Genomic DNA, 55,617 nt, shown 5'->3' on the forward strand with positions numbered 1-55,617 from the left:
GGTCGCCGAGCCATCGATGGGCACTTCATTGCTCAGGTCCAAGTCCCGGGTGGGGGCGATGTAGGTCATGACGTGCAGTTCGGTGATCAATTCCTGGATCTGGATCGGCGCCCATGCACCACCGCTCTGGTCGCCAAAGCCGGCAAATTGCTGGGGAGGCCAGGTAGAGCCAGTGGCGTTGGTCCAGGTGTTGCCGTTGTCCATCGATGCCAGTGGCGTGATGGCTACGCTGTCGGCCACCGGGTTGAGCAGGCGAAGGTGAAAGAAGCCCAGCTTCTGGTTGCCATTGATGAGGTTGAGCCCGTAGCTCTGCCCGGAATTATCGCTGGAGGAACCTGCGCGGTTATCCACGCCCTGCAAAGCAAACAGGGTCGGCGCGTCACAGGTGACCTGAAGTTGCAGGGTTGCGTCGGTCAGCTTGGTCACTTGATCGACGCTCAAGTCTTTTGCCGACAGCTTGCCGTGCTCCACCGTGCCTGCCGACAGCAACGGCGTACAGGCGCTTGGCACAATCGTGCCGCTGACAGTCAGTTCAACACTGCTGGCGGCGAGCGCTTGCAAGGAGTTGGCAATCAAGAGTGCAGCGCAGAGCGCGGTGAGAGACGTTTTCATTTCCATATTCCAGACAATTCCATTTCGTGGCATGCCGACCGCCTGGCGAGGCTGGCGGTGGTGTATATAGCGTTGGCAGCGCGATCTTGGCTGCTCCCCGTATCGGGATGCGGCGCAATTTATCGACGGCGGCTATTGCGGGGAATACAACAATTACGACAATCGGCGTAGGCTGAGAAAGATGTCGGAAGAAGTATTTAAATATGTAGGAGAAATGGTTTTTTCGTAGTTGTTGTATCGTCAAAAAACATGCATTTAACTATTTTCATTGTGTTTTTTGCGTAGTAAGCCATTCAAATGATTCGTCGGCGTTGCGCACTCGCAAGGTGCGCCCGGTGAGGTGGCGAGCCTGTCTCTCCGTTCGTTGTACCGAGTAGTCGAGGTGAACATGCAGCCGGGTAATCCACCCGACGAGGAGGCCGATCGCGCGTCTTCGTCGTCACGCGTGGTGCCTGCGAAATGGCAAAGGTTGACGGTATTGGTGGTGGAGGATCACCCGGCCTACCGAATTTTACTCGGTTGGATCCTGCATAAGCTGGCGCTCGAGTTTGTGATGGTGGACGACGGCCAGGCGGGGTTGGCGGTCATGGAGCGCCAGCCCATCGACCTGGTGCTGACCGACTGCGAGATGCCCGTCATGGACGGCTACGCCATGACCCGGCAAGTGCGGCGCAACGAACGCCTGACCGGTACTGGGCGCGTACCGATCATTGCCTTTACGGCCACCCTTGGGCCAGAGCAGATACAGCGGTGCGTGGTAGCCGGTATGGACGCCTGGTTACTCAAGCCCGTGACCTTGGAAAAATTGCGCGACGTGCTTACCGATTGGTTGCCCCTCAGCGTCCGACTTTACCGGCCCGCGGCCGCACCGCACTGGCCGACGCGCGCGAGCCTGCTCGAAACCTTCGGCAGCGTAACGACGGTGGAACAACTGTTGCAGACCCTGGTTGGGGAAGCGCGAGTGGACCTCGCCGTGCTGACGGAAGCCCGGCGCACAAGGGATGCCTGCGCCACCGCACAGCATTTGCATCGTTTGATTGGAAGCGTTGCGTTCCTAGGCGCCGACTCCCTGGAAACCCGAGGTGCACGAATGATTGATGCGGTGGCGCGAGAAGGGGTGGCGCGACACGCACGCTCACTCGGTGTGCTGCTCAAGGACATTCACAGCTACGTGAGGTACTTGTCTTCGCTTTAGATTTGCAGGACATTTCTGACCTTTATGTAGTCTTTAAGAGTAGGCAAGTTCTGTTTGTTTTGTAGGCATTAGCCTGAGGCTCATTGATTGCTGGACCTTGCTGGAAAACGACGGCCAGCGGCGGTTGTGGCTGAAAGCCACTAGCGGTAACGTGCGGCAACTCAACTGGCAATCCAGGTGGTTCCCATGCTCCGTGTAATTATCGCTGACGATCATCCTATTGTGCGGGTCGGGCAGAAAGTGGTGATCGAGGCCAATGGCAAATGCAAGGTAGTGGGCGAGGCAGATGGCCCCGATCAACTGTTGGAATTGGTGGCGAATCAACCCTGCGATGTGCTGGTCACCGACTTCGCCATGCCGGGCAATCAACAGGCCGATGGTTATGGGTTGCTGGGCCTGCTGAATCGTCAATATCCCCAGGTGCCGGTGATTCTGGTCACCATGTTTGCCAACGTGGCCACCCTGAGGGCGTCGTTTGCCCACGGCGCCAGGGCCATCGTGGCCAAAAGTGCGTCGGCCCGGGAGTTGCCGCAAGCCATCAAGGCGGTGTGTGGCGGCCAGACGTTTGTCAGCGAGTGCCTGCGCCAGCAAATGGTTGAAACCGGCAGCCATGATCAGCAAGCCGAGCCGCAGTTGTCTGGCAAGGAGCGCGAAGTGGTACGCATGCTCGCCAGCGGGATGACCGTCAGCCAGATCGCAGCCCGAGTCAACCGCAGCATCTCGACCATCAGCAAACAGAAAAGCACGGCGATGAACCGGTTGTGCATCTCCACCGATGTGGATTTGTTTGCTTATGCGCGCAGCAATGGCATGGTGCCTTAAGCTCGGGTATTAGCGTGGCGAATGTCAGTAGCCATGGCCGCGCGGGTAGCTTATCGTGCGCCTACTCTTTTCGACACCCGCGGAGCCTGCCCATGCGTGATGCCCATAACGCCCTGATCACCGAGTTCTACAGCGCCTTCCAGCGCCTGGACGCCGAGGCCATGGCCGCCTGCTACACCGACGATGTGGTGTTCAGCGACCCTGCGTTTGGCGAACTGCACGGCCGTGATGCCGGGGACATGTGGCGCATGCTGACCACGCGGGCCAAGGACTTTTCCCTGACCTTCGACAATGTGCGTAGCGACGAGCGCAGTGGCAGTGCCCATTGGGTGGCGACGTACCTGTTCAGCGCCACCGGCAACACGGTGGTCAACGATATCCAGGCGCGCTTTGTGTTTCGCGACGGCAAGATCTGCGAACACCACGACAGCTTTGATCTGTGGCGTTGGTCGCGGCAGGCGCTGGGCACCAAGGGCTTGCTGTTGGGTTGGACGCCGCTGGTAAAAAACGCCGTACGTGCCCAGGCGTTGCGTGGTTTGAAGGCATTCCAGGCCAGTCGTTGATAAGCTTGGCGCTCTTCTGTATTAGCCGAATCTACCTGTGACTGATCCTTCTGAACCCAAACCCTGGTTCGTCTACCTGGTACGCGCTGCCAATGGCTCGCTGTACTGCGGCATCAGCAATGACCCGGTGCGCCGCTTTGCTTCTCACCAGAGCGGCAAGGGCGCGCGGTTTTTCCTGTCGAGCCCGGCGGTAGCGCTGGTGTACACCGAGCAATGCGCGAGCAAGGGGGAGGCGTTGCGTCAGGAACGGCTGATCAAGAAGTTGAAGAAGAGCGCCAAGGAGTGTCTGGCGGCGAGCGGCTCATTGATTTGACTGATGGGTTCCCATCGTCCCCAATCGCGTGGTTGCAGGCTAAGCTGGCGGTTCACTTCTCAAGCGGAGCCTGGCATGTCTGAGTTAATCCTCCACCATTACCCGCAGTCCCCCTTTGCTGAAAAAGCCCGCCTGTTGCTGGGCTTCAAGGGTTTGTCCTGGCGCTCGGTGCACATCTCACCGGTGATGCCCAAGCCGGACCTCACCGCCCTGACCGGCGGTTATCGCAAAACGCCGGTGTTGCAAGTCGGCGCGGATATCTACTGCGACACCGCATTGATCGCGCGACGCCTGGAGCAGGAAAAATCCGCGCCGGCGCTGTTTCCCCAAGGCCTGGAACTGGTCACCCAAGCCTTCGCCGCCTGGGCCGACTCGGTGGTGTTTTCCCATGCGGTGGCGCTGGTGTTCCAGCCCGAATCCCTGGCGGTTAAATTTGCCAAGGTGCCACCGGAAATGATCCAGGTGCTTGTTGCTGACCGCAGTAAACTGTTCAGCGGCGGCACCGCAACCCGTGTGCAATTGGACCAGGCCAAGCACCAGTGGCCGACGATCATCCATCGCATCAATCAGCAATTGCAGCACTCGGCGGGGGGGGGCCTGTTCGGCGAGCCGTCGATTGCCGACTTTGCCCTGGCTCACCCCCTGTGGTTCCTCAAAGGCTCTTCTGTGACGTCGCCGTTGGTGGACGCCTATCCTGCCGTCGCCGCTTGGCTGGATCGCGTGCTGGGCTTCGGCCACGGTACAGCCACCCAGATGAGCGCCGAGCAGGCCCTGGACGTATCGCGCAATGCGGCACCGGCTGTTCTGCCTGAAGAAGTCTTTGAGGACTTGAACGGCTTCAAGGCCGGCCAGCAGGTGACCATTTGCGCGACCGACTACGGCACCGACCCGGTCGCGGGCGAACTGCTGTTTGCCGGGCGCGAAGAGCTGATCCTGCGCCGCACCGATGAGCGTGCCGGCATCGTGCATGTGCATTTCCCACGCATGGGGTTTCGCATCCAGGCGCAATAAACAAAAATATTTGCAAATAAAGGTGAGGTAAATCCACGGCCCATCCGTGTAGTGCTTGAAACTGCGATCTATTCGCATTAACAGCGTTTTCTACACGGGTTCTCACAGCATGAAGTCGACGGCGGGTGGTTGGGTTAAACAGTGGCTGGGAGCCTCGGTACTGGCGGTGTCGGGGCTGGCGTTGCTGCCCCTGAGCATTGCGCAGGCGCAGGAGCAGCAAAGCGCCCAGTTCAACTTTGCCCTGGCGGCCAAACCGTTGCCCCAGGCCTTGAGCGACTTCAGCCGGGTCACCGGCATCAGCGTGATCTACACCGATGAAGCGCCCTACGGCCTCAGCGCCCCGGCAGTCAGCGGGCAGATGAGTGCAAACCAGGCGCTGCAACGCCTGCTGGGCAACAGCGGCTTCACCTTCCGCCAGATCGACGCACGTACCTTGGCCCTGGAACCGGTGCCGACCGAAGGCGCGGTCAACCTCGGCGCCACCACCATCAGCGGCGTCGGCCAGGCCCAGGACAGCACCAGCTACCAGCCGCCGCCCACCAGTTCGGTGATGCGCTCCCACGCGCTGCTGCTGGAAACCCCGCAGACCGTCAACGTGGTGCCCGCCCAAGTGCTGCGCGACCAAACCCCGCGCAATCTGGATGACGCGCTGCGTAATATCAGCGGCATCACCCAGGCCAACACCTTGGCCAGCACCCAGGACGCGGTAATGCTGCGCGGCTTTGGTGATAACCGTAACGGCTCGATCATGCGCGATGGCATGCCCATCGTGCAGGGGCGTGCATTGAATGCCACGGCGGAGCGTGTCGAAGTGCTCAAGGGCCCGTCGTCGCTGCTGTACGGCATCCAGGACCCTGGCGGCGTGGTGAACATCGTCAGCAAAAAGCCCGAGCTGGTGCAGTCCACCGCCCTGACCGTGCGCGGCTCCACCTTCGGCGACGGCAAGAACGGCAGCGGCGGCAGCCTCGACACCACCGGCCCGATTGGCGACAGTGGCCTGGCGTATCGGCTGATCGTCGACCATGAAGACGAAGACTACTGGCGTAACTTCGGCACGCACCGTGAGAGCCTGATCGCGCCGTCCCTGGCCTGGTACGGCGACAGCACCAAGTTGCTGTTTGCCTACGAACACCGCGAATTTCTCACCCCGTTCGACCGTGGCACCGCCATCGACAAGTCCAACCACCCATTGGATATCCCGGCCACTCGGCGTCTGGATGAACCCTTCAACAACATGGAAGGCCGTTCCGACCTGTATCGCTTCGAAGCCGATCACGACCTGAACGATGACTGGAAAGCCCACTTCGGCTACAGCTGGAACCGCGAGACCTATGACGCCAGCCAAGTGCGCGTCAGCGCGGTAAACACTAACGGCACCCTGACTCGCAAGATGGACGGCACCAAGGGGGCGATCACTACGGACCGTTTCGCCACGGCGAGCCTGGAAGGCAAGGTCAATGTGTTCGGCCTGCAGAATGATGTGGTGTTCGGCCTGGATGACGAGTACCGCAAGATCTACCGCGCCGACCTGATCCGCCAGAACTCACGCGGCACGTTCAACTACAACAATCCGGTGTACGGCAATGAAGTCGCGGGCACCAACGTCAGCCCCGCTGACAGCGCCCAGACCGACCTGCTGCGCAGTGATTCGCTGTTCTTCCAGGATGCCCTCCACCTGAACGAGCAGTGGATTTTCGTCGCCGGCGCGCGCTATCAGATGTATGACCAATACGCCGGCAAAGGCGTGCCGTTCAAGGCCAACACCAACGGCAACGGCCAGGCCTGGGTGCCGCGTGCGGGCCTGGTGTATCGCTACACCGATGAACTGTCGTTCTACGGCAGCTACACCGAATCGTTCAAACCCAACTCCACCATCGCCGCCTTGGCCGACGGTAGCACCTTGACCGGTGACCTCACGCCCGAGGAATCCAAGTCCTGGGAACTGGGGGCCAAGCTCGACATTCCGGGACGTATCACCGCCAGCGCCGCGTTGTTCAATATCGACAAACGCAATGTACTGGTCTCCGTCGGCTCCGGTGCCAATACCGTCTACAGCATTGCCGGCCAGGTGCGTTCCCGTGGCCTGGAACTGGACGCCACCGGCCAGTTGACCGACAAGGTCAGCCTGATCGGCAGCTATGCCTACACCGATGCGCTGGACGTCAAGGACAAGGACCCGACCCTGGAAGGCAACCGCCTGCAAAACGTCGCTAAGCACACCGGCTCGCTGGCGGTGGCTTATGACTTCGGCAACATCTTTGGTGGCGACCAGTTGCGGGTGGGCACCGGTGCGCGTTACGTCGGTGAACGCGCAGGCGATGCGGCCAACGATTTCACCTTGCCGGGGTACACCGTGGCGGATGCGTTCGCGACCTACGACACCAAGATCGATGGGCAAAAGGTCAAGTTCCAGCTCAACGTGAAGAACATGTTCGACCGCGTCTACTACACCTCGGCGGCCAGCCGCTTGTTTGTGTCCATGGGCGATGCGCGACAGGTGTCGGTGTCCAGCACCCTGGAGTTCTAAAGGGTTTGTGGTAGCGTTGCCGCCACTGATGTCTTGGCGGAAACGATACTGATGCATTTTGGACGATGGCTACATCTGCTGTGCTTGAGCGTTTTGCTGGGTGGTTGCGCGAGTGTTTCACCGACTTCCACCCCGGCAAGCCTGGAGCAACTCCTGGCTGACCCGGCCCTCAACGGCGCCACGGTTTCCCTGATGGTGCGTGATGCCCGTAGCGGTAGCACGCTCTATCAACACAACCCGCGAACCCGCCTGATTCCCGCCTCCAATCTCAAGTTGCTCACCACCGCCGCGGCGATGGATGTACTAGGGCCGCAATACCGCTTCTCCACACAACTGCTGAGCAACGGCACGCAGCAGGGCGAGCGCCTTACCGGCAACTTGTATCTAAAAGGGTTAGGCGATCCAACCACGCAGTTCGCCGATTACCAGGCATTGGCGGCACAGCTTGCGGGCCAGGGCGTGCGCCAGGTCCAGGGCGACTTGGTATTTGACGATACCTTTTTCGACGCCGAACGCCTGGGCGTGGACTGGGCACACGACGATGAAAGCACCTACTACGGCGCGCAGATTTCCGCGCTGACCGTATCGCCCAACACGGATTTTGATGCGGGCACGCTACTGGTCACGGCAAAGGCGCCCGCCATGGTTGGCCAACCGGTCAGCGTGGTGGTGAGCCCTTCAACCGACTACGTACAGCTGAGCAACCGTGCAGTCAGCGGCCCTGGCAACAATTACGGGATCACTCGCCAGCACGGCACCAATCTGCTGCAACTCACCGGCGCATTGGCGCCCGGCAAGCAAAGCCGGCAATGGGTGAGTGTGTGGGAGCCTACGCAACTGGTGGCCAATCTGTTTGAACAGGCGCTGGTGCAGCAGGGCATTCAGGTGCTGGGGAGGCGCGTGATCGGCGGCGTAACCCCGGTAACAGCCAGGGTGTTGGCCGAGCACCAATCGGCGCCTTTGCAGGCACTGATCACGCCGCTGCTCAAGCTGTCGAACAACAACATGTCCGAAGCCTTGCTCAAGGCCATGGGGCGTAAAGTGTCGAATGCAGGCACCGCGCAGGCGGGTGTCGCGGCAGTGGCGGACTTCATGCGCCGCCAGGGTCTGGACCCGATGACGCTGAGCCAGGTCGATGGTTCGGGCTTGTCGCGGCGCAATCTGGTCTCGTCGCAGAACCTCACCGATCTGCTGCTGGCGACGGCCAAGCAGCCTTGGTTCGACGCTTGGTACAGCGCCTTGCCGATCGCTGGAAACTCCGATCGCATGAGCGGCGGCAGCTTGCGTTATCGCTTGCGCGGGACGGCGGCGGAAAACAACCTGCACGCCAAGACCGGCTCCATGGCCGGTGTGTCTTCGTTGAGCGGCTACATCACCGACGCCCAGGGCCGGCGCCTGGTGTTTTCAATGATCAGCAACAACTACCTGAGCACCGCCGCACCGATCCGCGCCCTGGAAAACCGCGTGGTGCTGGCCCTGGTGCAGTGGCACGACTAATTCAGGGCTGATAGCCCATGCGCCAACTCACGGCCCGGGTCGCCGCCAGCAAGTGCTGCGCCGCCGGGCCGTCTTCGTCGGCGTGGAATAACGAGGTGGGGCCGACCACGGTCATCACCGCTGCCACTTGCCCGATGGCGTTGAAGACAGGCGCAGATAACGCATCGACGCCGGGCATCAACAAACCATGCACAAAATGCAGGCCACGGTGGCGGATCTGTTCGCAGGCGGTGGCGTAGGCCTGGTCATCTGCCAGGGCATGGGCGATACCAGCCTGGATTTCGCGTTCACGCAGCTCCACGGTTTCCCGCGACGGTAGAAAGGCGCTGAACACCAACCCGGTGGACGAACTGAGCAGCGGCAGCACCGAACCCAATTGCGTCACCACGGTGACGGCACGCACGGCGGGTTCGATCTGCACCACGGTCGCGCCCTGGTTGCCCCATACCGCCAGGAAGCAGGTTTCGTTCAACTCATCGCGCAGCTCCGCCAGGGGCATCGCGCCCACTTTCAAAACATCCATGCTGCCAAGCGCCGCCAGGCCCACGCGCAAGGCTTCGCGGCCCAGCCCGTAGTGGTTGGTGGCGGTGTTCTGTTCGGCGAAACCCGAGGCGATCAGCGCCTGCAGGTAGCGGTGCACCTTGCTCGCCGGCATCTGCACGTGTTCGGCCAGACGCGACAGCGACGTCGCCGGCGACAGTTCGGCCAGGGCCTTGAGGATATCGGTGCCCACTTCGGCCGAGCGGACTTTCTGTTTACCGGTGTCGCGGGGCTTTTCCATGGAGGGGCGAGAATCCGAGAGATGAATGGGCGTCTTTATAGCTTGACGGTCGATAGTGATCAAATTACGTTATGCGTAACTGGATTACGATAAAAACAACTTCCGCACAGAGGACGATCCATGAACCTCGAATACCTGTCGGGCTTCGGCAATGAATTCGCCAGCGAAGCCTTGCCCGGCGCACTGCCGGTCGGCCAGAACTCCCCGCAAAAAGCGCCCTATGGGCTGTACACCGAACTGTTCTCCGGCACGGCGTTCACCATGGTGCGCAGTGAAGCCCGGCGCACCTGGCTGTACCGCATTCAGCCGTCGGCCAATCATCCTGCTTTCATCAAATTGGAGCGGCAATTGGCCGGCGGGCCGTTGGGGGAGGTGACGCCCAATCGCTTACGCTGGAATCCGTTGGATTTGCCGAGCGAACCGACGGATTTCATTGATGGGCTGGTAGGCATGGTCGCCAATTCGGCGGCGCAAAAGCCTTCAGGCATCAGCGTCTACAACTACCGCGCCAACCGTTCCATGGAGCGTGTGTTCTTCAACGCTGATGGCGAACTGTTGATCGTCCCCGAGCAAGGCCGCCTGCGCATCGCCACCGAATTGGGCGTGCTGGAAGTGGAACCGCTGGAAATCGTCGTGCTGCCGCGCGGCCTCAAATTCCGCGTCGAGCTGCTGGATGCGCAAGCACGCGGTTACGTCGCCGAGAACCATGGCGCGCCACTGCGCCTGCCGGACCTGGGGCCCATCGGCAGCAATGGCCTGGCCAATCCGCGTGATTTCCTGACGCCGGTCGCCCACTACGAAGACGTGAAGAAACCGACAACACTGGTGCAGAAATTCCTCGGCGAGCTCTGGGCCTGCGAGCTGGACCATTCGCCCCTCAACGTAGTCGCCTGGCACGGCAACAACGTGCCGTACAAATACGACCTGCGCCGTTTCAACACTATCGGCACCGTGAGTTTCGATCACCCGGACCCGTCGATCTTCACCGTCCTGACCTCGCCTACCAGCACCCACGGCCTGGCCAACCTCGACTTCGTGATCTTCCCGCCGCGTTGGATGGTGGCCGAGAACACCTTCCGTCCGCCGTGGTTCCACCGCAACCTGATGAACGAATACATGGGCCTGATCCAGGGCGCCTACGACGCCAAGGCCGAAGGCTTCCTGCCCGGCGGCGCGTCGCTGCACAGCTGCATGAGTGCCCACGGCCCGGACGGCGAGACCTGTACCAAGGCCATCAACGTGGAGCTGGCACCGCACAAGATCGACAACACCATGGCCTTCATGTTCGAGACCAGCCAAGTGCTGCGTCCCACCCAGTTCGCCCTGGACTGCCCGCAACTGCAAACCACTTATGACGCGTGCTGGGCCTCGCTGCCCGCCACCTTCAACCCGAACCGGAGATAACCCATGACTCAGTCCACACTTACCCGTAGCTGGGTGGCCTCCGCCAATGGTCACAGCGATTTTCCCCTGCAGAACCTGCCGTTGGGCGTGTTCAGCATCAATGGCTCGGCCCCGCGCGCGGGCGTGGCGATTGGTGATTCGATCCTGGATCTGCACGCCGCCATTGATGAGTTCGACGGTGAAGCCCGTCGCGCCGTCGAAGCGACTGTCGGTGGTCAACTAAACGCTTTCTTTGAACTGGGTCGCGGCCCGCGCGTGGCCTTGCGCGAGCGCCTGCTGGAACTGCTGGCCGAAGGCAGCAAGCTGCACACCCGTGAAGCGCAGGTGCTGCACCGCGCCGCCGATTGCCAAATGCATGTACCGGCGCGGATCAATGACTACACCGACTTCTACGTCGGCATCGAGCACGCGCAAAACGTCGGCAAACTGTTCCGTCCTGATAACCCGCTACTGCCCAACTACAAGTACGTGCCGATTGGTTACCACGGTCGGGCTTCGACCATTCGCGCGTCGGGCACCGATGTACGCCGCCCCAAGGGCCAGACCCTGCCGGCCGGGCAGACCGAACCTACTTTCGGTCCGTGTGCACGCTTGGACTATGAACTGGAGCTGGGCATCTGGATCGGCCAGGGCAACGAGATGGGCGATTCGATTGCCATTGGTGACGCGGCCGATCACATCGCCGGTTTCTGCCTGCTCAATGACTGGTCGGCACGGGATATCCAGGCCTGGGAATACCAGCCGTTGGGGCCGTTCCTGTCGAAAAGCTTCATCACCACCATCTCGCCTTGGGTCGTCACGGCTGAAGCCCTGGAACCGTTCCGCAAAGCGCAACCGGCGCGCCCTGAAGGCGACCCGCAACCACTGTCGTACCTGCTGGATAAACGTGACCAGGCCGCAGGTGCCCTGGATATCGAGCTGGAAGTACTGCTCACCACTGCCACCATGCGCGAGCAGAACCTGCCGGCCCATCGTCTGGCCCTGAGCAACAGCCTGCATATGTACTGGACGGTTGCGCAATTGGTGGCGCACCACAGCGTTAACGGTTGCCAATTGCAGGCAGGCGATCTGTTCGGTTCGGGGACGTTGTCCGGCCCGCAAACCGGCCAATTCGGCAGCCTGCTGGAAATGACTGAAGGCGGCAAAAAAGCCGTTGAATTGCCGTCCGGCGAAGTGCGCAAGTTCCTTGAAGACGGCGACGAAATCATCCTGCGTGCGCGCTGCAACCGTGAGGGGTTTACCTCCATCGGTTTCGGCGAATGCCGTGGCACCGTGATCGCAGCGCGCTAGGAGGGCAGGGCAATGGAACTCTACACCTACTACCGTTCCACTTCGTCGTACCGGGTGCGCATTGCCCTGGCGCTCAAGGGCCTGGATTTTACCGCGGTGCCGGTCAACCTGCTGGTGCCGGCGGGCGGCGCCAACCGCCAGCCTGAATACCTGGCGATCAACCCGCAAGGTCGCGTCCCGGCCTTGCGTACCGATGAGGGCGAACTGTTGATTCAGTCGCCGGCGATCATCGAATACCTGGATGAACGTTATCCACAGGCGCCGCTGCTCTCCAAGGACCTGGCGACCCGCGCCCATGAGCGCGCGGTGGCCTCGATCATCGGTTGCGACATCCATCCGCTGCATAACTCCAGCACCCAGAACCTGCTGCGCCAATGGGGGCATGACGAGGCGCAACTGTTGGAATGGATCGGTCACTGGATCAGCCAGGGCTTGGGCGCGGTGGAGCAGTTGATCGGCGACCAAGGGTTTTGCTTCGGCGAGCAGCCGGGGTTGGCCGACACCTTCCTGATTCCGCAACTGTATGCGGCCGAGCGCTTCAAGGTGCCGCTGGCGGCGTACCCGCGCATTGGGCGGGTGGCGGCGTTGGCGGCGCAGCATCCGGCCTTTGTGCAGGCACATCCCGCCAACCAGCCAGATACACCTGCCGCCTGACGCTTGCTGTTGCATAACAATAAAAAAACAGGTACTTGCGATGCACAATCAAATTGCCAGCTTTCGTGCGGCACTCGACGCCCGTCCGGTGTCGCGTTATCAGTGGTTGATACTCCTGTTGCTGGCGCTGCTGCTGGTGACCGATGGCTATGACGCCCAGGTGCTGGGTTACGTAGTGCCGGCGCTGGCCCAGGATTGGGGGCTGGAGAAGGCTGCATTCGGCCCGGTATTCAGCGCCAACCTGCTGGGGCTGACTTTGGGGTCGTTGCTGGTGACGCCGCTGGCGGATCGGTTCGGCGTGCGTCGCATCCTGCTTGGCTGTGTACTGATCTACGCCACGCTTACGGTGCTGATGGTCTTTGCCAATTCGCTGAACACGCTGATGGCCGCCCGGTTTATCTGCGGCATCGGCATGGGCGGCGCGATGCCCAGCGCGATGGCGTTGATGTCGGAGTACTCGCCGCCGCGCCTGCGCACGTTGATGGTGACGTTGGCGGCGTGTGGCTTCTCGTTCGGTGGCGCAGCGGGCGGGTTTGTAGCGGCGGGGTTTATCGAAGGCTTCGGCTGGCAGGCGGTGTTCCTGGCGGGTGGCGTGACGCCGTTGCTGTTGTTCCCGTTTCTGGTGTGGCTGCTGCCGGAGTCCTTGCCGCGTTTGCTGCGTGATGCACCGCCCTATGCGCGGCTGCAGAGCGTAACGTCACGCATGCTGCCGGACTGGCAACCGCCGCCGGCGACCGAGGCGGAAAACCAGCAGGAGCAGGGCACCAAGCTGACGGTGGTGGAGCTGTTTCGCAACGGCTACGCGCGCCCGACGCTGCTGATCTGGGCGACCTTTTTTGTCAGCCTGATCCTGCTGTATTTCATGATCAGCTGGTTGCCGTCGCTGTTGCTGGAAAGTGGCTTGGCGTTGAAAGAAGCCAACCTGGTGACCTCGATGTTCCTGTTTGCCGGCACCTTGGGCGCCATCGGCATGGCCTGGTTTGCCGACCGCTTGAAAAGCAAAGTGCGGCTGTTGTCCGGCGTGCTGGCAGCGGCTGCGGTATGCACCCTTCTGCTCGGCCTGAATCATGACAACCCGCGTTACCTGGTGGCCTGCGTATTTGCGGCCGGGTTTTGCATCATCGGTGGCCAACTGACCCTCAATGCCTTCGCCAGTAACTTCTACCCGGCACACGTGCGCGCCACCGGAACGGGCTGGGCGCTGGGCGTGGGGCGTTTTGGTTCAATCCTGGGGCCGTTGTTTGGCAGTATGTTGCTGGCGATGCATATTCCGGTGCAGCAGATTTTCTTTTTCTGTGCGATACCGGCGGTGATGGCGGCGTTGTTGATCATTCAGGTGCGTTCGCCTGGAACCGAGGTGCCGAAGAGTCCGCTGCCGGGCGATGTCCTCAAGGCGCCGCAGGCTTAATGCACCACTGAATTGGGTGGCAGGTGGCCCAGGCGCTCGGTCAGGCGCAGGCGTTGGATCGGGTCTTCGCTGAGCATCAGCGCGTGTTCCAGGTCGAAGCGTTCGGCGTTGGGGCAGTCCAGGCGCTGATACAGGCTGGCCCGTGCCAGGTAATCGGCGGCGCTGGCGTTGCCCAATTCCAGCACGCGTTCGGCGTCGATCAAGGCCTGGAGCGGGTCGTCGTTGGAAAGGTGCAGTTGGCGCAGGTTGCGTGACAACCGTTGCAGGATCGAACGCGGGTCGGCTGTGTGGAGGTGATCGGCCTGCAACTTGAGGTTGGGGCCGTATTGACGTTGCAACAGGTCGCGGCAGTCGTTGGGATACAGGCGCCGGCCGCCGCAGGGATCCAGCAGGTGATCGGCGCCGGGGACTCTTAAAAGGAAATGGCCGGGGAAATTCACGCCGACCATCGGGATCTCCAGGCGGCGCGCCAGCTCAAGGGCGATCAGGCCCATGGCCAGGGGTTGCCCGCGTTTGCGTTGCAAGACCTTGTCCAGCAGGGCGGCGGCGGGGCGCAAGGGCGTGAATTCATCCTGGGCAAATCCCAGGTCATTCAAGCGCCGCAACAGCGGCTGGCCCAGTTCATCCGCCGGTAACAGCGGCATGCCCAGGCTCACCTGTTGTTGCAGCAAGGTCAGTTCCTGCAGGATCTGCAAGGGCTTCACGGCCGGATCATGCTCGGCAGCAATCCACAACGCCGCTTCAAACAGCGCGGGTGGGGAGCGTTCCAGGCAGGCGAAAAAGGCTTTGCGGGGATTCATTGCATTCTCCGGCAGATGCCCCGTTTTAGCCTTGCTGGGAATTTTCGTCCAGTGGCTTGGGAAATATCCTGCGTGCTTATGTCGCAAGCCCTGTGAAATCGGGCGGCTTATTCCAGCCTGGTCCGGCAGTTTTCTGCCGCAAGCCTATACTTGGCCCACTACCAGAAGTGATTCGGGAGCTTGACGATGTTTGCTCTCATGCACAGCACCCGCCTTGAATCGCTGCACTTGAGCATCGACCCGGCCACCGGGCTGAAGGCGGTCATCGCCATCCATAACAGTCGCCTGGGGCCCGCCCTCGGTGGCTGTCGCTACCTTTCCTACCCCGACGACGAAAGTGCCGTGGCCGATGCCGCGCGCCTGGCCCAAGGCATGAGCTACAAGGCGGCCTTGGCCGGTCTCCCGGTGGGCGGGGGCACCGCCGTGATCCTGCGTCCCGGCCACGTGGAAAGCCGTGCCGCATTATTTGAAGCCTTTGGTCGATGCGTTGAGCAACTCGACGGCCGTTACATCACCGCCGTCGACAGTGGCACTTCAGTGGCGGACATGGATTGCATCGCCCAGCATACCCGCTACGTCACCAGCACCACCGCCGCAGGCGACCCATCGCCCCATGCCGCCATGGGCGTGTTCGCCGGCATCCGTACCACCGCGATGGCGCGCCTGGGCAGCGACAACCTCGAAGGCCTGCGCGTGGCCATCCAAGGGCTGGGAAATGTGGGCTACGCCTTGGCTGAACAACTGCACGCCGCCGGAGCCGAACTGCTGGTAAGCGACATCGATCACGGCAAGGTGCAACTGGCCATGGAGCAGTTGGGCGCGCACCCCATTGCCAACGACGCGTTACTCAGCACGCCGTGCGACATCCTCGCACCCTGTGGTCTTGGCGCCGTGTTCAACCGTCAGAGCGTCGGCCAATTGCGTTGCGCCGCCGTGGCCGGTTCTGCCAGTGCGCAATTGACTCATCTGGACAACGCGGATCAGTTGGAGGCACGCGGCATCCTCTACGCCCCCGACTACGTGATCAACTCCGGTGGCCTGATCTACGTCGCGCTGAAGCACGGCGGAGCGGAGCTGCCAACGATTACCGCGCACCTGTCCAACATCGGCACGCGACTCACCGAGATCTTCGCCCACGCCCAGGCGGAAAAACGCTCACCCGCCCGGGTGGCGGATGAGCTGGCCGAGCGCTTGCTGTACCGCTGATGCCCCCGTCAGAGTTGATACTTCTCGCGCACCAGTGAGCCGATCCCCATGCGCTCCAGAATGTGCATCGGGCACAGGATCGTCACGCGAACGGTTCCCGGCAACCTGCTGATTTCAATCGAACCGTTAAGCGTTGCGCGGTTGCGCACCTCATCCATCGACAGGCCCGTGACCGCCGCCGCGCGCTCCAGGCCGTTTTCCGTCGCCAGGTTGAGGTCGGCGCCGCTGCCGATAAAGGTAATGGGCCCGTTATCTTCGATCTCGAATTGCCCCCAGCGCTCGCCCAATGCCTTGACGTGCAGCCGTTGCTCGGCGGTCATTGGGCGCGCCATGGGCGGCAGGTCATCAAGGTTTTGCAGCAGGATCGGGCCGTCAAGGTTCAACCCCTTGATCACGTGGGCAGTGAGTTCGGTTTCGCCCGACACATCGGTGGCATGCCCGGCAATTTCGCCGTTGCCTTGCTGGGCGTGCATATCGCCCATATAAACCCCGGCGCCGGGGACTCTCACCGGGCAAATCAGCACGCAACCTTCACGTACCGAGTTGGTGTCCATATGCCCGTCGGTTTTCGCCGCATGCAGTTGGTCATGGGTCATGCCGTAGCGGTGGGGCGCGCCGACCAGGTACTGGCCGAAGTCAGCGCAGTTGTGGGAATCCGGCAGGTCGCGTGAAGGCGTGGTGCCGATATTGCCCAGGAAAGGCCGCATGTGCGCGGCAAGGCCGGGGATATCGGCGCGGGCCAGGGACAGGATCGAATGCTGGGCGGACATTTCCGGCAACGCCGCCATATCGGGTGCCTGGCCGGCGAGGCGGTCGGCGACCAACTGGTTCACGGTCAGGCTCACCTGATGCTCGGCATCGAACACGATCACATAGCCATGGCTGAAACGAAACGCGCTGACCTCCGCCCCGCAGGCGTTGCAACGAATGGCGTCTGCGCCGATCCCCTCGACATGGCTGGCGGGATGCTCCTGCCCACAGTTGGAGCAGAACTTGGCGACAAAGGGATCGCCGTGATAGCGCCCCTCAACAAAGCGCATGACGCCTGACGAAGTGGCCAGCGACGTCACGCGCATGCGTTTGATCTTCAGGGCCACGGCGTCACCGACCTCTGCGCCGGCGATGAATACGGGTTGAGTCACCTCATGGCCACCCTCAAATGCGGGCGTGATCATTGGGCCCCAACACCCCGGCGGAGTACCGGTGATAAGCGTGCCGCCATCGGCTAGCGGGCCGAGCATCTTCTGGCTGGGGCCGATGAGGCCATTGGTGTAGGTGTTGACGATCAGGCGATCAACCGGTGTTGAGTCGTGCATTTTTATTCTCCGGGTCCTATGTGATTGAACCTTCGGTCACGGCGTATTGAACAGGGAAGGTTCAGGCAGGCCCAGTAGACCGGTGTTTTGTATCCCGAATATGTCGCGCGGGTGCGCTAATACACAGTGGTACATAACGAGGGGAGAGGAGGGTTTGTCAGCGTAAAAATCCTGATAGGGTTCTGAAGGCGGGCGCTTTCTGGTGCTTGCCCGCCATCGTTTTCCTACTTGCCGCGGAGAGTCTTCATGTCCAATCAAGCAACAGCGCATTCCGTAACGTTCAAGCGTCCAGACGGTGCCGAGGTCAATGGCTTCCTGGCCAGCCCGGCTGTGCTGGAAGGGGCGCCGGCCATCGTATTGATTCAAGAGTGGTGGGGGCTGAACGAGCAGATCAAGGGCGTGGCCATCCGCCTGGCCGAGTGCGGTTACCGGGTGCTGGTGCCGGACCTTTATCGCGGCGCCTCGACCGTGGAAGAGGAAGAAGCCCATCACCTGATGGACAGCCTGGATTTTGGCGATGCAGTGTCCCAGGACATCACAGGCGCGGTGCGTTACCTGCAGGCCGACTCGAAAAAAGTGGGCGTGACCGGCTACTGCATGGGCGGGGCGTTGACGCTGTTGGCGCTCAATGCCATTCCGGAGCTGGCGGCGGGTGTGGTCTGGTATGGCTTCCCACCGCTTGAATACCTGGATGCAGCAAAAATCAAAGCACCGCTGATTGGCCATTGGGGCACGCAGGATGCTTTTTTCAACATCGACACCGTTGCGGAGCTGGAGTCAACGCTGCACGCGGCAGGTGTGGACGCTACGTTTTATCGCTACCTGGCCCGCCATGCCTTTGCCAATGAAACGGCGATCGGCCACGGCCGTATCCCCGACACGCAATACGACGCCGCATGGTCGCAACTGGCGTGGGACCGCACGTTGACCTTCTTCGGCAAAACCCTGTGGCAGGCGTAAATAGCCTTCGGTAAAACGATGAGTTGCCGGTCTGCCTGAACCTGTTGGTTCACCCTGAATCAACGAAGGCGGGCCGGCCTCCTTACTCTGCCTCTGGCTGCCCGATCTCGGCCAGGGCGCTGGCGTTGTTCTTGAACGCTGCTGCAAAGGCGGCGCGGTTCTTGGCCATGAAAATACCGGCGTCTTCTGCCTGCTTTTCAGTCAAGCCTTCCACGTTTTTCAACAGGACATCCATCAGAGACTCTGCCAGTTCAAGCATCTGGTCGTGTGCGTCGGCAAGTTTGCGATCCACGAATGTAGTCTCCAAGTCGCGGGTACTGCGATACAGGGTTTCAACAGCCATTTTTTGGCCTCGTCATCAGGGTGCAGTAGTGAAGGGGAGTGGCCCTTGTGTTCGGGTGTTGCTATTACTGTATTTATATACAGCTAAAAGAGTAAGCCAAACCACGGGGGTTTGGGTAGCAGTTTTTTAATGTAGTTGGGAAATGGGGGTTTGCTACAACGGAAATTTCTGACAACTTGCCGGGGTTGCGCTGGAATTGTCCAGTGGCTTACCTTCCTCGGGCGCTGCATTTGCGGCGAGTGGGCTTGGCGGCCCAACAAGGACGCGCAACAACCCCCTATGAGATTGCAGACGTTTTTGCATTTGCATTCTTGTGTTATGGCGGGTTGCGCATGGACCCTTCGGGGTGCCGGGTCGTTCCTTGCCGGTCCGCCAACCTTGTGCAATCCGTCACCCAACCTGCTTGGCGGCAGACGGTGATGGTTTCTTTACTAAGGAACTAGGCCAATGAAGAAAATCACTCCCAACCCTCCGTCGACCGACTCGACGCTATTCTGCGTTTCACCCGAAGCTGACACAGAAACCTTACTGGCCAACGCCAGCGAAACCCTATGCAGTGCCCGTGAAATGGCCGACACGCTGGCATTCGACCTTGACGGTCCGCAGCGGAGTCTAGTGTTAGCCATTCACCAATTGGTTGAGATGGGCTGCCTGTTAGTCGACCGAGCGTTAGAGAAAGTCGCACCAGTGTGATGCGTGGTCCTCTGACCGCTCCTGCAATTTCGGGGGCGGTCAAAACATGGCCAATGACTTCGATTTTTTCTGTTACTCACTTCATCGCTCAAAGCACGACAGCGAAAACGGGAGCGACTAGACTTCTTCTTCATCAACAATGGAGGCTTTTATGGACACTTCCTTTTCCTCTGGTATGCACGCAGATATCGAAGAGCAGGCCGATAGCTACGACCGCTGGTTTCGCGCCAAGGTACAAGCTGCTCTTGATGACACCAGTCCCTGCATACCTCACGACGAGGTGATGGCCGAGATGCAAGCGCTGATCGAGTCCAAACTCAAGAAAGGCGATGCTGATTGAGTGGCTGCCCGCGGCGCGGGTGGAACTTCGGCAAGTTATTGAGTACCTCAGTCATCGCAATCCTGTTGCAGCTCTTGAGCTAAAGCGCTCAATCGAAGCTTCAGTTCTGGCTCTCTCCCGCAGACCCCACCTTTACCGTCCTGGCAGAATCCTTGGTACGCGCGAGATGGTGGTACATCCGAATTATCTGGTCGTATACAAAGTGACAGACAACATTCGGGTTCTCTCTGTTTTACACGCACGCCAGCGATATCCCTGATCGATCCGTCCTTCGGATGAGCAAAGTATCTACTCTGCTCATCCTTACACGTGCCTCATGTCATCCCGCCACCATCTCATACCCGCCCCTGGCCTTTTTTCTGCATGCAGAACAACCGTCACGTCCAACCCGCATTATCCGGTCGAGTCGACCTAAGGAAGCATCATCGTGAAGATCAATTGGGCCGAAAGGCTGCGTCAGCAAGTGCACGGGCTGGCCGAATCCCTGGGTAACCTGTTCGTCGAGTCGTTCCACTACTTGGCGTTGTTCGCCATTGGTGCGGTGACGGCCTGGGCGGCGGTGATGGAGTTTCTGGGGATGTTGGAGAACGGACACATCAAGATCGATGACATCTTGCTGTTGTTCATCTACCTGGAACTGGGTGCGATGGTCGGGATTTATTTCAAGACCAACCACATGCCGGTGCGCTTCCTTATCTACGTGGCGATCACCGCGCTGACGCGCCTGCTGATCTCCAACGTGTCGCACCACAATCCGCCGGACGTGGGAATCATCTACCTGTGCGGTGGGATTCTGCTGTTGGCGTTCGCGATTCTGGTGGTGCGCTACGCCTCGTCGGCCTTCCCTTCGGTGAAGGTCGAAGGCCCGCGTCGCAAGGGCGAGGCGAGCCTGGAAACCGAGAAGGGCGAGCTTTAAAGCCCGACGCTGAACGGCAGGGCGCGGGTCGGCGGTCGATGCAGGACTTTGTGATCGCCATCCGTCATCACCGCCAGGATCTCCATGGCGCTGTGGCCCTGTTCGATGGCGATACCGAACTGAATGCTTTGCACCAGGCGTTTCAGCCGCTTGGGATCATTGCGCTGTTCGGCGCTGATCATGCGCTTGGCCACCACGCCTTGTTCGTTGGAGAGGGTCAGCATGATGCTGCCGTCCAGCCGTTGGATGCTCAAGTTGACGCGGTATTCAGGGGTGAAGGTGTCGGTGATGATCTGAAAAGGATTGTCCATGGTGCGTACCGCCTGATAAGAACATGCAGTCATTGACGACCGGTGTCGGGATTAGTTCGCGTCTCCTGACCACCGGCCACTCCGTCGCTGAGGTTTTCACAAGGTCCGTTTCCCTCCACAGCTGTACAGCAAAGGCCGTGCCGCATAAGGCGCCGAGCCGTTATTGCGGGACAAAAAAAGGCGAACCGAGGTTCGCCTTTTTCTTGGGTGATCTATTTCAGGGCAGTACCGAGAAAACGATCGCAGACAGCGCAATCAGCCCAATCACCACTACAAACACATTCGACACCTGGCCCGAATACTGGCGCAGAGATGGCACGCGACGAATGGCGTACATCGGCATCAGGAACAGCAGGCAGGCGATGATCGGCCCGCCCATGGTTTCAATCATGCCCAGGATGCTCGGGTTGAAGGTAGCCACGGCCCAGCAGGTCAGCACCATGAACAGTGCGGTGCAGCGTTCCAGCCATTTGGCCGACATCGAGCGATTGCGCCCGCGCAGGGATTTGACGATCAAGCCCTGGAAACCTTCGCTGGCGCCGATGTAGTGGCCGAGGAAGGATTTGGTAATGGCCACCAGCGCGATCAACGGTGCGGCGTAGGCGATCACCGGCGTCTGGAAGTGGTTGGCCAGGTAGGACAGGATCGAGATGTTCTGCGCCTTGGCCGCTGCCAGGTCGGCTGGCGACAGTGCCAGTACGCAGCTGAAGCAGAAGAACATCACGGTCAGCACCATCATGCCGTGGGCCGTGGCCAGGATGCCGCTGCTTTTGCGCTCGGCCTGGGCGCCGTACACGCGTTTCTGGTCGACGGCGAAGGCGGAGATGATCGGCGAATGGTTGAAGGAAAACACCATCACCGGAATCGCCAGCCACAGCGTCTTGAAGAACAGCGGCATGGGCATGCCATCACCCGCGGAGGCGAAGAAGGCACCATTCCAGTTGGGGATCAGGCTGAAGGCCAGCAACAGCAGGGCGGCGACGAACGGGTACACCAGCACGCTCATGGCCTTGACGATCACGCCCTGGCCGCATCGTACGATAGCCATCAGGCCAAGAATCAGCACCAGCGACAGGATCGCCCGAGGCGGTGGGGCCATGTGCAGTTGGTGTTCCATGAAACTGCCCAGGGTGTTGGTCAGCGCCACGCTGTACACCAGCAGGATCGGGAAGATGGCGAAGAAATACAGCAGGGTGATCAGCTTGCCTGCGCCGACGCCGAAGTGCTCTTCGACTACTTCGGTGATGTCACCGGATTTGCCTGACAGCACAAAACGCGTCAGCCCACGGTGGGCGAAGAAGGTCATCGGGAAGGCCAGCAGGGCCAGTAAGATCAACGGCCAGAAGCCGCCAACGCCGGCATTGATCGGCAGGAACAACGTGCCGGCACCGATGGCGGTGCCGTAGAGGCCCAACATCCAGGTGGTGTCGTGTTTGGTCCAGCCGGTGGTCACGGTTGTTTCGGCAGCGGGATTTTCTACGGCAGGTGTACGTACATCGGTCATCGTTATTGCCTCGTTATTATTTTTGCGCGGGCTCACGTTGGGGCGATCAGGGAATGCTCCTCAGCACTCCACCCAGCTCACGGCCAGGCCGCCCCGTGAAGTTTCTTTGTATTTGTCATGCATGTCGGCGCCGGTATCGCGCATGGTGCGGATCACCCGGTCGAGAGAAATGAAGTGTTTGCCGTCACCGCGCAGGGCCATTTGAGTGGCGTTGATCGCCTTGACCGCAGCGATGGCATTGCGCTCGATACACGGCACTTGCACCAGGCCACCGACCGGGTCGCAGGTGAGGCCGAGGTTGTGTTCCAGGCCGATTTCGGCGGCGTTTTCCAGTTGCTCGGGGGTGGCGCCAAGGATGTCGGCCAAGCCCGCAGCGGCCATGGCGCAGGCCGAGCCGACCTCACCCTGGCAGCCAACTTCGGCGCCGGAAATCGAGGCGTTTTTCTTGCAGAGGATTCCGACGGCGGCAGCAGCCAGAAAGAAATTGACCACATCGTCGTCAGACGCGTCGGCGTTGAACTTCATGTAGTAATGCAGCACCGCCGGGATGATTCCTGCCGCGCCGTTGGTCGGTGCGGTGACCATGCGCCCACCGGCCGCGTTTTCTTCGTTAACGGCGAGGGCGAACAGGTTGACCCACTCCATGGCCGACAGGGTCGACGTGATGACATTCGGCTTACCGATTTCCAGCAGGCTGCGGTGCAATTTTGCCGCGCGACGGGGCACGTCCAGACCGCCCGGCAGGATGCCTTCATCGCGCAGGCCTTGCTCCACGCATTCACGCATCACCGACCAGATGTGCAACAGGCCACTGCGGATGTCTTCGTCGCTGCGCCAGGCGCGTTCATTGGCCATCATCAGCTCGGAAACCCGCAGGTCGTGCTTGTTGCACAAGGCCAGCAGTTCCACGGCGCTGGAAAAGTCGTAGGGCAATTGCACATCGCTGGTCGGCGCAATGCCCGAGGCCGCTTCCGCCGCTTCGATGATGAAACCGCCGCCCACCGAGTAATAGGTCTGCTCGCTCAGCAGGCCGTTTTCGCCGTAGGCGTGCAGGGACATGGCGTTGGGGTGGTAGGGCAGGCTTTCGTCCAGCAGTAGGAGATCGTGCTTCCAGTTGAAGGCAATGTCCTGCTGACCTGCGAGAAGCAGTCGGCCGGATTCGCGCAGTTGCTGGATGCGTGCGTTGATCGAGGTGGGGTCGACCCGGTCCGGCCATTCGCCCATCAGGCCCATCACGCAGGCGCGGTCGGTGGCATGGCCGACACCGGTGGCGGACAGCGAGCCATACAGGCGCACTTCCACACGGCGAGTGTCGCTCAGCAGGTGTTGGTCGATCAGGGCCTGGGCAAAGGTCGCCGCCGCCCGCATCGGGCCGACGGTGTGGGAGCTGGAAGGGCCGATGCCCACTTTGAATAGATCGAAAACACTGATAGCCATGCTAAAGCCTTACAAGCAATGGAGTAGAAATCGCTGCCATGTTTTGTAGAGCGAGCGGAATTGGCGCGATACTGAGCCTCTGGATCGGCACTGACCAACGAATTATCCTAAGACACCCTTTAGCAGGACTAAACGCTATGACCCGGCCCCTTCATGGCCAGACGTATGTCTGGCTGCACGTTTTTTCCTGTGCTGCGCGGCATTTGTCGTTCACTCGCTGCGCCGAGGAACTGCACATCACGCCAGGCGCGGTGAGCCAGCAAATCCGCCAGTTGGAGGAGCGATTGGGTTTCCGTTTGTTTCATCGGCGCGCGCGGGGGGTGGAGTTGAGCGCCGAGGGGCAGCGATTGGCGACAACGGTGGGTGAGGCCTACGGCAGCATCGACGCGGAGTTGCAGCGCCTGGACGCGGGGATGATCAGTGGCACCCTGCGCCTGCGCTCGATCCCGTCGTTTCTCGGCAAGTGGCTGACCCCTCGGTTACCGCGCTTGCAGCAGCGCTTTCCGGATATCCAATTGCGCATGGTCGCCGAGGACAGCAGCATCGCCCTGCATGAGGGGGACTTCGACCTGGCCATTGACCTGAACGACGGCAGCTATCCTGGCCTGTTATCCACAGCCCTGCTGGACGAACAGATTTTCCCCGTCTGCGCCCCGAGCCTGCTGCGTGGCCGGCCACCGCTGCATGGCCCCGCTGACCTGGTGCATTTCCCACTGCTGCACGACATCACCGCCTGGCGTGGGAGTTATGAGTACGCCGAGTGGGAGTTTTACCTGAATGCTATCGGCTATCACGACGCCGACGTGCGGCGCGGGCACACCTTCAACCGTAACCACCTGACCATCGAAGCCGCCATCGCCGGCATGGGCGTGGCCATTGCGCGGCGCACCTTGCTCAACGATGAGTTGGAGCGCGGCACCTTGATCGTGCCCTTCGGCTTGGCCGTGCCAAACCACAAACGTTACGTGTTGCTCTATGCGCCAGGCGCACTGAGCCATCCGGGCGTACGTGCGGTGCACGATTGGCTGGTTGAGGAAGCAGGGGTTTTCCGTGGATTGCACCCGTTGGGAGAGGGGCAATTGTGAGGTTCGCTGGGCATAAGAAGATGTAACCAACTCCCCACCCTAACAGCGTTTTTGCTCGTAGTCAGACTTAATTTGTAATGTGGGATTTATCTTTGCAAAGGGGTTGAATTGTTCTGCTGACTGCTCAATTGTGTAATCAAGAGGTCATGGTTTCACCGACCCGGTGTTGCAGTTGTGACCTCTCGCGAGCTAGCTGAAATAAGGGAAGAACTATGCAAATCCAAGTCAATAGCGATAACCATATTGAAAGCAGCATCCGACTGGAGGAGTGGGTACGTACGACCATTGAGAGCACGCTCGAACGTTACGAAGAAGACCTGACCCGAGTGGAGGTCTACCTGCGGGATGAGAACGGCGACAAGCCAGGTCCCCACGATTTAAGTTGCCGCCTGGAAGCGCGGCCAAAAGGCCATCAGCCGCTGTCCGTGCTGCACAAAGCCGATACCCTGGAACAGGCGATCGACGGTGCGGCGACCAAGCTGGACCACGCGTTGGAACATCTGTTCGGCAAACTGCAAGGCAAGCCACGCGCTGCCGGGAAAAACCAGCCGACCACCAAAGTCAACGAAGATGAGCTTGAGCAGGAGTTTCTGGAAAAAGAACGCGCCGTGTTCAACGGCTGATAGCTTTCTCACGCTCCACTAAAAACGGGCCTGCATTTGCAGGCCCGTTTTCGTTTGAGTGGCGTTAGAACGCAATGGAGGTCTGCACGTAGACCGTGCGGGGTTCGCCGACGTATTTACCCTTGTTGTTATCGTCGAACGAGCGGGTGAAATATTGGGTGTTGAAGATGTTTTTCACGCCCACTGCCACATTCAAATCCGACAGTTGCGGGCCGAAGTCATAGGCCGCGCGGCTACTGAACAACATGTAGCCAGGGATGCGTCCGTTGGCGCCGTTGGCGGTTTCCTTTTCGGTGTTGGCGTTGTCGGCGAATTGGCTGCTTTGGTAGCTACTGTCCAGGTTGAGTTTCCAGCGGCCTTCGGTGTAGCCCACGCCAAGGGTGCCTTTGTGCTTGGACGAGAAGGGCACGCGGTTGCCTTTGTTCGGGCCGTCTTCGCGGATGGTCGCGTCGACGTAGGCGTAAGTGGCGTACACATCGAAGCCGGCCAGGGCCGGGCTCAAACCGTCGAGCGCGTAGTTGACGCTGGTCTCGATACCCTGGTGGCGGGTTTCGCCACGGGCAATCACCGAGTCGTTGGTCTGGTTGCTTTCGTACTGGTTGTCGAAGTTGATCAGGAATGCGCCGATTTCCGCACGCAAGGTGCCGTCGTCGTAGCGGGTACCGAGTTCCCAGGTACGGGCTTTTTCCGGTTTCACTTCGCCGCTGGTCACGCGGTTCGGCATCTGGCTGTACTGCACGCTGCCGAACGAACCTTCGGTGTTGGCGTAGAGGTTCCAGCTGTCGCTGAGGTGGTACAGCACGTTCAGTGCCGGCAGCGCGGTGTTGTAGTCGCCTTTGTATTTGACGTTGGTCAGGTTGTTGGTCTGCTGGGACTCGATCATCTCGTAGCGAATGCCCGGCGTGATGGTCCACTTGCCGATATCAATCCGGTCATCGATGAAGAACGCATTGGCTTCGGTGCCACCACGGGTGTCGCGGTCGTTGCGGCTGTCGGTAGTGGGGATCTGCTGGTTGGCAGCAATCGGCGTGCGGTAACGCAGTTCGTGGCCGGCCTCGTTGATGTAGCGGTAGCCGACGCCGACTTCGTGGCTGGTCGGGCCCAAGTCAAAGCCTTGGGCGAAGCGGGTCTCGATGCCACGCACCCAGTATTCACGCGGGGACAGCGAAAGGAACGTGCCCTGGTCCAGGTAACCGCTGCGCAAGGTCTTGGTGAAGAAGCTGTTCACGGTGAACTCGCGGCGGTCCTGCTCATAGCGATAGCCGACGTTGAACATCGTACGTCGGCCCCAGAATTTGTCGTAGGGGCGGGTGGACTGGTAGGGATCCGCCTTGTAGTCCGCGACGTTCAAGCCACCTGGCATATCGGCCTGGCCTTCGTAGTACTGCGCCATGGCGTTGAAGCTGTTGGCGTCATCCAGTTGGTATTTACCCTTGAGGATCAGGTCGTCGATACGCGTATTGCTGTTTTCGCGCCAGTCGCCGCCACGGGTGCCGGAGTACAGGATCGCCCCGCCCAGGCCGTTGTCAGCCGTGCCGCCGGCCAGCAAGTTGCCGGTGGTCTTGAAGCCGTCGTGGCTGGAAGACGGGCTGGTTTCGGTCTGCAAGCCGCCTTTGACCGTGGGTGCATCCGGGATCGCACGGGTCACGAAGTTGACGACGCCGCCGACGTTCTGCGGGCCGTAGCGCACCGCACCGCCGCCGCGCACCACGTCGACCGCGTCCATGTTGCCCATGCTGATCGGCGCAAAGGAAAGCTGCGGCTGGCCGTAGGGCGCGAACGGCACCGGAATGCCATCCATCAGCACCGTGGAGCGCGACGCCAGGCGTGGGTTGAGGCCACGAATGCCGAAGTTCAGTGCCATGTCGTGGCTGCCGGTGCCGTTGTTGTCCGGGGCGTTGACGCCGGGAATGCGGTTGAGCACGTCCTTGGCCTGGGTGGCGCCCTGGCGTTCGAATTCTTCACGGCGGATCACATCGCGGGCGCCGGGGTGTTCGAACACATTGGTCTGCGCCGCGTCGCCCAGCCAGTCGCCGACCACGCTGGAGGTGCCCAACTCAATGCTGGCCGGTGCCGTGGTCGGTTGCAGGCTGTAGGCATTGTCGCCTTCGGCACGGGCTTGCAGGCCGGTGCCTTCCAGCAGTTTCTGCAGGCCGTCCGCGGCGCCGTAGTTGCCGGACAAACCGCGGCTCTGCATACCCGCCGTGACTTCGGAGCCGAAGGAGATCAACACGCCGGCTTCGCGGCCAAACTGGTTCAGTGCAGCTTCCAGCGACGTCGGGGCGATGTGATAGGGCTTGGCGTCGGCCGCCATCACCGGGGGCAGCACGGTCAGACTGAGGCTGGCGCCGAGTAGGAGTTGGCGCACGGTGCGGGCAAGAAGCGTCGGTTGCTGGGGCATGAAGAGCGGTCCTGAGAAGGAAGGATCAAGGTGGCTTTCCTTCTCTGTCACGCGAGGGGTGGAAAACGGCTCACCGTTGCAAAAAAAAGTTCAAGGGTGTGCTTTGTGTAGGAGCGAGCTTGCTCGCGAAGAATGTCAACGATAACGCGGGAAGCCTGACACCCTGCGGCGTTCTCCCGGTCTTCGCGAGCAAGCTCGCTCCTACAGAGGATCTCATCAGGCGCGTGCCTGCACGGTCACCCAGTAGCGGGTAAAGCGCCGCACCTTCACCGGCAGGCTCACTTCCAGCAGGTCGAGAATGCGTTCGCTGTCGTCCAGCGGGTAGCTGCCGGAGATCAGCAGGTTGGCCACCTGTGGGTCGCAATTGACCTGGCCACGGCGATAACGCCCGAGTTCGCCGAGGAAATCTTCCAGGCGCATGTGGGCAGCAACCAGCATGCCGTCGGCCCAGGCGCCGCTGTTGGCGTCGGTGGGGCGCGGGGTGTCCCAACCTTTGCGGGTGAAGTTGACCTGGTGTGCGGCCTGGACGCTCAGCGGCAGGCCGGTGTAGGTATTGGGCATGACGTCGACGCGGCCGTCGAGCACGGCCAATTGCGTGTGATCGTTGAATTGTCGCACGTTCATGCGCGCCGCCTGGCTGGTGAGCAGGCCCTGGCCGGTCAGCACCTGCAATGGTGTGCTGCCTGTAATACCCGTCAGCAGAATCTCACCTTCAAGCAGGCGGATCAGCCGTTGCTGGCCATCAAAATGCACATCCACCGCGCTGCCAGTGTTGAGCAGCAACTGGCTGCCGTCGGCCAATTGCACTTTACGTCGCTGGCCAACAGGGCTGCGGTAATCGGCGGTCAACGGCGGCAGGATATGTTGCTGGCGCAGGCTCCAGGCGGCAGCGGAACCTGCGCCGAGGATCAACAGCAATTTCAACGCCTGACGACGGCTGGTGGAAGTTGGCGCATTCAACGCCGCATGGGCCAGGGGCGAGGGCATGCCGCGCAGGCGCTGATTGACGCGCTGCATGTGGTCCCAGGCGCGCTGGTGTTCGCTGTGGGCGTTCAGCCACTGTTGCCAGGCGGCTTGCTGGCGTGGGTTGAGCGCGCCTTGCTGCATTTCCATCAACCAATGCACGGCTTGTTCGGCGACTTGGGTGGAGAAGTTCATAGGGCAAAGTAGCAGCGCATGGCCGCTTTGCTCAGGTGGCGTTTGACAGTGGCGATGGAAATACCCAGTTCCGCGCCGATTTGTGCGTAGGTCAGGCCATCGAGTTGGGCCAGCAGGAACGCACGCTTGACCTGGATCGGCAGGCCGTCGAGCAGTTGGTCTAACTCCACCAGGGTTTGCAGGATGATGGCGCGTTCTTCTTCCGAGGGTGCCACGTGCTCGGGCATCTGCGCCAAGGCGTCGAGGTAGGCGCGCTCCAGGTCCTGGCGGCGGTAGAAGTTGAACAGCACACGCTTGGCGACTGTGGTGAGGAACGCGCGGGGCTCGACCAGCGTGGGTGTTTCCCGTGCGGTGAGCACACGGATGAAGGTGTCCTGGGCCAGGTCGGCGGCGCTTTCCGGGCAGCCGAGCTTGCGTTGCAACCAGCCGGTGAGCCAGTGGTGATGGTCGTTGTACAACACTTCGACGGTATTGGACGGGCTCAACGCGGACACTCCACAAGCATCGGTATGCTTTAGAGAACAAGAATTGTTCGCATTGTAGGGCTCGCGACGGGCTTCGGCAATCCGTCAGGGCAGGTGTTTCATCCATTCTGTTTTGCTTATGAGAATATTTATCATTAATATTGCGGCCTGATGAACCTGGCGCCTCCCGCATGAAAAGCAAAACCTCGCTGCCTGTCTCCTATCGTCTCTCCGTCACCTCGCGCGTGCTGGCTGCCGTGGTGGGCGGTTATCTGATGGCTTCCTTGGCCAGTATCTGCCTGGCGCTGTGGATGCCCACGTCGCGCGCCGACGCGGTGATCACCGGGATGATGAGTTCATTCGTGTTCTATCTGCTGGCCGTGCTCTGGTGTTTCGCCTGCCGCAGCGCAGCGCGCGCCTGGTTTGGCGTGATGTTGCCAAGCGCGGTATTTGCCACCCTGGCGGGTGTAGGCTTCTGGATGACACGCACATGAAAGAGGGTTTCCGCCAGGCCATGGCCTGGTTGCACACTTGGGCAGGGCTGATCTTTGGCTGGCTGCTGTTTGCGATTTTCCTGACGGGCACCTTGGCGTATTTCAAGGATGAGATCAGCCACTGGATGCAGCCTGAAGTGCAGGCTCATCCGCTGGACGATGCGCGCAGCCTGACGGTCGCCCAGACCTATCTGCAGCAAGTCGCGCCGACCGCTGCGCGTTGGTTTATCACTCTGCCTGACAGCCGCGATCCTGGTTTGTCGGTGATGTGGCAAGACAAAGTCGACCCTGGCCGACGCGGTAATTTCATCCAGAAAACCCTCGACCCTGTTACCGGCCAGGCTGTGCAAGCCCGTGAAAGCATGGGCGGCGATTTCTTCTACCGCTTTCACTTCCAGCTGCAAATGCCTCACCCGTGGGGTCGCTGGCTGTCGACGATTGCCGCGATGGTGATGTTCGTCGCCTTGATCACCGGCATCATCACTCACAAGAAAATCTTCAAGGATTTCTTCACCTTCAGGCCCCGCAAAGGCCAGCGTTCCTGGCTCGACGGGCACAACGCGGTGGGAGTTCTGGTGCTGCCGTTCCATTTGATGATCACCTACAGCAGCCTGGTGATCTTCATGAGCATGGTGATGCCGGCGCCGATTCTTGCTTCCTATGGCGGCGACACCCGCGCCTTTTTCAGCGAGGTATTCCCGAATACCAACAACGCGCCGGCGCTGGGCCAGCCTGGAAAATTGTTGCCGCTGGTGCCGATGTACGAGCAAGCGCGGGCACAGTGGGAAGGTGGCCATGTGGGGCGCGTGGCGGTCAATAATCCCGCCGATATGAACGCCTCGGTCAATGTGTTCCGCGCGGGTTCCGACAGCGTGGTGCATGATTTCGGCAGCACCGTTTCCTTCAATGGCACCACCGGCGAGCTGGTGCGGGTGTATGGCGGGCAGTCGCTGCCGGCAGCCATCAGCGGTAGTTTCTATGGGTTGCACATGGGCCATTTCGCCGGGCCGGTGCTGCGCTGGTTGTACTTTATCTGTGGCCTGGCGGGCACGGCGATGATCGGCACCGGTCTGGTGATCTGGCTCGGCAAGCGTCAGCTCAAACATGCCAAGGCTGCGGTAATGCCGTTTGAGTTGCGCTTGGTAGAAGTGCTGAACATCGCCAGCATGTCCGGGTTGATGATCGCCATCGCCGCATTTTTCTGGGCCAACCGTTTGTTGCCGGTGAGCTTTGCCGACCGTTCCGATTGGGAAGTGCAAACCTTCTTTATTGCCTGGGGCCTGAGTCTGTTGCACGCGATCCTGCGTCGTGGCCGCCAGGGTTGGGTCGAGCAACTGAGCTTCGGCGCGCTGCTGTTTATCGCCATCCCACTGCTCAACGCGTTGACCACATCGCACCACCTCGGTGTTTCGTTGGCAACCGGCGATTGGGCCATGGCTGGCTTTGATCTGACCTGTCTGGCCAGCGGCGTATTCCTTGGCTGGGCCGCCTGGAAGATGCAGCGTCGCACCGCGCTGGCGCCTAAAACTCAGCGCGCCCGCCCGCTGGCGCTGAAGCAGGAGGCGAACTGAATGCTGCTCGCACTGCTGATGTGCTACGCCGGGTTCACCGCACTCTGCCTGTCCACTGACCGTCACCACGGCGAGTTGCTGCACAGCAAACCCTCGCCCCGTCGACGTTTGGGCTTGCGGGTGATCGGCTGGTTGTTGCTGGTGGTGTCGATCTGGCCGGCGGTGGATGTCGCCGGTTGGGGCCAGGGCCTGGTGGAGTGGTGCGCCGTGTTGATGCTCAGCGCATTGCTGTTGGTGCTGTTGTTGCCGTACCGGCCAAGGCTGGCCTTGATCCTGGCGGGCGTTGGTCTACTCGCCAGTCCTGTTGCAGCCTTCGCCACCCTCTGAGCCCGCCCATGATGATCAGCACGCCACCCGAATCCCAGGACAGCCAGCACGCTGACGCGGCAGGTGGGCGTGCGCATTTCCTGCAGGTGTTTTTGTCCCAGCGTTCGCAGATGGAAGCCTTGGTGAGTCGCCGCGTGGGGTGTCGCGCCACGGCGGCCGACCTGGTGCAGGACCTGTTCCTGCGTTTCTGGCGCCGGCCGTTGGTGCAGGTCGAGGAGCTCAGCACCTACCTGCTGCGCTGCGCCGGCAATATCGCCATCGACCACCTGCGCAGCGAAGGTGCACGGGTACGCAGCAGTGAAGGCTGGCTGCCCGAACAGCAAGACAACCAAGGTTCCGAACCCCAGGCGGCACTGGAAGCTGGCAATGATCTGCGCCACGTCGAAGCGGCCTTGCGCAGCCTTCCCGAACGCACGCGCCAGATTTTTCTGCTCAACCGCATTCACGGTCGCAAGTACGCGGAAATCGCCAAGGCCATGGGCCTGTCCCAAAGTTCCGTGGAAAAACATATGATGCGTGCCCTCGAAGCCTGCAAAGCCAGCCTTCGCGAACCCTCATCCCCACGCACGCCAGGGAAAGCACCGTGAACGCCATCCCCACGCCCGCCCAGGAACAAGCCGCACTGGCCTGGCTGAGCCTATTGCATGATCAGCCCAGCAGTGGCGACCAGGCCACTTTCAGTCAGTGGTTGCGGGCTGATCCGGCGCACGTCGAGGCCTATTCCCAGGCCCAGGTGCTGTGGGAGTTGAGCGAAGTGCCAGCGCGCAAGCTGGCGGATGAAGAGGCGTTGGCATTGCAGGGCTACCTCAATGCGATGACCACCTCGAAGCGCTCGCGGGTGGTGCGTTGGTCCGGCGCCTTGGCGATGGCTGCGTGCCTATTGCTGATGGTATCCATGGGGGCCGGCTGGCAGCCGTCACGCTGGATCGATGATCTCGGTGCCGACTACGTGACGGCGCCGGGTGAAGTCAAAACCGTCACGCTGGCCGATCAATCCCAGGTGACCCTCGATGCCGACAGCGCCATTGCCGTGGACTTCAGCCATGGCGAGCGGCATATCAAGCTGCGTCGTGGCGCGGGCTTTTTCAGCGTGACCCATACCGGACAATCCTTCGTGGTGGAGGCGGGCAGCGGTGAAGCACGGGTGCTGGGTACGCAATTCGAAGTGCGCCTGCAACCGGCAGGCGCTCAGGTGACGGTGTTGTCCGGGTGGGTGGGCGTGACGCCGTCCAAGCAGGGCCCGCAGCAAATTCTTACAGCAGGTCAGCAAGTGGCCTACGCCGAGGGTGTTGCAGACCCTCTGCACGCAGTAGACAGTGAGTCGCGCCTGGCCTGGCGCGACGGTTGGCTCAACTACTACAAGGCGCCGTTGGCGGACGTGGTCAAGGACCTGGAGCGTTACTACCCAGGCCGCATTCTGTTGCTCAACGAAGCGATGGGCGCCAAGCGCGTCAGCGGCAGTTTCCCGAGCAAGGACCCGCAGGCGGTGTTGAATGCGTTGCAGGCCGTGCTTGGCTTTGAGCAGCACACATTATTGGGGCGGATGATCGTGGTGCGCTGATTTACTTCAGCGCCGCCATTATTTTTTCTGGGTTGTAATCGCGAATCAGTGTGCCGTTCACGTCCACAAACGGAATCCCTCCGCCCCCCAGCGCCTCATACGCCTTGCGCGCCTGGGCGTCTTTCTCGATGTCGAACGCCTGGTAGGGTATGCCTTTCTGGTCCAGGAACCGGCGGATCTGCTTGCAGTAACCACACCATTCGGTCGAGTAGAGCACCACACGCGCTGAAGCACGTACGTGCTCCGGCGCCACTTGTGAAGGGTTGAACACCCGTTCGATCTTGCCCCAGTTCTGGATCACCACCACGACCAGCAACACCAGCAGGACTTTTTTAAAGACCCCGCCGAGCATCAGTTGCGGCGCTTGAGCTGGTCAGTCAGTTGGGTCGGCAGGCCCTTGATGATCAAGGTGCCGGCGGCTTCGTCGTATTCGATCTTGTCGCCCAGCAGGTGCGCTTCAAAGCTGATGGACAAACCCTCGGCGCGGCCGGTGAAACGGCGGAACTGGTTGAGCGTGCGCTTATCCGCCGGAATTTCCGGCGACAGGCCGTAGTCCTTGTTGCGGATATGGTCGTAGAACGCCTTAGGCCGATCTTCATCGATCAACCCTGACAATTCTTCCAGGCCCATCGGCTCGCCGAGCTTGGCCTGGCTGCTGGCGTAATCCACCAGGGTCTTGGTTTTCTCGCGGGCGGATTCGTCCGGCAGGTCTTCGCTTTCGACGAAGTCACTGAAGGCCTTGAGCAAGGTACGGGTCTCACCCGGGCCGTCGACGCCTTCCTGGCAGCCTATGAAGTCGCGGAAATACTCCGAGACCTTCTTGCCGTTCTTGCCCTTGATAAACGAGATGTACTGCTTGGACTGCTTGTTGTTCTGCCACTCGGACACGTTGATGCGTGCGGCCAAGTGCAATTGGCCGAGGTCCAGGTGGCGCGAGGGGGTCACGTCCAGCTCGTCGGTCACCGCCACGCCTTCGCTGTGGTGTAGGAGGGCAATGGCCAGGTAGTCGGTCATGCCCTGCTGGTAGTGGGCGAACAGTACATGGCCGCCGGTGGAGAGGTTGGATTCCTCCATCAGCTTCTGCAGGTGCTCGACCGCCGTGCGGCTGAAGGTGGTGAAGTCCTGTCCACCGTCAAAGTATTCCTTCAACCAGCCGCTGAACGGGTGCGCGCCAGACTCTGCATGGAAGAAACCCCAGGCCTTGCCTTGTTTGGCGTTGTAGCTCTCGTTGAGGTCGGCAAGCATGTTCTCGATGGCGGCGGACTCGGCAAGCTCGGAGTCGCGGGCGTGGAGAACTGCAGGTGTGCCGTCGGGTTTTTTGTCGATCAGGTGGACGATGCAATGACGGATCGGCATAGGCTTCTCGGCTGGTTGAGCGGGGAGCGGTTGGCCTCCCCGAAAAGTCGCCAAGTGTACCGCACCATTGGGCAAGACGTGCTTTGAAGGGTGTTTTGGCCACCCTCCGACGGGCTATATGCCTTTTTTTCACGGTTTAGAGCGATAAAGCTGACCAAATGGGTAGGTAGAAGCGGATATTTCCCCGTCTCTGTGCTAGTTTTGCCCCGTCTTACGCCAAGTCTCGGCGATAAGCGTGCATTCAGCATCTGTCAGGTCGAACCAATCCCCGTTTCAAGCATCTATAACCCCGATCTCCGTGGTTATAGCCGGGGGTGCCAGGCCATGACGGTCGGGCTCGACGGCTGACACTGCACTCTGCAATCCATATGAATTTGATAGGGAAGGAACACCACAATGGCTATTACTAAAGACCAACTGATCGCTGACCTGGCTGAAGCAGTAGACGCACCGAAAACCACCGTGCGCGCTCTGCTGGACCAACTGAGCCAAGTTGTTGCTGACCAGCTGGAAAACGGCGGCGAAATCACTCTGCCAGGCGTTGGCAAACTGAAAGTGACCGAGCGTCCTGCCCGTACTGGCCGTAACCCTTCGACTGGCGCTGCCATCGAAATCGCTGCCAAGAAAGTTATCAAGCTGGTTGTGGCCAAAGGCCTGACCGACGCTGTTAACAAGTAAGACGCAGCAAAAAAAACCGTGCTCCGGAGCGATCCGGGCACGGTTTTTTGTTGCCTGTAGGAGCGAGCTTGCTCGCGAGGATCGCCAACGATGACGCGGGCATTCTGAATAAGCGCGGTGTCATTGCGTTTTTCGCGAGCAAGCTCGCTCCTACAGTGAAGCAGGCAGCGTTTAGACTTAGCGCACCCAGCGCTGACGCCAGATCTGCTGCTCGTTCTTGGTCTGGAAAGTCCACGCCACAAACCGGCTCTGCTTCTGGCCCTGGGACATTTCCACGACTTGGCTCTCCAGCACGCCGGCCTTTTTCAGGGCCGTCTCGATCGCGGGCAAGTTCGACGCTTTTGACACCAGGGTGCTGAACCACAACACCTTGTGGGCAAAATGCGCACTTTCAGCAATAAGCTGCGTCACAAAACGCGCTTCACCCCCTTCACACCACAACTCGGCCGATTGGCCGCCGAAGTTCAGCACCGGCAACTTGCGCTTTGGGTCCGCCTTGCCGAGGGCTCGCCACTTGCGTTCGCTGCCCTTGGTGGCTTCATCCATGGACGCATGGAACGGCGGGTTGCACATGGTCAGGTCAAAACGCTCGCCCGGCTCCAGCAGGCCCAGCAGGATCTGCTTGGGATTGCTCTGCTGGCGCAGCTGGATGACCTTGCTCAGGTCATTGGACTGCACGATGGCCTTGGCAGCGGCGACGGCGATAGGGTCGACTTCCGAGCCGAGGAAGTTCCAGCGGTATTCCATGTAGCCAATCAGCGGATAGACGCAGTTGGCGCCCATGCCGATGTCCAGCACCTTGACGATGGAACCGCGCGGGATCTTGCCGTCGTTGGTGTTGGCCAGCAGGTCGGCCAGGAAGTGCACGTAGTCCGCACGACCCGGCACCGGCGGGCACAGGTAGTCGGCCGGAATGTCCCAGTGCTGGATGCCATAGAAGGCTTTCAGCAGCGCTCGGTTGAACACCCGCACCGCATCCGGGCTGGCAAAGTCGATACTTTCCTTGCCGTACGGGTTGATGATCACGAATTTCGCCAGTTCCGGCGTGGTCTTGATCAGCGCCGGGAAGTCGTAACGGCCTGTGTGGCGGTTGCGCGGGTGCAGGGTCGCCTCTTTACGCGGCGCGACGGGCTTGGCCGTGGCGGCGGTTTTAGGCTTCTTGCGTGGAGGCTTGGGCGTGCTGGGGGCGGTCATGTTGATTCTGGTGTTGGCTCAAAGTGGTGGGCATTGTCCCACATTCTCTGGTGACATACGGCAGGCATAAAAAAAGAGACCCGAAGGTCTCTTTTTTCACACGGTTCACACCTTACAGGCTAGAGATCCGCGCATGTTGCTCCGCCAGCTTGCCAAGGGCCTGTTCAGCCTCGGCCAGCTTGGCGCGTTCTTTCTCGATCACTTCAGCCGGTGCCTTGTCGACAAAGGCCGCGTTGGACAGCTTGCCGCCCACGCGTTGCACTTCGCCTTGCAGGCGGCCGATTTCCTTGTCGAGACGTGCCAGTTCGGCAGCCTTGTCGATCAGGCCGGCCATCGGCACCAGCACTTCCATCTCGCCGACCAGTGCGGTCGCGGACAGTGGTGCTTCTTCGCCGGCCGCCAATACGGTGATCGACTCCAGCTTCGCCAGCTTCTTGAGCAGCGCATCGTTCTCGGTGAGACGACGCTGGTCTTCGGCACTGGCGTTCTTCACAAACACCGCCAATGGCTTGCCCGGCCCGATGTTCATCTCGGCACGGATGTTACGCGTGCCCATCATCAGGGTCTTGAGCCATTCGATATCGCTTTCGGCTGCCTCATCGATGCGCGCTTCGTTGGCCACCGGCCAAGGTTGCAGCATGATGGTCTTGCCTTCGATACCGGCCAGCGGCGCCAGGCGCTGCCAGATTTCTTCGGTGATGAACGGCATGAACGGGTGCGCCAGACGCAGCGCCACTTCCAGTACGCGCACCAGGGTGCGACGGGTGCCGCGCTGGCGTTCGACCGGCGCGTTTTCGTCCCACAGCACCGGCTTGGACAGTTCCAGGTACCAGTCGCAATACTGGTTCCAGATGAACTCATACAAGGCCTGCGCGGCCAGGTCGAAACGGAACTGGTCGAGCTGGCGGGTCACTTCGGCTTCGGTGCGCTGAAGCTGCGAAATGATCCAGCGGTCGGCCAGGCTCAGCTCATAGGCTTCACCGTTCTGGCCGCAGTCTTCGCCTTTATCCAGCACGTAGCGCGCGGCGTTCCAGATCTTGTTGCAGAAGTTGCGATAACCTTCGACGCGGCCCATGTCGAACTTGATGTCGCGACCGGTGGAGGCCAGCGAGCAGAAGGTGAAGCGCAGGGCGTCGGTGCCGTAGCTGGCAATGCCGTCGGCGAACTCGTCGCGGGTCTGCTTCTCGATCTTCTTCGCCAGTTTCGGCTGCATCAGGCCCGAGGTGCGTTTCTGCACCAGGGTTTCCAGGTCGATGCCGTCGATGATGTCCAGCGGGTCCAGGACGTTGCCCTTGGACTTGGACATCTTCTGGCCTTGGCCATCACGCACCAGGCCGTGCACGTACACGGTCTTAAACGGTACCTGCGGCGTGCCGTCCTCGTTCTTCACCAGGTGCATGGTCAGCATGATCATCCGGGCAACCCAGAAGAAAATGATGTCGAAACCAGTGACCAGCACGTCGGTGGAGTGGAATTTCTTGAGGAATTCGGTCTGCTGCGGCCAGCCCAGGGTGGAGAAGGTCCACAGGCCGGAGCTGAACCAGGTGTCCAGTACGTCGTTGTCCTGTTGCAGCGCAACGTCGGCACCGAGGTTGTGCTTGGCACGCACTTCGGCTTCGTCGCGGCCTACATAGACCTTGCCCGACTCGTCGTACCAGGCCGGAATGCGGTGGCCCCACCACAACTGACGGCTGATGCACCAATCCTGGATGTCGCGCATCCACGAGAAGTACATGTTTTCGTACTGTTTCGGCACGAACTGGATGCGGCCATCTTCCACGGCGGCGATGGCAGGTTCTGCCAACGGCTTGGTGGACACGTACCACTGGTCGGTCAGCCACGGCTCGATCACGGTGCCGGAACGGTCGCCCTTCGGCACTTTCAGGCCGTGATCGTCAACGCTCACCAACAAACCGGCAGCATCGAAGGCGGCGACGATTTGCTTGCGCGCTTCGAAACGGTCGAGACCGGCGTATTCAGCCGGGATCTTGCCGTCGATGCTCTCGTTCAGCGTGCCGTCCAGGTTGAACACCTGGCAGGCTGGCAGTACGGCGGCGTTTTTGTCGAAGATATTCAGCAGCGGCAGGTTGTGGCGCTTGCCGACTTCGTAGTCGTTGAAATCGTGGGCCGGGGTGATTTTCACGCAGCCGGTGCCGAATTCAGGGTCGCAGTAGTCGTCCGCGATGATCGGGATGCGACGGCCGACCAACGGCAGCTCGACGAACTTGCCGATCAGCGCCTGGTAGCGTTCGTCGTTCGGGTTAACCGCGACGGCGGCGTCGCCGAGCATGGTTTCCGGACGGGTGGTGGCGACGATCAGGTAGTCGTTGCCTTCAGCGGTCTTGGCGCCATCGGCCAGCGGGTACTTGAGGTTCCACAGGAAACCTTTCTCGTCGTGGTTTTCCACTTCGAGGTCGGAAATTGCCGTGTGCAGCTTGGTGTCCCAGTTGACCAGGCGCTTGCCGCGGTAGATCAGGCCGTCTTCATGCAGGCGCACGAAGGCTTCTTTCACGGCTTCCGACAGGCCGTCGTCCATGGTGAAGCGCTCGCGGCTCCAGTCGACGGACGAGCCCAGGCGACGGATCTGACGGCTGATGTTGCCGCCAGACTGGTCTTTCCATTCCCAGATCTTTTCCAGGAATTTCTCGCGCCCCAGGTCGTGACGGTTCTGGCCGGTGGCTTCGAGCTGGCGTTCCACCAGCATTTGCGTGGCGATGCCGGCGTGGTCGGTGCCCGGCTGCCACAGGGTGTTGCGGCCCTGCATGCGGCGGAAACGGATCAACGCATCCATGATCGCATTGTTGAAGCCATGGCCCATGTGTAGGCTGCCAGTGACGTTCGGTGGCGGAATCATGATGGTGTAGGAATCGCCCGCGCCTTGCGGGGCGAAATAATTCTCGGATTCCCAGGTGTTGTACCAGGAAGTTTCGATGGCGTGCGGCTGGTAGGTCTTATCCATGCGCGGCGGGACCCTAGTTGGCATTTATTCAGGAAAGCCGGCAAGTATAACGGGGGATAGGGGAGAGGGGTAGGAGCGAGCAAAATCGCTCCTGATAAGACTTATGACTGGTATTGGCTCAACAACCGTTCCATCCGCGCATCCAACCGACGCTTGATCTCGGTCTCGATATGCGGCGCAAAGTCGTCGATCACGTCTTGCATGATCAACTGCGCAGCAGCGCGCAGTTCGTTGTCCAGATGCAGCAGCAGGGCGTCTGGGCCTTTTTCAGCGGGGGCAGGTTCGACGGCGGGGGCAACCGCAGCGGGCTCCGGCGCGACGGGTTTGCCGCCGACCATGTCGAACAACAGCGGAATCTGTACCTCACCCTCGACCGATTCGGTCAACAGCGGCGGTTGCAAGTCATCATCACCGAGCAACTGACGGATCGACTCCAGGTCGTCCAGCAGGTGGTCGTCTTTTTTTATGGGGTTGGGATTGTCCATCATGTACTCAAAGTCGTTGTAGCCGGTGATCTTGCAGAGGATAGCCCTGTTCGCGGTAGAAACGGAAACTCTCCCGCGCGGCCTGACGAATCGCCGGGTCTTCCACCACCACTTCCGCCACACGGGCGAAGGCCTTGGCGAACGGCGGTACTTTCAGGTCCAGGTTGACCAGCAGGTCCTGGTGATCGCCACAACTGTCGCCTAAACCCAGGACAACCAGGCCGTCGGGTTCGGACTCGGCGGGGCCGTGAGGCACGAAACTTTCGCCCTTGAAGCGCCACAGTCGGGCATCCAGCTCATCGCGTTGGGCGGCATCGCTGCAATGCAGGTAGATGCGGTGGCCCATGCGCCAGGCTTTTTCGGTGAGTTTGCAGGCAAAGTCCAGGCGCGCGAGCGGGTCGGCGCTGGGCAATATATAGAAGTCGACTTGGGTCATTGCGGTTCCTGAAACACCTCAAGAACTGTAGGAGCGAGCTTGCTCGCGAAGAACGTTAACGATGACGCGTTTAATCAGGATTAACGCGTTGTCCTCAAGGTTTTCGCGAGCGAGCTCGCTCCTACAGGGTTAGGCCTTGGCGCGATCCAGCAGGTACTGGGTCAGCAGGGGAACCGGACGGCCGGTTGCGCCCTTGTCCTTGCCGCCGCTGGTCCAGGCCGTGCCGGCGATGTCCAGGTGCGCCCAGTTGAAGTTCTTGGCAAAGCGCGACAGGAAGCACGCAGCGGTGATGGTGCCAGCTTTCGGACCGCCGATGTTGGCGATGTCGGCGAACGGGCTGTCCAGCTGTTCCTGGTACTCATCGAACAGCGGCAGTTGCCAGGCGCGGTCGTCTGCGGCTTTGCCGGCGCTGAGCAGTTGTTCGATCAGCTCATCGCTGTTGCCCAGCAGGCCGGAGGTGTGCGAACCCAGGGCGACGATGCAGGCACCGGTCAGGGTGGCGATGTCGATCACGGCCTGTGGCTTGAAGCGCTCGGCGTAGGTCAGGGCATCGCACAGCACCAGGCGGCCTTCGGCGTCGGTGTTGAGGATTTCGACGGTCTGGCCGCTCAGGGTGGTGACGATGTCGCCCGGACGGGTCGCGCCGCCGCTCGGCATGTTCTCGGCGCAGGCCAGGATGCACACCAGGTTGATCGGCAGCTTGAGTTCCAGCACGGCGCGCAGGGTGCCGAACACGCTGGCGGCGCCGCCCATGTCGTACTTCATCTCGTCCATGCCCAGGCCCGGCTTGAGGCTGATGCCGCCGGTGTCAAAGGTGATGCCTTTGCCGACCAGGGCGTAAGGCTTCTCGGACTTCTTGCCGCCGTTGTATTGCATCACGATCAGGCGTGGCGGCTGGTCGCTGCCCTGGCCCACGGCATAGAACGAGCCCATGCCCAGTTCCTTGATCTTTTTCTCGTCCAGCACTTCGACTTTCAGGCCTTTGAACTCTTTGCCCAGCGCCTTGGCTTGTTCGCCCAGGAAAGTCGGGTGGCAGATGTTCGGCGGCAGGTTGCCCAGGTCGCGGGTAAACGACATGCCATTGGCGATCGCAGTCGCATGGGTCACGGCGCGCTCGACTTCAGCCTGGGCGGCCTTGATGGTCAGCAGGGTGATTTTCTTCAGGGCGCGGGGTTCGGCCTTGGTGCTCTTGTACTGGTCGAAAATGTAGCCGCCGTCCACCAGGCTCTCGGCCAGCAGGCGGGTCTTGCCGTAGCTGTCACGGCCTTTGACCACGACTTCATCGAGTGCCAGCGTGGCGTCAGTGCCGCCCAGGCCCTTGAGAGTGGTGAGGATGCCGCTGATGATTTTGCGGAACGGACGGTCGCCCAGTTCAGCGTCCTTGCCCACGCCCACCAGCAATACGCGGTCGGCTTTCAGGTTGGGCAGGCTCTGCAGCAGCAGGCTCTGGCCGACTTTGCCGGCCAGGTCGCCGCGCTTGAGCACTGCGCTGATGGCGCCGCCGCTGAGTTCGTCGAGTTGCTTGGCGGCAACGCCGAGCTTGCGGCCTTCGCCGATGGCGACCACGAGGGTGGCGGTTTTCAACGTTTCGGGGCTAACGCTTTTTACAACCAATTCCATTTTCGGGTCCCTTATAAAGGTCGGTTAGCCAGGAGTCTGTACTCCGGCTTTAATACCAGGCAGCTGTGTAAACCGCCGGCGACAAAGGCCGCAGTTTGAACCTCGCCGGCGGAGGCTGACAACCCTTGTCACCCGCTTTGTGCATGCGCATGAGGTTGCGCAGTGACAGGCGCGGTCAATCACAGGATAATGCGCCATCTTTTTAGCCGGTCCGTGCAAACGGGCTGACTCGGTATGCTTGCTTGTTTGGCCGCCTTAGCCTGACAACCCTGGAGTGTCTGGTTTGATCGTCTTCCGTTATCTGTCCCGCGAAGTCCTGTTGACCCTGAGTGCCGTGAGTGCGGTATTGCTGGTCATCATCATGAGTGGTCGTTTCGTCAAATACCTGGCCCAGGCTGCCTCCGGCGCTCTGGATCCGGGCTCGCTGTTCCTGATCATGGGCTTTCGTCTGCCGGGCTTCCTGCAGTTGATCCTGCCGCTCGGCCTGTTCCTCGGGATCCTGCTGGCCTACGGCCGCTTGTACCTCGAAAGCGAGATGACCGTGCTCTCGGCCACCGGCATGAGCCAGCAGCGCCTGCTGGGCATGACCATGATCCCGGCCGCCGGCGTTGCGCTGATCGTGGCCTGGCTGAGCCTGAGCCTGGCCCCTCAGGGCGCCATGCAGTTCCAACTGGTACTGAATAAACAGGACGCGATGACCGAGTTCGACACCCTCGAACCCGGCCGCTTCCAGGCGCTCAATGATGGTTCGCGGGTGACCTACACCGAAACCCTGACCGACGACCGCGCCAACCTGGGCGGTGTGTTCATCTCCGAGAAACGCCTGGGGCAGGACAAGAAAGACCGTGGCATTTCCGTGCTGGTGGCTGATTCCGGTCGCCAGGAAGTGCGTCCTGACGGCAGCCGCTACCTGATCCTGGAAAATGGCTATCGCTACGATGGCAGCCCGGGCATGGCCGATTACCGTGCGATCAAGTACGACACCTATGGCGTGATGTTGGCGCGCCCGGATATCAGTGACGAAGTCACCGACCGCGACGCCATCCCGACCACCGATTTGTTCGGCAGCAAGGAACTGCGCTCGATTGCCGAGCTGCAATGGCGGATTTCCTTGCCGCTGCTGGTGTTCATCGTGACCTTGATGGCGGTGCCGCTGTCGCGCGTCAACCCGCGTCAGGGCCGCTTCCTCAAGCTGTTGCCGGCGATCCTGCTGTACATGGCGTACCTCACCATCCTGATTTCCGCCCGTGGTTCCCTGGAGAAGGGCAAGCTGTCGCCGACCCTGGGCCTGTGGTGGGTGCACGGGATCTTCCTGGTGATTGGCCTGGGCCTGCTCTATTGGGAACCGATCCGTTTGAAAATGATGAGCCGTCGTGGCCAGAAGGAGTTGGCTCGTGGCTAAGCTCGATCGCTACATTGGTAGCAGCGTACTGATCGCCATCCTGGCGGTATTGGGCATCATCCTCGGTCTGGCTTCGCTGTTCGCCTTTATCGATGAAGTCGGCAACGTCACTGACACTTACACCGTGTGGGACGTGCTGAGCTACGTGGCCCTCACCGCGCCGCGCCGCCTCTACGACATGATGCCGATGGCCGCGCTGATCGGCTGCCTGATCGGCCTCGGCAGCCTGGCCAGCAACAGCGAGTTGACCATCATGCGCGCCGCCGGCGTGTCCATCGGTCGTATCGTCTGGGCGGTCATGAAGCCCATGCTGCTGCTGATGGCGTGCAGCGTGTTGATCGGTGAATACGTCGCGCCGCCGGCTGAAACCACTGCCCAGGCCAATCGTGCCCTGGCCCAGGGGTCGGGCGATGCGCAAAGCTCCAAACACGGCCTGTGGCACCGCCAGGGTGATGAATTCATCCACATCAACGCCGTGCAGCCGGGTGGCCTGTTGATTGGTGTCACGCGTTATACGTTCGACAAAGAACGTCACCTGCTGGAGTCAAGCTTCGCCAAACGTGCGCAATACGGCAGCGAAAAATGGCAACTCAGCGACGTCACTACGACCTACTTCCGTAATATCGACCAAGGCACCAAGGCCAGTACCGAAGTGATCAATGTGCCGAGCCAGGAGTGGGATATCGCCCTCAAGCCGGAACTGTTGAATACCGTGGTGATGATCCCCGAAAGCCTGCCGATCTCCGGGCTGTGGGGGTATATCCACTATCTGAAGGATCAGGGCCTGAACAATGGCCGCTACTGGCTGGCATTTTGGGTCAAGGTGTTGCAGCCGGTGGTGACCGCTGCACTGGTGCTGATGGCCATTTCCTTCATCTTTGGTCCGTTGCGTTCCGTGACCCTGGGTCAACGCGTATTCACAGGCGTGCTGGTGGGCTTCACCTTCCGTATTGCCCAGGACCTGCTCGGCCCGTCGAGCCTGGTGTTCGGCTTCTCGCCGCTGTTTGCGGTGCTGGTGCCCACGGCCATCTGTGCCCTGGCCGGCTTCTGGCTATTGCGCCGGGCCGGTTGATTGCGCGCTTATGAACAAAAAATGCCCCGGTCGAGAGATCGGGGCATTTTTGTTCTGGTCAGCAAAGATGACGTCCGGCCCGGGCATCAGGTACAATTCCCGGCTATTTTTCAGCGGGCAATCTGCCTGCAGCCTTTTTGAGTGTTGATCCGTGAGTGATTTGAGTCATATCCGCAATTTCTCCATCATCGCCCACATTGACCATGGTAAGTCGACGCTGGCCGATCGATTCATCCAGATGTGCGGCGGCCTTGCCGAGCGTGAAATGGAAGCCCAGGTACTGGACTCCATGGACCTCGAACGCGAGCGCGGGATCACCATCAAGGCCCACAGCGTTACGCTGTATTACAAAGCCAAAGACGGCATCACCTACCAGCTGAACTTCATTGACACCCCAGGCCACGTCGACTTCACCTACGAAGTCAGCCGGTCCCTGGCGGCCTGTGAAGGTGCCTTGCTGGTGGTTGACGCAGGGCAGGGTGTGGAAGCGCAGTCGGTTGCCAACTGCTACACCGCGATCGAGCAGGGCCTGGAAGTCATGCCCGTGCTGAACAAGATCGACCTGCCTCAGGCCGAGCCAGAGCGCGTCAAGGAAGAGATCGAGAAGATCATCGGCATCGACGCCACCGACGCCGTCACCTGCAGCGCCAAGACCGGCCTGGGTGTCGACGAAGTGCTTGAACGCCTGGTGCAGACCATTCCAGCCCCGACCGGCAACTACGAAGATCCGCTGCAAGCGTTGATCATCGACTCCTGGTTCGACAACTACCTGGGCGTTGTCTCCCTGGTACGCGTGCGCCACGGCCGTGTGAAGAAGGGCGACAAGATCCTGGTCAAGTCCACCGGCAAGATCCACCTGGTGGACAGCGTCGGTGTCTTCAACCCCAAGCACACCGCGACCGTTGATCTGAAAGCCGGTGAAGTAGGCTTCATCATCGCCGGTATCAAGGACATCCACGGTGCGCCGGTGGGTGACACCCTGACCCTGAGCTCCACGCCGGATGTCGACGTGCTGCCAGGCTTCAAGCGCATCCAGCCGCAGGTCTACGCGGGTCTGTTCCCGGTCAGCTCCGATGATTTCGAAGACTTCCGCGAGGCTCTGCAAAAGCTGACCCTCAACGACTCGTCGTTGCAGTACACCCCGGAAAGCTCCGACGCACTGGGCTTCGGCTTCCGCTGTGGTTTCCTGGGCATGCTGCACATGGAAATCATCCAGGAGCGCCTCGAGCGCGAATACGACCTGGACCTGATCACCACCGCGCCAACGGTTATTTTCGAGTTGTTGCTGAAAACCGGTGAAACGATTTACGTCGACAACCCGTCCAAGCTCCCGGATCTCTCGGCGATCGAAGACATGCGCGAGCCTATCGTGCGGGCCAACATCCTGGTTCCGCAGGAGCACTTGGGCAACGTTATTACCCTGTGCATCGAAAAACGTGGCGTGCAGCGCGACATGCTGTTCCTCGGCACCCAGGTCCAAGTGACCTACGACATGCCGATGAACGAAGTGGTATTGGACTTCTTCGACCGCCTCAAATCCACCAGCCGCGGCTATGCTTCGTTGGATTACCATTTCGACCGTTACCAATCGGCTAATCTGGTGAAACTGGATGTGTTGATCAACGGCGACAAGGTCGATGCCCTGGCCCTGATCGTGCACAAGGACAACGCGCACTATAAAGGTCGCCAGTTGACCGAGAAGATGAAAGAACTGATTCCGCGCCAGATGTTCGACGTCGCGATCCAGGCCGCCATCGGCGGGCAGATCATTGCGCGGACCTCCGTCAAGGCACTCAGAAAGAACGTACTGGCCAAATGCTACGGCGGTGACGTAAGCCGTAAGCGCAAGCTGCTTGAGAAGCAAAAAGCCGGTAAAAAACGCATGAAGCAAGTAGGTAACGTGGAAGTTCCACAAGAAGCCTTCCTTGCGGTGCTCAGGTTGGATAGTTAGGTCCTATGTCGCTAAATTTCCCGCTGTTGCTGGTCATCGCCGTTGCCGTTTGCGGTCTCCTGGCGTTGCTCGATCTGGTGTTCTTCGCCCCGCGTCGGCGGGCGGCTATCGCGTCCTATCAGGGCAGCGTCAGCCAGCCCGATGGCGTGGTGATCGAGAAGCTGAACAAAGAGCCTTTGCTGGTGGAATACGGCAAGTCGTTCTTCCCGGTGTTGTTCATCGTGCTGGTGCTGCGTTCGTTCCTGGTGGAACCGTTTCAGATCCCCTCGGGGTCGATGAAACCTACCCTGGACGTCGGCGACTTCATCCTGGTGAACAAGTTTTCCTACGGGATCCGCCTGCCGGTGATCGACAAGAAGGTCATTGAAGTCGGTGACCCGCAGCGTGGCGATGTGATGGTGTTCCGCTATCCGAGCGACCCGAACGTCAACTACATCAAGCGTGTGGTCGGCCTGCCGGGCGACGTGATCCGCTACACCGGCGACAAGCGCCTGTTCATCAATGGTGAGTCGGTGGCCGAGAAACTGATCGGTTCCGAGCCGAACAGCCTGGGTAGCGCTGAGCTGTACCAGGAAAAACTCGGTGCGGTGGAGCACGAAATCCGCAAGGAAATGAGCCGTTACCGTGCCCAGCCTGACGGCCAGTGGACAGTGCCGGCCGGGCACTACTTCATGATGGGCGACAACCGCGACAACTCCAATGACAGCCGGTACTGGGATGACCCCAACATTCCCAAGGACCTGCTGGGCATGGTTCCCGACCAGAATATCGTCGGCAAGGCCTTCGCGGTCTGGATGAGCTGGCCGGAACCCAAACTCAGCCACTTGCCGAACTTCTCGCGGGTCGGGCTGATCAAGTAATACAGGCGGCGCTGTGAACACAGCGCCGAATGCTTTTCTGGGGTGGGGACAAATCTGTCCTGCCTCATGCTGCACCAATCAGGATTTGAATTTGAACACTGCGTCAATCGTCGATGGCCGCCGGTGCCACCAAACAGATATGGGTAAACCGTGAGCGTTTCTTTAAGTCGTCTCGAGCGCCAGCTCGGCTACACCTTCAAGGACCAGGAATTGATGGTCCTTGCCCTCACACACCGCAGCTTTGCAGGGCGCAATAACGAGCGCCTGGAATTCCTTGGTGATGCCATCCTCAATTTCGTCGCCGGTGAGGCCCTGTTCGAGCGCTTCCCGCAAGCCCGTGAAGGCCAGCTGTCGCGTTTGCGCGCCCGCCTGGTGAAAGGCGAGACCTTGGCGGTGCTGGCCCGTGGTTTCGGCCTGGGTGAGTACCTGCGCTTGGGCTCCGGTGAGCTGAAGAGCGGCGGTTTCCGCCGCGAATCGATCCTGGCCGACGCCCTCGAAGCGCTGATCGGTGCCATCTACCTCGATGCAGGCATGGAAGCGGCCAAGGAGCGCGTTACCGCGTGGCTGACCTCCGAGATCGAGAGCCTCACGCTGGTCGACACCAATAAAGATCCCAAGACCCGCCTGCAGGAATTCCTGCAGTCCCGTGGTTGCGAACTGCCACGCTACGAAGTGGTGGATATCCAGGGTGAGCCGCATTGCCGCGTGTTCTTCGTGGAATGTGAAATCACCTTATTGAACGAAAAAAGCCGAGGTCAGGGTGTGAGCCGTCGTATTGCCGAACAGGTAGCGGCCGCTGCAGCACTGATTGCCCTGGGCGTGGAGAATGGCCATGACTGATTCAACCGCAACACGCTGTGGCTATGTTGCCATCGTCGGCCGCCCGAACGTGGGCAAGTCCACGCTGCTGAACCACATCCTCGGCCAGAAGCTCGCGATTACCTCGCGCAAGCCGCAGACCACCCGCCACAACATGCTGGGCATCAAGACCGAAGGCAACGTGCAAGCGGTCTACGTCGACACTCCAGGCATGCACAAGGGTGGCGAGAAGGCCCTGAACCGCTACATGAACAAGACCGCTTCGGCGGCGTTGAAAGACGTCGACGTGGTGATCTTCGTGGTCGACCGCACCAAGTGGACCGACGAAGACCAGATGGTCCTGGAGCGTGTGCAGTACGTCACCGGCCCGTTGATCGTCGCGTTGAACAAGACCGACCGCATCGAAGACAAAGCCGAATTGATGCCGCACCTGAGCTGGCTGCAGGAGCAACTGCCGAACGCGCAGATCATCCCGATCTCGGCCCAGCACGGCCACAACCTGGAGGCGCTGGAGCGTGTGATCGCCGAGCACTTGCCGGAGAACGAGCATTTCTTCCCGGAAGACCAGATCACCGACCGCAGCAGCCGTTTTCTTGCCGCCGAACTGGTGCGCGAGAAAATCATGCGTCAGATGGGCGCCGAGCTGCCGTACCAGATCACCGTCGAGATCGAAGAGTTCAAGCAGCAGGGCAAGACCTTGCACATCCATGCGCTGATCCTCGTCGAACGTGATGGCCAGAAGAAGATCATCATTGGCGACAAGGGCGAGCGCATCAAGCGCATCGGCACCGAAGCGCGCAAGGACATGGAATTGCTGTTCGACTCCAAGATCATGCTCAACCTGTGGGTGAAGGTGAAGGGTGGTTGGTCCGATGATGAGCGTGCACTGCGTTCCCTGGGCTACGGCGACCTGTAAGCGCCTTTCGGTAACGCCGCAAGTCAAAATGTGGGAGCGGGCTTGCTCGCGAATACGGTGTATCAGTGATGAATGTATCGACTGACACCCCGCCTTCGCGAGCAAGCCCGCTCCCACATTGGAAAGTCGCAGTTTTCAAGACCGTGCTTGTCAGCGAGAACCCAATGTCCCAATCCCCACCCCCCAGCCAACTCGCCTACGTCCTGCACAGCCGCGCCTACCGCGAGACCAGCGCCCTGGTGGACTTCCTCACGCCCCAAGGCCGCCTGCGCGCTGTCTTGCGCAGTGCGCGGGGCAAGGCGGGCACGCTGGCACGGCCATTCGTGGCCCTGGACGTGGAGTTTCGCGGCAAGGGCGAGCTGAAAAACGTTGGTCGCATGGAAAGCGTCGGCACCTCTGCCTGGCTCAATGGCGAAGCGCTGTTCAGCGGCCTCTACCTCAATGAACTGTTGATCCGCCTGCTCCCTGCCGAAGACCCGCACCCGGCCGTCTTCGATCACTACGCTGCCACCTTGTTGGCCCTGGCCGAAGGGCGTCCATTGGAGCCTCTGCTACGCGCCTTCGAATGGCGCCTGCTCGACGACCTGGGCTATGGCTTTGAATTAAACAACGACCTGCACGGCAACCCCATCGCCGCCGACGGCATGTACCGTCTGCAGGTCGACGCCGGCCTGGAGCGTGTATACCTGCTGCAACCGGGTCTGTTCCAGGGCACCGAACTGCTGGCCATGAGCGAAGCCGACTGGACCGCCCCCGGCGCGCTGTCTGCCGCCAAGCGCCTGATGCGCCAGGCCCTGGCCGTGCACTTGGGCGGACGGCCGCTGGTCAGTCGCGAGTTGTTTCGAAAGCCCTGACAACCCCGTGTATGCTGTGCAGCGTTTCTTTCCCTTTTCAGGAGCGCTTCCGTGACCACCAGCAATCGCATTCTTCTTGGCGTCAACATCGACCACGTCGCTACCCTGCGCCAGGCCCGGGGCACCCGTTACCCTGACCCGGTCAAGGCCGCGCTGGACGCCGAAGAAGCGGGTGCCGACGGTATCACCGTGCACCTGCGCGAAGACCGCCGCCACATCCAGGAGCGTGACGTGCTGGTGCTCAAGGACGTGCTGCAAACCCGCATGAACTTCGAAATGGGCGTCACCGAGGAAATGATGCAGTTCGCCGAGCGCATCCGCCCGGCGCACATCTGCCTGGTGCCGGAAACCCGCCAGGAACTGACCACCGAAGGCGGCCTCGACGTGGCCGGCCAGGAAGCGCGGATCAAGGCTGCCGTAGAGCGCTTGTCGAAGATCGGCAGCGAAGTCTCGCTGTTCATCGATGCCGACGAGCGCCAGATCGAAGCGTCGCGCCGTGTCGGTGCACCTGCCATCGAGCTGCACACCGGCCGTTACGCCGATGCCACTACGCCGACTGAAGTGGCCGACGAGCTGCAACGCATCATCGACGGTGTGAGTTGCGGCCTCAAGGAAGGCCTGATCGTCAACGCCGGGCATGGCCTGCACTACCACAACGTCGAAGCCGTGGCCGCGATCAAGGGTATCAACGAGCTGAACATCGGTCATGCATTGGTGGCCCACGCGTTGTTCGTCGGTTTCAAAGGCGCCGTCGCCGAGATGAAAGCCCTGATTCTGGCGGCCGCCAAGGCCTGATCCGTCGATCATTCTGTAGGAGCGAGCTTGCTCGCGAAGGTCGTCAACGATGACGCGGGGAGCCTGGCTTTCCGAGTTGTTCTAAGGTCTTTCGCGAGCAAGCTCGCTCCTACAGCCGGGGCAGGTGTATCGTATCTGCCCTTTGCAGGCCTTGGGCCTGCGGCCGATACGTGAGGTTGTTGTGTCCCGATCCTTTTCCCGTCGACAAATCCTGGGTGGTCTTGCAGGCCTGGCCGTAGTAGGTGTCGGTGCCGGTGGCGCCTACCGCTACTGGTTGGGGAAAGTTGCCGAGGCCGAGGCGGGGCATGATTACGAGCTGATCGCTGCGCCGCTCGATGTGGAGTTGGTGCCGGGCCACAAGACCGAAGCCTGGGCGTTCGGCCCGTCTGCGCCGGGCACCGAGTTACGAGTGCGCCAGGGCGAATGGTTGCGGGTACGCTTTATCAACCACCTGCCGGTCGCCACGACCATTCACTGGCATGGCATCCGCCTGCCACTGGAAATGGACGGCGTACCCTACGTTTCGCAACTGCCGGTGTTGCCCGGTGAATATTTCGATTACAAATTCCGCGTGCCCGACGCCGGCAGCTACTGGTATCACCCCCATGTGAACAGCAGCGAAGAACTCGGCCGTGGCCTGGTCGGCCCGCTGATCATCGAAGAGCGCGAACCCACCGGTTTCAAACATGAACGCACCCTCAGCCTGAAAAGCTGGCACGTGGACGAAGAGGGCGCCTTCGTCGCCTTCAGCATTCCCCGTGAGGCGGCACGCGGCGGCACCGCCGGGCGGTTGTCGACGATCAATGGCGTGTCCCAGGCCGTGATCGATTTGCCGGCCGGACAGATCACTCGCGTGCGTCTGCTCAACCTCGACAATACCCTGACCTACCGCATCAACATTCCGGATGTCGAGGCGCAGATCTACGCGCTGGACGGTAACCCCATCGAGCCGCGCCCGTTGGGCAAGGAATACTGGCTGGGCCCCGGCATGCGCATCTGCCTGGCGATCAAGGCACCGCCGGCTGGCGAGGAACTGTCGATCCGCAATGGCCCGGTGCGGCTGGGCACCTTCCGTTCGGTGGCCAATACCGACGCGCCGACTGAATGGCCGCCGACGCTGCCAGCCAACCCGATTGCCGAGCCGGACCTGGCCAACGCCGAGAAACTCAACTTCAATTTCGAGTGGGTGGGTTCGGTCTCGGTCAATACCGACAACGGCAAGCCACCCAGCCTGTGGCAGATCAACGGCAAGGCCTGGGACATCACCGACAAGACCTGCGCCGACCGCCCGATCGCCAAGCTGGAAAAGGGCAAGAGTTACATTTTCGAATTGAAGAACATGACCCAGTACCAGCACCCGATCCACCTGCATGGCATGAGCTTCAAAGTGATCGCCTCGAATCGCCACAAGGTGATCCCGTACTTCACCGACACCTATCTGCTGGGTAAAAACGAGCGCGCCCGCGTGGCGCTGGTGGCAGATAACCCAGGGGTGTGGATGTTCCACTGCCACGTGATCGACCACATGGAAACCGGCCTGATGGCCGCCATCGAGGTGGCGTGATGCGTCAGTTTCGCCCCACCGCGATCATCGACCGCAGCCGCGACCAGGACTTCATGCGCGAAGCCCTGGCCCTTGCCGCCCAAGGCGCTGCATTGGGTGAAGTCCCCGTAGGCGCTGTGTTGGTGCAGGACGGCGAAATCATCGGCCGTGGCTTCAACTGCCCCATCAGCGGCAACGACCCCAGCGCCCACGCCGAAATGGTCGCCATCCGCGCCGCCGCGCAATCCATCAGCAACTATCGCCTGGTGGGCAGCACGCTGTATGTGACCCTGGAGCCGTGCAGCATGTGTGCGGGGCTGATCGTGCATTCGCGGATTGCGCGGGTGGTGTACGGCGCGCTGGAACCCAAGGCGGGGATCGTGCAAAGCCAGGGGCAGTTTTTTACCCAGGGCTTTCTCAATCATAAGGTGCTGTTTGAAGGAGGGGTGTTGGCCGAGGAATGCGGGACGGTCTTGAGCGAGTTCTTCAAGGCGCGAAGAGCCAAGCCGTCCCTTTGAGGTTTATTTGCGGGCGATGATCACTGCCCGCATCGGCGCCGGCAGCCCTTCGATGGTTTTGCTGTGATCTTGCGGATCAAGGAAATCACTCAGCGACTGGTACTTCATCCACTCTGTCCCACGCTGTTCCTCGACGGTGGTGACGCTCACATCCACACAGCGCACATCACTGAACCCGGCACGCCGCAGCCACAGCATCAACGCTGGCACCGACGGCAGGAACCACACGTTGCGCATCTGCGCGTAGCGATCTTCCGGCACCAGCACTTGTTGCTGGTCGCCTTCGACCACCAGGGTTTCCAAGACCAGTTCACCGCCCTTGACCAGGGTGTCCTTCAGCGCCAGCAAATGCTCGATTGGCGAGCGGCGGTGATAAAACACGCCCATGGAAAACACCGTGTCGAAGCCTTCCAGGTTCTGCGGCAGGTCTTCGAACGGGAACGGCAGGTGCCAGGCCTTGGGTTCTGACAGATAACGCTGAACCGCCTGGAACTGACAGAAGAACAACCAGTTCGGATCCACGCCAATCACGCTGTCGGCCCCGGCGCCGAGCATGCGCCACATGTAGTAACCGTTGCCGCAGCCCACGTCGAGGATGCGCTTGCCCTTCAGGTTCAGGTGCGGTGCCACCCGGGACCACTTCCAGTCCGAGCGCCATTCGGTGTCCACATGCACGCCGAACAGGTTGAATGGCCCTTTGCGCCACGGACTCAGGCCCATCAGCGCGGCATGCATCTGCACGCGGGTGTCGTCATCGCAGTCGGTATCGAGTGTCAGGCCGTTGAGCAAATCCACTTCGCTGGGCTGGATGTTTGGCAGCGCATCCAGCGCACTCTGCCAGCGCTCAAGATCGCCATGACCCTTTTCCATCTTGCTATCGAGTTGCGCTTGCAGGCCCTGGGCCCACACGGCCAGGGGAGTGCCGACCAGATGGCGGGCGAGGGGGGACAAATCAATCATGGCAAGGCAATCAACGAGGCAAAGTTAAGACACTGGAACCACGGCACGACTTTCGAGAACCCTGCCGCCAACAGGCGTGCGCGGTGTTCTTCGAGGCTGTCGGGCTTCATGACGTTTTCGATGGCGCTGCGCTTCTGGGCGATTTCCAGTTCGCTGTAGCCGTTGGCGCGTTTGAACGCGATGTGCAGATCGGTGAGCAACGCGTGTTCTTCGGGATCATTGAAGCGCAGCTTTTCCGAAAGGATCAATGCACCGCCCGGCAACAATGATTGGCGGATGCGCGAGAGCAGCGTCAGGCGCTCATCGGGCGCGATGAATTGCAGGGTGAAATTCAGCGCCACCACCGAGGCCGGCTGGAACTGCAGCGCGAGGATATCGCCCTCGATGACCTCGACCGGCAGCAGTTCCTGGAACATCGAGTCCTGGCCATTGAGGTATTCACGGCAACGCTCGACCATCGCAGCCGAGTTATCCACCGCGATCACCCGGCAACCGTCGGTGCGCACATGGCGGCGCAGGGCCTGGGTCACCGCGCCAAGCGAGGATCCCAGGTCATACAGCACGCTGTTGGGTTGGGCGAACTGCGCGGCGAGTACGCCGAGGTTCTCGACGATGGTCGGGTAGCCGGGCACCGAGCGCTTGATCATGTCCGGGAACACCCGCACCACGTCCTCGTTAAAGGCGAAGTCCGGCACCTGGGGCAGGGGCTGGGCGAATAGGCGATCGGGTTCTTTGCTCACGGTTGTTCCGGCGACGAGGGGGAAAGGCCGGCATTTTAGCCAAGTTGAAGGGGGGATGCGCGGTCTGTCTGATAAACCGCGCGCGCAGGGAGAAGGCTGTTGCGTGTGAGCCCTAACTACAGGGATTGGGGTAAGTGCTAAATTTTACGGGAGTCCGTTCCACCGTGGAGATCGAATTCGACCTCAACGGTAATGCGATTTTCGGGGTCAAAGACCGCAACGGCTTTAATCGTACAGGTTCCAAAAGAGTGCTTTTGTTTATGGTCGGCGGTGATGTGTAAAGTAGCGGATTCGGTGTCATAGAGATAGGGAAGTCCGTTATACCGGACTTCTGCGCTCTGAAAATCACTGTCTGTATACAACTCATACGTTCCGCTCTTTACATCCCTTACGACCGTGATCGTGACTGATGTAAGCAACGCTTCCGGGCGGCTGTCGTTGCCATATATTTCCATCGAGTTATTCACGTAATGCACGTGAACGAAATCTGCGTTCAAAGCAGGTTTTTGTTCGATGGTGGCGGTTAAGGTGCCCGTTGTCGGACTTTTTGGGCTTTTTTTAGTTTGGGTAGTCATTTGCTTTTCCCTTATGTTAGATGAGCTTTTTGTTCATCCTTTCAGGGGAATTTATGAGCATTTCTGCGCTTGATCTACTGTGATACTTGACAGTTTTTTATTGTAGTTTGCTATAGGCCTTCGTTACGGATGGAATATAGACGGCGCGTACAATGATTCATTTACGAGTGAGATCGAGAAGACTGCGAAAATGCAGATGCCGTGATGCCCCACTGGCCCAGCCAATAAGTACTGATCAGCAAATATGGCGCTGCATCGAACGCCACCACAAACCGATTGATACCAATCAGCGTGTCA

Annotated in this window: 57 protein-coding genes (2 of these 57 only partly in view); 35 read left to right on the forward strand and 22 right to left on the reverse strand. The window is 60.6% G+C overall.

All coding sequences use genetic code 11. The annotated features are described in order from the left end of the window. Positions 1–612: the 5' portion of a DUF1120 domain-containing protein gene (locus CI807_RS11955; RefSeq protein WP_177409574.1), read on the reverse strand. Its footprint begins 21 nt before the window's first position; 612 of the gene's 633 nt are visible here — the first part of the coding sequence; its start codon is at positions 610–612; its stop codon lies off the left edge, out of view. A 388-nt stretch (positions 613–1,000) separates the two neighbouring features. Between CI807_RS11955 and CI807_RS11960 the strand changes: the two genes are divergently transcribed. From CI807_RS11960 to dacB, 7 genes are all read left to right on the forward strand, one after another. Next, positions 1,001–1,807: a response regulator gene (locus CI807_RS11960; RefSeq protein WP_095014796.1), complete on the forward strand. Its 807-nt coding sequence runs from the start codon at positions 1,001–1,003 to the stop codon at positions 1,805–1,807. 186 nt (positions 1,808–1,993) lie between these two features. Further along, on the forward strand, positions 1,994–2,629 hold the full coding sequence (locus tag CI807_RS11965) for a response regulator transcription factor (RefSeq protein ID WP_095014797.1): 636 nt from the start codon (positions 1,994–1,996) through the stop codon (positions 2,627–2,629). Between the two features lie 92 nt (positions 2,630–2,721). After that, positions 2,722–3,192 (forward strand): nuclear transport factor 2 family protein, encoded by a 471-nt coding sequence (locus CI807_RS11970; protein ID WP_095014798.1) that lies wholly within the window; start codon positions 2,722–2,724, stop codon positions 3,190–3,192. 37 nt (positions 3,193–3,229) lie between these two features. Next, positions 3,230–3,505 carry a GIY-YIG nuclease family protein gene (locus CI807_RS11975; RefSeq protein ID WP_016978233.1) on the forward strand — a complete coding sequence of 92 codons (276 nt, stop codon included), beginning with the start codon at positions 3,230–3,232 and terminating at the stop codon, positions 3,503–3,505. A gap of 75 nt (positions 3,506–3,580) precedes the next feature. Beyond that, entirely contained in the window at positions 3,581–4,516 is a 936-nt protein-coding gene (locus tag CI807_RS11980; protein WP_095014799.1) for a glutathione S-transferase family protein, read from the forward strand. A 109-nt stretch (positions 4,517–4,625) separates the two neighbouring features. Beyond that, positions 4,626–7,043 carry a TonB-dependent receptor gene (locus CI807_RS11985; protein ID WP_095014800.1) on the forward strand — a complete coding sequence of 806 codons (2,418 nt, stop codon included), beginning with the start codon at positions 4,626–4,628 and terminating at the stop codon, positions 7,041–7,043. A gap of 51 nt (positions 7,044–7,094) precedes the next feature. After that, positions 7,095–8,540, forward strand: a complete 1,446-nt coding sequence (gene dacB / locus CI807_RS11990) for a D-alanyl-D-alanine carboxypeptidase/D-alanyl-D-alanine-endopeptidase (RefSeq protein ID WP_095014801.1) — start codon at positions 7,095–7,097, stop codon at positions 8,538–8,540. A gap of 1 nt (position 8,541) precedes the next feature. Here dacB and CI807_RS11995 read toward each other — a convergent pair whose 3' ends face one another. Beyond that, positions 8,542–9,321: an IclR family transcriptional regulator gene (locus CI807_RS11995; protein ID WP_095014802.1), complete on the reverse strand. Its 780-nt coding sequence runs from the start codon at positions 9,319–9,321 to the stop codon at positions 8,542–8,544. Positions 9,322–9,441: 120 nt separating this feature from the next. On the opposite strand from CI807_RS11995, the gene hmgA reads away from it, so the two are divergent. From hmgA to CI807_RS12015, 4 genes are read left to right on the forward strand one after another with little or no spacing between them, the layout of a single operon-like run. Beyond that, entirely contained in the window at positions 9,442–10,725 is a 1,284-nt protein-coding gene (gene hmgA, locus CI807_RS12000) for a homogentisate 1,2-dioxygenase (RefSeq protein WP_095014803.1), read from the forward strand. Between the two features lie 3 nt (positions 10,726–10,728). After that, a complete protein-coding gene (fahA, locus tag CI807_RS12005; protein WP_095014804.1) occupies positions 10,729–12,015 on the forward strand; it encodes a fumarylacetoacetase in 1,287 nt (428 codons plus the stop codon). A 12-nt stretch (positions 12,016–12,027) separates the two neighbouring features. Further along, positions 12,028–12,669, forward strand: a complete 642-nt coding sequence (gene maiA / locus CI807_RS12010; RefSeq protein ID WP_095014805.1) for a maleylacetoacetate isomerase — start codon at positions 12,028–12,030, stop codon at positions 12,667–12,669. A gap of 40 nt (positions 12,670–12,709) precedes the next feature. Then, a complete protein-coding gene (locus tag CI807_RS12015) occupies positions 12,710–14,077 on the forward strand; it encodes an aromatic acid/H+ symport family MFS transporter (RefSeq protein ID WP_095014806.1) in 1,368 nt (455 codons plus the stop codon). Here CI807_RS12015 and CI807_RS12020 read toward each other — a convergent pair. Then, positions 14,074–14,877, reverse strand: coding sequence for a SirB1 family protein (locus CI807_RS12020; RefSeq protein WP_095014807.1), 804 nt, complete (start codon positions 14,875–14,877; stop codon positions 14,074–14,076). The two genes, CI807_RS12015 and CI807_RS12020, sit on opposite strands and share 4 nt — an antisense overlap. Before the next feature lie 186 nt (positions 14,878–15,063). Between CI807_RS12020 and CI807_RS12025 the strand changes: the two genes are divergently transcribed. Beyond that, positions 15,064–16,083 carry a Glu/Leu/Phe/Val dehydrogenase dimerization domain-containing protein gene (locus CI807_RS12025; protein ID WP_016978242.1) on the forward strand — a complete coding sequence of 340 codons (1,020 nt, stop codon included), beginning with the start codon at positions 15,064–15,066 and terminating at the stop codon, positions 16,081–16,083. Positions 16,084–16,091: 8 nt separating this feature from the next. On the opposite strand, the gene CI807_RS12030 is transcribed toward CI807_RS12025, so the two are convergent. Beyond that, positions 16,092–17,399 carry an acetamidase/formamidase family protein gene (locus CI807_RS12030; protein ID WP_095014808.1) on the reverse strand — a complete coding sequence of 436 codons (1,308 nt, stop codon included), beginning with the start codon at positions 17,397–17,399 and terminating at the stop codon, positions 16,092–16,094. A 246-nt stretch (positions 17,400–17,645) separates the two neighbouring features. Between CI807_RS12030 and CI807_RS12035 the strand changes: the two genes are divergently transcribed. Further along, positions 17,646–18,359: a dienelactone hydrolase family protein gene (locus CI807_RS12035; RefSeq protein ID WP_095014809.1), complete on the forward strand. Its 714-nt coding sequence runs from the start codon at positions 17,646–17,648 to the stop codon at positions 18,357–18,359. Positions 18,360–18,441: 82 nt separating this feature from the next. Here the strand turns inward: CI807_RS12035 and CI807_RS12040 are convergent, their stop codons facing one another. Beyond that, the gene (locus CI807_RS12040) at positions 18,442–18,702 is read right to left on the reverse strand and encodes a YebG family protein (protein WP_016978245.1); all 261 of its coding nucleotides are present in this window, start codon (positions 18,700–18,702) and stop codon (positions 18,442–18,444) included. Positions 18,703–19,149: 447 nt separating this feature from the next. On the opposite strand from CI807_RS12040, the gene CI807_RS12045 reads away from it, so the two are divergent. The 4 genes from CI807_RS12045 (at position 19,150) to CI807_RS12060 (ending at position 20,651) form a co-directional block, all read left to right on the forward strand. Further along, positions 19,150–19,395, forward strand: a complete 246-nt coding sequence (locus CI807_RS12045) for a DUF6124 family protein (protein WP_095014810.1) — start codon at positions 19,150–19,152, stop codon at positions 19,393–19,395. A gap of 151 nt (positions 19,396–19,546) precedes the next feature. Beyond that, positions 19,547–19,735 (forward strand): antitoxin, encoded by a 189-nt coding sequence (locus CI807_RS12050; RefSeq protein WP_095014811.1) that lies wholly within the window; start codon positions 19,547–19,549, stop codon positions 19,733–19,735. Further along, positions 19,725–19,994, forward strand: coding sequence for a type II toxin-antitoxin system RelE/ParE family toxin (locus CI807_RS12055; RefSeq protein ID WP_095014812.1), 270 nt, complete (start codon positions 19,725–19,727; stop codon positions 19,992–19,994). Before CI807_RS12050 ends, CI807_RS12055 begins: the two co-directional genes overlap by 11 nt. A 168-nt stretch (positions 19,995–20,162) precedes the next feature. Next, positions 20,163–20,651 (forward strand): phosphate-starvation-inducible protein PsiE, encoded by a 489-nt coding sequence (locus CI807_RS12060; protein WP_016978246.1) that lies wholly within the window; start codon positions 20,163–20,165, stop codon positions 20,649–20,651. Here CI807_RS12060 and CI807_RS12065 read toward each other — a convergent pair. From CI807_RS12065 to CI807_RS12075, 3 genes are all read right to left on the reverse strand, one after another. Then, positions 20,648–20,962, reverse strand: a complete 315-nt coding sequence (locus CI807_RS12065; protein WP_016978247.1) for a DUF3509 domain-containing protein — start codon at positions 20,960–20,962, stop codon at positions 20,648–20,650. The genes CI807_RS12060 and CI807_RS12065 overlap by 4 nt on opposite strands. 217 nt (positions 20,963–21,179) lie before the next feature. Further along, entirely contained in the window at positions 21,180–22,466 is a 1,287-nt protein-coding gene (locus CI807_RS12070; protein ID WP_095014813.1) for a serine/threonine transporter, read from the reverse strand. A gap of 60 nt (positions 22,467–22,526) precedes the next feature. After that, entirely contained in the window at positions 22,527–23,903 is a 1,377-nt protein-coding gene (locus CI807_RS12075; protein ID WP_095014814.1) for an L-serine ammonia-lyase, read from the reverse strand. 137 nt (positions 23,904–24,040) lie between these two features. Between CI807_RS12075 and CI807_RS12080 the strand changes: the two genes are divergently transcribed. Both CI807_RS12080 and CI807_RS12085 read left to right on the forward strand, forming a co-directional pair. Then, entirely contained in the window at positions 24,041–24,988 is a 948-nt protein-coding gene (locus CI807_RS12080; protein ID WP_095014815.1) for a LysR substrate-binding domain-containing protein, read from the forward strand. A gap of 212 nt (positions 24,989–25,200) precedes the next feature. Further along, positions 25,201–25,611 (forward strand): HPF/RaiA family ribosome-associated protein, encoded by a 411-nt coding sequence (locus tag CI807_RS12085; protein WP_016978251.1) that lies wholly within the window; start codon positions 25,201–25,203, stop codon positions 25,609–25,611. Between the two features lie 64 nt (positions 25,612–25,675). On the opposite strand, the gene fecA is transcribed toward CI807_RS12085, so the two are convergent. The 3 genes from fecA to CI807_RS12100 form a co-directional block, all read right to left on the reverse strand. After that, positions 25,676–28,012, reverse strand: a complete 2,337-nt coding sequence (gene fecA / locus CI807_RS12090) for a TonB-dependent Fe(3+) dicitrate receptor FecA (protein ID WP_095014816.1) — start codon at positions 28,010–28,012, stop codon at positions 25,676–25,678. A 216-nt stretch (positions 28,013–28,228) separates the two neighbouring features. Then, the gene (locus tag CI807_RS12095) at positions 28,229–29,170 is read right to left on the reverse strand and encodes a FecR domain-containing protein (protein WP_095014817.1); all 942 of its coding nucleotides are present in this window, start codon (positions 29,168–29,170) and stop codon (positions 28,229–28,231) included. Beyond that, positions 29,167–29,655: a sigma-70 family RNA polymerase sigma factor gene (locus CI807_RS12100; protein WP_095014818.1), complete on the reverse strand. Its 489-nt coding sequence runs from the start codon at positions 29,653–29,655 to the stop codon at positions 29,167–29,169. The genes CI807_RS12095 and CI807_RS12100 overlap by 4 nt, the downstream gene beginning before the upstream one ends. Before the next feature lie 170 nt (positions 29,656–29,825). Here CI807_RS12100 and CI807_RS12105 point away from each other — a divergent pair, with 170 nt between their 5' ends. Genes CI807_RS12105 through CI807_RS12125 form a run of 5 tightly spaced genes read left to right on the forward strand, consistent with a single transcriptional unit; the run spans position 29,826 to position 33,587 of the window. After that, positions 29,826–30,128 (forward strand): DUF3649 domain-containing protein, encoded by a 303-nt coding sequence (locus CI807_RS12105; protein WP_095014819.1) that lies wholly within the window; start codon positions 29,826–29,828, stop codon positions 30,126–30,128. Beyond that, positions 30,125–31,699 carry a PepSY domain-containing protein gene (locus tag CI807_RS12110; RefSeq protein ID WP_095014820.1) on the forward strand — a complete coding sequence of 525 codons (1,575 nt, stop codon included), beginning with the start codon at positions 30,125–30,127 and terminating at the stop codon, positions 31,697–31,699. Before CI807_RS12105 ends, CI807_RS12110 begins: the two co-directional genes overlap by 4 nt. Continuing rightward, on the forward strand, positions 31,700–32,026 hold the full coding sequence (locus CI807_RS12115; RefSeq protein ID WP_095014821.1) for a DUF3325 domain-containing protein: 327 nt from the start codon (positions 31,700–31,702) through the stop codon (positions 32,024–32,026). Between the two features lie 8 nt (positions 32,027–32,034). After that, on the forward strand, positions 32,035–32,613 hold the full coding sequence (locus tag CI807_RS12120; protein ID WP_095014822.1) for an RNA polymerase sigma factor: 579 nt from the start codon (positions 32,035–32,037) through the stop codon (positions 32,611–32,613). Then, positions 32,610–33,587, forward strand: a complete 978-nt coding sequence (locus CI807_RS12125) for a FecR family protein (protein ID WP_095014823.1) — start codon at positions 32,610–32,612, stop codon at positions 33,585–33,587. Before CI807_RS12120 ends, CI807_RS12125 begins: the two co-directional genes overlap by 4 nt. A 1-nt stretch (position 33,588) precedes the next feature. Here CI807_RS12125 and CI807_RS12130 read toward each other — a convergent pair whose 3' ends face one another. Together CI807_RS12130 and yejK are read right to left on the reverse strand one after the other, a co-directional pair. Further along, positions 33,589–33,939, reverse strand: coding sequence for a glutaredoxin family protein (locus tag CI807_RS12130; RefSeq protein WP_095014824.1), 351 nt, complete (start codon positions 33,937–33,939; stop codon positions 33,589–33,591). Continuing rightward, a complete protein-coding gene (yejK, locus tag CI807_RS12135) occupies positions 33,939–34,943 on the reverse strand; it encodes a nucleoid-associated protein YejK (RefSeq protein ID WP_010212893.1) in 1,005 nt (334 codons plus the stop codon). The genes CI807_RS12130 and yejK overlap by 1 nt, the downstream gene beginning before the upstream one ends. A gap of 396 nt (positions 34,944–35,339) precedes the next feature. Here yejK and CI807_RS12140 point away from each other — a divergent pair, with 396 nt between their 5' ends. Next, positions 35,340–35,621: an HU family DNA-binding protein gene (locus CI807_RS12140; protein WP_003188840.1), complete on the forward strand. Its 282-nt coding sequence runs from the start codon at positions 35,340–35,342 to the stop codon at positions 35,619–35,621. 177 nt (positions 35,622–35,798) lie between these two features. Here CI807_RS12140 and rlmF read toward each other — a convergent pair whose 3' ends face one another. The 5 genes from rlmF to CI807_RS12170 all read right to left on the reverse strand — a co-directional run bounded on the left by rlmF (position 35,799) and on the right by CI807_RS12170 (position 42,315). After that, positions 35,799–36,815 (reverse strand): 23S rRNA (adenine(1618)-N(6))-methyltransferase RlmF, encoded by a 1,017-nt coding sequence (rlmF, locus tag CI807_RS12150; protein ID WP_095014825.1) that lies wholly within the window; start codon positions 36,813–36,815, stop codon positions 35,799–35,801. Positions 36,816–36,927: 112 nt separating this feature from the next. Continuing rightward, entirely contained in the window at positions 36,928–39,774 is a 2,847-nt protein-coding gene (locus CI807_RS12155; RefSeq protein WP_095014826.1) for a valine--tRNA ligase, read from the reverse strand. A gap of 101 nt (positions 39,775–39,875) precedes the next feature. After that, positions 39,876–40,259 carry a DNA polymerase III subunit chi gene (locus tag CI807_RS12160; RefSeq protein ID WP_095014827.1) on the reverse strand — a complete coding sequence of 128 codons (384 nt, stop codon included), beginning with the start codon at positions 40,257–40,259 and terminating at the stop codon, positions 39,876–39,878. A gap of 7 nt (positions 40,260–40,266) precedes the next feature. Further along, a complete protein-coding gene (locus tag CI807_RS12165) occupies positions 40,267–40,695 on the reverse strand; it encodes a DNA polymerase III subunit chi (protein ID WP_033902453.1) in 429 nt (142 codons plus the stop codon). A gap of 129 nt (positions 40,696–40,824) precedes the next feature. Further along, entirely contained in the window at positions 40,825–42,315 is a 1,491-nt protein-coding gene (locus CI807_RS12170) for a leucyl aminopeptidase (protein ID WP_095014828.1), read from the reverse strand. A gap of 283 nt (positions 42,316–42,598) precedes the next feature. On the opposite strand from CI807_RS12170, the gene lptF reads away from it, so the two are divergent. From lptF to tadA, 10 genes are all read left to right on the forward strand, one after another. Then, entirely contained in the window at positions 42,599–43,717 is a 1,119-nt protein-coding gene (gene lptF / locus CI807_RS12175; protein WP_016978267.1) for an LPS export ABC transporter permease LptF, read from the forward strand. Further along, a complete protein-coding gene (lptG, locus tag CI807_RS12180; protein ID WP_095014829.1) occupies positions 43,710–44,789 on the forward strand; it encodes an LPS export ABC transporter permease LptG in 1,080 nt (359 codons plus the stop codon). Before lptF ends, lptG begins: the two co-directional genes overlap by 8 nt. A 151-nt stretch (positions 44,790–44,940) precedes the next feature. Then, a complete protein-coding gene (lepA, locus tag CI807_RS12185; RefSeq protein WP_028618986.1) occupies positions 44,941–46,740 on the forward strand; it encodes a translation elongation factor 4 in 1,800 nt (599 codons plus the stop codon). Between the two features lie 5 nt (positions 46,741–46,745). Next, complete coding sequence (lepB, locus tag CI807_RS12190; protein ID WP_016978269.1) at positions 46,746–47,600, forward strand: signal peptidase I; 855 nt, start codon at positions 46,746–46,748, stop codon at positions 47,598–47,600. A 150-nt stretch (positions 47,601–47,750) separates the two neighbouring features. After that, complete coding sequence (gene rnc / locus CI807_RS12195) at positions 47,751–48,440, forward strand: ribonuclease III (protein WP_016978270.1); 690 nt, start codon at positions 47,751–47,753, stop codon at positions 48,438–48,440. Then, entirely contained in the window at positions 48,433–49,335 is a 903-nt protein-coding gene (gene era / locus CI807_RS12200) for a GTPase Era (protein WP_028618988.1), read from the forward strand. The genes rnc and era overlap by 8 nt, the downstream gene beginning before the upstream one ends. Before the next feature lie 164 nt (positions 49,336–49,499). Beyond that, positions 49,500–50,189: a DNA repair protein RecO gene (gene recO, locus CI807_RS12205; RefSeq protein ID WP_095014830.1), complete on the forward strand. Its 690-nt coding sequence runs from the start codon at positions 49,500–49,502 to the stop codon at positions 50,187–50,189. A gap of 51 nt (positions 50,190–50,240) precedes the next feature. Further along, positions 50,241–50,984 (forward strand): pyridoxine 5'-phosphate synthase, encoded by a 744-nt coding sequence (pdxJ, locus tag CI807_RS12210; RefSeq protein WP_095014831.1) that lies wholly within the window; start codon positions 50,241–50,243, stop codon positions 50,982–50,984. 181 nt (positions 50,985–51,165) lie between these two features. Further along, the gene (locus CI807_RS12220; protein WP_157742017.1) at positions 51,166–52,548 is read left to right on the forward strand and encodes a multicopper oxidase family protein; all 1,383 of its coding nucleotides are present in this window, start codon (positions 51,166–51,168) and stop codon (positions 52,546–52,548) included. Further along, entirely contained in the window at positions 52,548–53,045 is a 498-nt protein-coding gene (gene tadA / locus CI807_RS12225; RefSeq protein WP_095014833.1) for a tRNA adenosine(34) deaminase TadA, read from the forward strand. Before CI807_RS12220 ends, tadA begins: the two co-directional genes overlap by 1 nt. Before the next feature lie 3 nt (positions 53,046–53,048). Here the strand turns inward: tadA and cmoB are convergent, their stop codons facing one another. The 4 genes from cmoB to CI807_RS12245 all read right to left on the reverse strand — a co-directional run. After that, entirely contained in the window at positions 53,049–54,005 is a 957-nt protein-coding gene (cmoB, locus tag CI807_RS12230; RefSeq protein ID WP_095014834.1) for a tRNA 5-methoxyuridine(34)/uridine 5-oxyacetic acid(34) synthase CmoB, read from the reverse strand. Then, complete coding sequence (gene cmoA / locus CI807_RS12235) at positions 54,002–54,745, reverse strand: carboxy-S-adenosyl-L-methionine synthase CmoA (protein WP_095014835.1); 744 nt, start codon at positions 54,743–54,745, stop codon at positions 54,002–54,004. Before cmoA ends, cmoB begins: the two co-directional genes overlap by 4 nt. A gap of 137 nt (positions 54,746–54,882) precedes the next feature. Next, entirely contained in the window at positions 54,883–55,320 is a 438-nt protein-coding gene (locus CI807_RS12240; protein ID WP_095014836.1) for a hypothetical protein, read from the reverse strand. A 161-nt stretch (positions 55,321–55,481) separates the two neighbouring features. Continuing rightward, a protein-coding gene (locus CI807_RS12245) for a lysoplasmalogenase (protein ID WP_095014837.1) crosses the window boundary here: on the reverse strand, positions 55,482–55,617 show its 3' end. 509 nt of this gene lie beyond the right edge of the window; the window shows 136 of its 645 coding nt (coding positions 510–645); its start codon lies beyond the right edge, outside the window — the gene reads right to left on this strand; its stop codon occupies positions 55,482–55,484.

The organism is Pseudomonas sp. NS1(2017) (genome assembly GCF_002269425.1).
Classification (GTDB): domain Bacteria; phylum Pseudomonadota; class Gammaproteobacteria; order Pseudomonadales; family Pseudomonadaceae; genus Aquipseudomonas; species Aquipseudomonas reactans.

Excerpts from the sequence above, each read along its gene's own strand:
- CI807_RS11960 (WP_095014796.1), top strand. The coding sequence starts at position 1,001 with ATGCAGCCGGGTAATCCACCCGACGAGGAGGCCGATCGCGCGTCTTCG.
- CI807_RS11965 (WP_095014797.1), top strand. The coding sequence starts at position 1,994 with ATGCTCCGTGTAATTATCGCTGACGATCATCCTATTGTGCGGGTCGGG.
- CI807_RS11970 (WP_095014798.1), top strand. The coding sequence starts at position 2,722 with ATGCGTGATGCCCATAACGCCCTGATCACCGAGTTCTACAGCGCCTTC.
- CI807_RS11980 (WP_095014799.1), top strand. The coding sequence starts at position 3,581 with ATGTCTGAGTTAATCCTCCACCATTACCCGCAGTCCCCCTTTGCTGAA.
- CI807_RS11985 (WP_095014800.1), top strand. The coding sequence starts at position 4,626 with ATGAAGTCGACGGCGGGTGGTTGGGTTAAACAGTGGCTGGGAGCCTCG.
- dacB (WP_095014801.1), top strand. The coding sequence starts at position 7,095 with ATGCATTTTGGACGATGGCTACATCTGCTGTGCTTGAGCGTTTTGCTG.
- CI807_RS11995 (WP_095014802.1), bottom strand. The coding sequence starts at position 9,321 with ATGGAAAAGCCCCGCGACACCGGTAAACAGAAAGTCCGCTCGGCCGAA.
- hmgA (WP_095014803.1), top strand. The coding sequence starts at position 9,442 with ATGAACCTCGAATACCTGTCGGGCTTCGGCAATGAATTCGCCAGCGAA.
- fahA (WP_095014804.1), top strand. The coding sequence starts at position 10,729 with ATGACTCAGTCCACACTTACCCGTAGCTGGGTGGCCTCCGCCAATGGT.
- maiA (WP_095014805.1), top strand. The coding sequence starts at position 12,028 with ATGGAACTCTACACCTACTACCGTTCCACTTCGTCGTACCGGGTGCGC.
- CI807_RS12015 (WP_095014806.1), top strand. The coding sequence starts at position 12,710 with ATGCACAATCAAATTGCCAGCTTTCGTGCGGCACTCGACGCCCGTCCG.
- CI807_RS12020 (WP_095014807.1), bottom strand. The coding sequence starts at position 14,877 with ATGAATCCCCGCAAAGCCTTTTTCGCCTGCCTGGAACGCTCCCCACCC.
- CI807_RS12025 (WP_016978242.1), top strand. The coding sequence starts at position 15,064 with ATGTTTGCTCTCATGCACAGCACCCGCCTTGAATCGCTGCACTTGAGC.
- CI807_RS12030 (WP_095014808.1), bottom strand. The coding sequence starts at position 17,399 with ATGCACGACTCAACACCGGTTGATCGCCTGATCGTCAACACCTACACC.
- CI807_RS12035 (WP_095014809.1), top strand. The coding sequence starts at position 17,646 with ATGTCCAATCAAGCAACAGCGCATTCCGTAACGTTCAAGCGTCCAGAC.
- CI807_RS12040 (WP_016978245.1), bottom strand. The coding sequence starts at position 18,702 with ATGGCTGTTGAAACCCTGTATCGCAGTACCCGCGACTTGGAGACTACA.
- CI807_RS12045 (WP_095014810.1), top strand. The coding sequence starts at position 19,150 with ATGAAGAAAATCACTCCCAACCCTCCGTCGACCGACTCGACGCTATTC.
- CI807_RS12050 (WP_095014811.1), top strand. The coding sequence starts at position 19,547 with ATGGACACTTCCTTTTCCTCTGGTATGCACGCAGATATCGAAGAGCAG.
- CI807_RS12055 (WP_095014812.1), top strand. The coding sequence starts at position 19,725 with ATGCTGATTGAGTGGCTGCCCGCGGCGCGGGTGGAACTTCGGCAAGTT.
- CI807_RS12065 (WP_016978247.1), bottom strand. The coding sequence starts at position 20,962 with ATGGACAATCCTTTTCAGATCATCACCGACACCTTCACCCCTGAATAC.
- CI807_RS12070 (WP_095014813.1), bottom strand. The coding sequence starts at position 22,466 with ATGACCGATGTACGTACACCTGCCGTAGAAAATCCCGCTGCCGAAACA.
- CI807_RS12075 (WP_095014814.1), bottom strand. The coding sequence starts at position 23,903 with ATGGCTATCAGTGTTTTCGATCTATTCAAAGTGGGCATCGGCCCTTCC.
- CI807_RS12080 (WP_095014815.1), top strand. The coding sequence starts at position 24,041 with ATGACCCGGCCCCTTCATGGCCAGACGTATGTCTGGCTGCACGTTTTT.
- CI807_RS12085 (WP_016978251.1), top strand. The coding sequence starts at position 25,201 with ATGCAAATCCAAGTCAATAGCGATAACCATATTGAAAGCAGCATCCGA.
- fecA (WP_095014816.1), bottom strand. The coding sequence starts at position 28,012 with ATGCCCCAGCAACCGACGCTTCTTGCCCGCACCGTGCGCCAACTCCTA.
- CI807_RS12095 (WP_095014817.1), bottom strand. The coding sequence starts at position 29,170 with ATGAACTTCTCCACCCAAGTCGCCGAACAAGCCGTGCATTGGTTGATG.
- CI807_RS12105 (WP_095014819.1), top strand. The coding sequence starts at position 29,826 with ATGAAAAGCAAAACCTCGCTGCCTGTCTCCTATCGTCTCTCCGTCACC.
- CI807_RS12110 (WP_095014820.1), top strand. The coding sequence starts at position 30,125 with ATGAAAGAGGGTTTCCGCCAGGCCATGGCCTGGTTGCACACTTGGGCA.
- CI807_RS12115 (WP_095014821.1), top strand. The coding sequence starts at position 31,700 with ATGCTGCTCGCACTGCTGATGTGCTACGCCGGGTTCACCGCACTCTGC.
- CI807_RS12120 (WP_095014822.1), top strand. The coding sequence starts at position 32,035 with ATGATGATCAGCACGCCACCCGAATCCCAGGACAGCCAGCACGCTGAC.
- CI807_RS12130 (WP_095014824.1), bottom strand. The coding sequence starts at position 33,939 with ATGCTCGGCGGGGTCTTTAAAAAAGTCCTGCTGGTGTTGCTGGTCGTG.
- yejK (WP_010212893.1), bottom strand. The coding sequence starts at position 34,943 with ATGCCGATCCGTCATTGCATCGTCCACCTGATCGACAAAAAACCCGAC.
- CI807_RS12140 (WP_003188840.1), top strand. The coding sequence starts at position 35,340 with ATGGCTATTACTAAAGACCAACTGATCGCTGACCTGGCTGAAGCAGTA.
- rlmF (WP_095014825.1), bottom strand. The coding sequence starts at position 36,815 with ATGACCGCCCCCAGCACGCCCAAGCCTCCACGCAAGAAGCCTAAAACC.
- CI807_RS12155 (WP_095014826.1), bottom strand. The coding sequence starts at position 39,774 with ATGGATAAGACCTACCAGCCGCACGCCATCGAAACTTCCTGGTACAAC.
- CI807_RS12160 (WP_095014827.1), bottom strand. The coding sequence starts at position 40,259 with ATGGACAATCCCAACCCCATAAAAAAAGACGACCACCTGCTGGACGAC.
- CI807_RS12165 (WP_033902453.1), bottom strand. The coding sequence starts at position 40,695 with ATGACCCAAGTCGACTTCTATATATTGCCCAGCGCCGACCCGCTCGCG.
- CI807_RS12170 (WP_095014828.1), bottom strand. The coding sequence starts at position 42,315 with ATGGAATTGGTTGTAAAAAGCGTTAGCCCCGAAACGTTGAAAACCGCC.
- lepB (WP_016978269.1), top strand. The coding sequence starts at position 46,746 with ATGTCGCTAAATTTCCCGCTGTTGCTGGTCATCGCCGTTGCCGTTTGC.
- era (WP_028618988.1), top strand. The coding sequence starts at position 48,433 with ATGACTGATTCAACCGCAACACGCTGTGGCTATGTTGCCATCGTCGGC.
- recO (WP_095014830.1), top strand. The coding sequence starts at position 49,500 with ATGTCCCAATCCCCACCCCCCAGCCAACTCGCCTACGTCCTGCACAGC.
- tadA (WP_095014833.1), top strand. The coding sequence starts at position 52,548 with ATGCGTCAGTTTCGCCCCACCGCGATCATCGACCGCAGCCGCGACCAG.
- cmoB (WP_095014834.1), bottom strand. The coding sequence starts at position 54,005 with ATGATTGATTTGTCCCCCCTCGCCCGCCATCTGGTCGGCACTCCCCTG.
- CI807_RS12240 (WP_095014836.1), bottom strand. The coding sequence starts at position 55,320 with ATGACTACCCAAACTAAAAAAAGCCCAAAAAGTCCGACAACGGGCACC.